Origin of the sequence: Aeromicrobium sp. Root495, assembly GCF_001426755.1 — a bacterium.
Lineage (GTDB): Bacteria > Actinomycetota > Actinomycetes > Propionibacteriales > Nocardioidaceae > Aeromicrobium.
This window is the reverse complement of the sequence record NZ_LMFJ01000001.1, coordinates 1497461-1555131: the sequence shown is the minus strand read 5'-3', so window position 1 is coordinate 1555131 and position 57671 is coordinate 1497461. Positions and strand designations below refer to the sequence as shown.

The 57671-nt window shown below is 70.8% G+C and carries 49 protein-coding genes (1 of these 49 cut by a window edge); 34 read left to right on the top strand and 15 right to left on the bottom strand.

From position 1 onward, the window contains the following. Positions 1-746: the 3' portion of an RNA polymerase sigma factor gene (locus ASD11_RS07785; protein WP_442854183.1), read on the top strand. 880 nt of this gene lie to the left of the window's left edge; only the last 746 of its 1626 coding nucleotides appear in the window; its start codon lies off the left edge, out of view; its stop codon occupies positions 744-746. Between the two features lie 208 nt (positions 747-954). Then, positions 955-2523, top strand: a complete 1569-nt coding sequence (locus ASD11_RS07780) for a phospholipase D-like domain-containing protein (RefSeq protein WP_162246467.1) — start codon at positions 955-957, stop codon at positions 2521-2523. A 95-nt stretch (positions 2524-2618) separates the two neighbouring features. Here ASD11_RS07780 and ASD11_RS07775 read toward each other — a convergent pair whose 3' ends face one another. Further along, positions 2619-2846 carry a DUF7455 domain-containing protein gene (locus ASD11_RS07775; protein ID WP_056285469.1) on the bottom strand — a complete coding sequence of 76 codons (228 nt, stop codon included), beginning with the start codon at positions 2844-2846 and terminating at the stop codon, positions 2619-2621. Between the two features lie 216 nt (positions 2847-3062). Between ASD11_RS07775 and ASD11_RS07770 the strand changes: the two genes are divergently transcribed. From ASD11_RS07770 to ASD11_RS07745, 6 genes are all read left to right on the top strand, one after another. Further along, positions 3063-5117: a DNA gyrase/topoisomerase IV subunit B gene (locus ASD11_RS07770; RefSeq protein ID WP_056285466.1), complete on the top strand. Its 2055-nt coding sequence runs from the start codon at positions 3063-3065 to the stop codon at positions 5115-5117. A gap of 38 nt (positions 5118-5155) precedes the next feature. Further along, positions 5156-5758, top strand: a complete 603-nt coding sequence (locus ASD11_RS07765) for a dihydrofolate reductase family protein (protein WP_056285462.1) — start codon at positions 5156-5158, stop codon at positions 5756-5758. Positions 5759-5767: 9 nt separating this feature from the next. Continuing rightward, on the top strand, positions 5768-6115 hold the full coding sequence (locus ASD11_RS07760) for a DUF2200 domain-containing protein (protein ID WP_056285460.1): 348 nt from the start codon (positions 5768-5770) through the stop codon (positions 6113-6115). A 20-nt stretch (positions 6116-6135) separates the two neighbouring features. Then, positions 6136-6390 (top strand): hypothetical protein, encoded by a 255-nt coding sequence (locus ASD11_RS07755; protein WP_056285457.1) that lies wholly within the window; start codon positions 6136-6138, stop codon positions 6388-6390. Positions 6391-6493: 103 nt separating this feature from the next. Next, positions 6494-6673: a hypothetical protein gene (locus ASD11_RS07750; RefSeq protein ID WP_056285454.1), complete on the top strand. Its 180-nt coding sequence runs from the start codon at positions 6494-6496 to the stop codon at positions 6671-6673. 54 nt (positions 6674-6727) lie between these two features. Continuing rightward, complete coding sequence (locus ASD11_RS07745) at positions 6728-7627, top strand: DUF1707 SHOCT-like domain-containing protein (RefSeq protein WP_235503350.1); 900 nt, start codon at positions 6728-6730, stop codon at positions 7625-7627. Positions 7628-7631: 4 nt separating this feature from the next. Here the strand turns inward: ASD11_RS07745 and ASD11_RS07740 are convergent, their stop codons facing one another. From ASD11_RS07740 to ASD11_RS07725, 4 genes are read right to left on the bottom strand one after another with little or no spacing between them, the layout of a single operon-like run. Beyond that, positions 7632-8126 carry a beta-class carbonic anhydrase gene (locus ASD11_RS07740; protein WP_056285450.1) on the bottom strand — a complete coding sequence of 165 codons (495 nt, stop codon included), beginning with the start codon at positions 8124-8126 and terminating at the stop codon, positions 7632-7634. Between the two features lie 56 nt (positions 8127-8182). Then, complete coding sequence (locus tag ASD11_RS07735; protein WP_235503272.1) at positions 8183-9931, bottom strand: MFS transporter; 1749 nt, start codon at positions 9929-9931, stop codon at positions 8183-8185. Continuing rightward, on the bottom strand, positions 9921-10643 hold the full coding sequence (locus ASD11_RS07730; protein WP_056285448.1) for an LppX_LprAFG lipoprotein: 723 nt from the start codon (positions 10641-10643) through the stop codon (positions 9921-9923). Before ASD11_RS07730 ends, ASD11_RS07735 begins: the two co-directional genes overlap by 11 nt. 36 nt (positions 10644-10679) lie before the next feature. Next, entirely contained in the window at positions 10680-13133 is a 2454-nt protein-coding gene (locus tag ASD11_RS07725; RefSeq protein ID WP_056285445.1) for a DNA gyrase/topoisomerase IV subunit A, read from the bottom strand. Between the two features lie 115 nt (positions 13134-13248). On the opposite strand from ASD11_RS07725, the gene ASD11_RS07720 reads away from it, so the two are divergent. The 4 genes from ASD11_RS07720 (at position 13249) to ASD11_RS07705 (ending at position 18357) form a co-directional block, all read left to right on the top strand. Next, on the top strand, positions 13249-15942 hold the full coding sequence (locus tag ASD11_RS07720) for a bifunctional acetate--CoA ligase family protein/GNAT family N-acetyltransferase (RefSeq protein ID WP_156464631.1): 2694 nt from the start codon (positions 13249-13251) through the stop codon (positions 15940-15942). Beyond that, positions 15942-16517, top strand: a complete 576-nt coding sequence (locus ASD11_RS07715; protein WP_056285442.1) for a DUF5998 family protein — start codon at positions 15942-15944, stop codon at positions 16515-16517. Before ASD11_RS07720 ends, ASD11_RS07715 begins: the two co-directional genes overlap by 1 nt. Beyond that, positions 16514-17617 (top strand): alkaline phosphatase family protein, encoded by a 1104-nt coding sequence (locus ASD11_RS07710; RefSeq protein ID WP_235503271.1) that lies wholly within the window; start codon positions 16514-16516, stop codon positions 17615-17617. Before ASD11_RS07715 ends, ASD11_RS07710 begins: the two co-directional genes overlap by 4 nt. Before the next feature lie 86 nt (positions 17618-17703). After that, a complete protein-coding gene (locus ASD11_RS07705; protein WP_056285438.1) occupies positions 17704-18357 on the top strand; it encodes a thymidine kinase in 654 nt (217 codons plus the stop codon). Positions 18358-18700: 343 nt separating this feature from the next. On the opposite strand, the gene sepH is transcribed toward ASD11_RS07705, so the two are convergent. Genes sepH through ASD11_RS07690 form a run of 3 tightly spaced genes read right to left on the bottom strand, consistent with a single transcriptional unit; the run spans position 18701 to position 24390 of the window. Then, positions 18701-19723: a septation protein SepH gene (sepH, locus tag ASD11_RS07700; RefSeq protein WP_056285435.1), complete on the bottom strand. Its 1023-nt coding sequence runs from the start codon at positions 19721-19723 to the stop codon at positions 18701-18703. A 52-nt stretch (positions 19724-19775) separates the two neighbouring features. Continuing rightward, positions 19776-23165, bottom strand: coding sequence for a proline dehydrogenase family protein (locus ASD11_RS07695; protein WP_056285434.1), 3390 nt, complete (start codon positions 23163-23165; stop codon positions 19776-19778). A 1-nt stretch (position 23166) separates the two neighbouring features. Further along, positions 23167-24390, bottom strand: coding sequence for an MFS transporter (locus tag ASD11_RS07690; RefSeq protein ID WP_056285432.1), 1224 nt, complete (start codon positions 24388-24390; stop codon positions 23167-23169). Between the two features lie 103 nt (positions 24391-24493). On the opposite strand from ASD11_RS07690, the gene ASD11_RS07685 reads away from it, so the two are divergent. From ASD11_RS07685 to ASD11_RS07675, 3 genes are all read left to right on the top strand, one after another. Further along, positions 24494-25540 (top strand): ferrochelatase, encoded by a 1047-nt coding sequence (locus ASD11_RS07685; RefSeq protein ID WP_056285429.1) that lies wholly within the window; start codon positions 24494-24496, stop codon positions 25538-25540. Continuing rightward, positions 25537-26328, top strand: a complete 792-nt coding sequence (locus ASD11_RS07680) for an inositol monophosphatase family protein (protein WP_056285426.1) — start codon at positions 25537-25539, stop codon at positions 26326-26328. Before ASD11_RS07685 ends, ASD11_RS07680 begins: the two co-directional genes overlap by 4 nt. Positions 26329-26402: 74 nt before the next feature. Further along, on the top strand, positions 26403-26705 hold the full coding sequence (locus tag ASD11_RS07675) for a DUF4193 domain-containing protein (RefSeq protein ID WP_056285423.1): 303 nt from the start codon (positions 26403-26405) through the stop codon (positions 26703-26705). An 86-nt stretch (positions 26706-26791) separates the two neighbouring features. On the opposite strand, the gene ASD11_RS07670 is transcribed toward ASD11_RS07675, so the two are convergent. Beyond that, complete coding sequence (locus ASD11_RS07670) at positions 26792-27235, bottom strand: DUF4235 domain-containing protein (protein WP_056285419.1); 444 nt, start codon at positions 27233-27235, stop codon at positions 26792-26794. Continuing rightward, positions 27210-27713 (bottom strand): DUF3093 domain-containing protein, encoded by a 504-nt coding sequence (locus ASD11_RS07665; RefSeq protein ID WP_056285416.1) that lies wholly within the window; start codon positions 27711-27713, stop codon positions 27210-27212. The genes ASD11_RS07670 and ASD11_RS07665 overlap by 26 nt, the downstream gene beginning before the upstream one ends. A 56-nt stretch (positions 27714-27769) precedes the next feature. Here ASD11_RS07665 and dut point away from each other — a divergent pair, with 56 nt between their 5' ends. Genes dut through ASD11_RS07645 form a run of 4 tightly spaced genes read left to right on the top strand, consistent with a single transcriptional unit; the run spans position 27770 to position 29956 of the window. Further along, complete coding sequence (gene dut, locus ASD11_RS07660) at positions 27770-28231, top strand: dUTP diphosphatase (protein ID WP_056285413.1); 462 nt, start codon at positions 27770-27772, stop codon at positions 28229-28231. Then, positions 28228-28896, top strand: a complete 669-nt coding sequence (locus ASD11_RS07655) for a DUF3710 domain-containing protein (RefSeq protein WP_056285411.1) — start codon at positions 28228-28230, stop codon at positions 28894-28896. The genes dut and ASD11_RS07655 overlap by 4 nt, the downstream gene beginning before the upstream one ends. 35 nt (positions 28897-28931) lie before the next feature. Then, positions 28932-29285 (top strand): OB-fold nucleic acid binding domain-containing protein, encoded by a 354-nt coding sequence (locus ASD11_RS07650; RefSeq protein WP_056285408.1) that lies wholly within the window; start codon positions 28932-28934, stop codon positions 29283-29285. Beyond that, the gene (locus tag ASD11_RS07645; protein WP_056285405.1) at positions 29282-29956 is read left to right on the top strand and encodes a DUF3159 domain-containing protein; all 675 of its coding nucleotides are present in this window, start codon (positions 29282-29284) and stop codon (positions 29954-29956) included. The genes ASD11_RS07650 and ASD11_RS07645 overlap by 4 nt, the downstream gene beginning before the upstream one ends. Positions 29957-30004: 48 nt before the next feature. Here the strand turns inward: ASD11_RS07645 and ASD11_RS07640 are convergent, their stop codons facing one another. Both ASD11_RS07640 and ASD11_RS07635 read right to left on the bottom strand, forming a co-directional pair. After that, positions 30005-30667, bottom strand: coding sequence for a potassium channel family protein (locus ASD11_RS07640; RefSeq protein ID WP_056285401.1), 663 nt, complete (start codon positions 30665-30667; stop codon positions 30005-30007). Next, the gene (locus tag ASD11_RS07635; RefSeq protein ID WP_056285398.1) at positions 30667-31329 is read right to left on the bottom strand and encodes a potassium channel family protein; all 663 of its coding nucleotides are present in this window, start codon (positions 31327-31329) and stop codon (positions 30667-30669) included. The genes ASD11_RS07640 and ASD11_RS07635 overlap by 1 nt, the downstream gene beginning before the upstream one ends. A 102-nt stretch (positions 31330-31431) precedes the next feature. On the opposite strand from ASD11_RS07635, the gene ASD11_RS07630 reads away from it, so the two are divergent. The 14 genes from ASD11_RS07630 (at position 31432) to ASD11_RS07565 (ending at position 51759) form a co-directional block, all read left to right on the top strand. Further along, on the top strand, positions 31432-33432 hold the full coding sequence (locus ASD11_RS07630) for an APC family permease (RefSeq protein WP_056285395.1): 2001 nt from the start codon (positions 31432-31434) through the stop codon (positions 33430-33432). Beyond that, the gene (locus ASD11_RS07625) at positions 33432-34649 is read left to right on the top strand and encodes a class I SAM-dependent RNA methyltransferase (protein WP_056285391.1); all 1218 of its coding nucleotides are present in this window, start codon (positions 33432-33434) and stop codon (positions 34647-34649) included. The genes ASD11_RS07630 and ASD11_RS07625 overlap by 1 nt, the downstream gene beginning before the upstream one ends. A 21-nt stretch (positions 34650-34670) precedes the next feature. Next, positions 34671-37259 carry an SCO7613 C-terminal domain-containing membrane protein gene (locus ASD11_RS07620; protein ID WP_056285387.1) on the top strand — a complete coding sequence of 863 codons (2589 nt, stop codon included), beginning with the start codon at positions 34671-34673 and terminating at the stop codon, positions 37257-37259. A 5-nt stretch (positions 37260-37264) separates the two neighbouring features. Then, the gene (locus tag ASD11_RS07615; protein WP_056285384.1) at positions 37265-37984 is read left to right on the top strand and encodes an RDD family protein; all 720 of its coding nucleotides are present in this window, start codon (positions 37265-37267) and stop codon (positions 37982-37984) included. A 139-nt stretch (positions 37985-38123) separates the two neighbouring features. Beyond that, a complete protein-coding gene (locus ASD11_RS07610) occupies positions 38124-40910 on the top strand; it encodes an aconitate hydratase (RefSeq protein ID WP_056288572.1) in 2787 nt (928 codons plus the stop codon). A 200-nt stretch (positions 40911-41110) separates the two neighbouring features. After that, positions 41111-42799, top strand: coding sequence for an alkaline phosphatase D family protein (locus ASD11_RS07605; RefSeq protein WP_056285381.1), 1689 nt, complete (start codon positions 41111-41113; stop codon positions 42797-42799). Positions 42800-42988: 189 nt separating this feature from the next. Further along, positions 42989-44050, top strand: coding sequence for a sugar ABC transporter substrate-binding protein (locus tag ASD11_RS07600; RefSeq protein ID WP_156464630.1), 1062 nt, complete (start codon positions 42989-42991; stop codon positions 44048-44050). A gap of 100 nt (positions 44051-44150) precedes the next feature. Beyond that, complete coding sequence (locus ASD11_RS07595) at positions 44151-44927, top strand: ATP-binding cassette domain-containing protein (RefSeq protein WP_056285375.1); 777 nt, start codon at positions 44151-44153, stop codon at positions 44925-44927. Between the two features lie 10 nt (positions 44928-44937). Further along, positions 44938-46200, top strand: coding sequence for a sugar ABC transporter permease (locus ASD11_RS07590; protein WP_056285374.1), 1263 nt, complete (start codon positions 44938-44940; stop codon positions 46198-46200). A gap of 2 nt (positions 46201-46202) precedes the next feature. Further along, positions 46203-47423, top strand: coding sequence for an ROK family transcriptional regulator (locus ASD11_RS07585; RefSeq protein WP_056285373.1), 1221 nt, complete (start codon positions 46203-46205; stop codon positions 47421-47423). A 29-nt stretch (positions 47424-47452) separates the two neighbouring features. Next, the gene (locus ASD11_RS07580) at positions 47453-47956 is read left to right on the top strand and encodes a flavin reductase family protein (RefSeq protein WP_056285370.1); all 504 of its coding nucleotides are present in this window, start codon (positions 47453-47455) and stop codon (positions 47954-47956) included. 40 nt (positions 47957-47996) lie between these two features. After that, positions 47997-49892 (top strand): 1-deoxy-D-xylulose-5-phosphate synthase, encoded by a 1896-nt coding sequence (gene dxs, locus ASD11_RS07575; RefSeq protein WP_056285367.1) that lies wholly within the window; start codon positions 47997-47999, stop codon positions 49890-49892. A 10-nt stretch (positions 49893-49902) separates the two neighbouring features. Next, positions 49903-50799 (top strand): PAC2 family protein, encoded by an 897-nt coding sequence (locus tag ASD11_RS07570; RefSeq protein WP_056285363.1) that lies wholly within the window; start codon positions 49903-49905, stop codon positions 50797-50799. A gap of 90 nt (positions 50800-50889) precedes the next feature. Next, positions 50890-51759: an acyl-CoA thioesterase gene (locus ASD11_RS07565; protein WP_056285360.1), complete on the top strand. Its 870-nt coding sequence runs from the start codon at positions 50890-50892 to the stop codon at positions 51757-51759. 22 nt (positions 51760-51781) lie between these two features. Here the strand turns inward: ASD11_RS07565 and ASD11_RS07560 are convergent, their stop codons facing one another. The 3 genes from ASD11_RS07560 to ASD11_RS07550 form a co-directional block, all read right to left on the bottom strand. Beyond that, the gene (locus ASD11_RS07560) at positions 51782-53626 is read right to left on the bottom strand and encodes a CocE/NonD family hydrolase (protein ID WP_056285358.1); all 1845 of its coding nucleotides are present in this window, start codon (positions 53624-53626) and stop codon (positions 51782-51784) included. Between the two features lie 78 nt (positions 53627-53704). Beyond that, positions 53705-54598 carry a MaoC family dehydratase gene (locus ASD11_RS07555; protein WP_056285355.1) on the bottom strand — a complete coding sequence of 298 codons (894 nt, stop codon included), beginning with the start codon at positions 54596-54598 and terminating at the stop codon, positions 53705-53707. Position 54599: 1 nt separating this feature from the next. Then, on the bottom strand, positions 54600-55946 hold the full coding sequence (locus tag ASD11_RS07550; RefSeq protein ID WP_056285350.1) for a 3-oxoacyl-ACP reductase: 1347 nt from the start codon (positions 55944-55946) through the stop codon (positions 54600-54602). Positions 55947-56110: 164 nt separating this feature from the next. On the opposite strand from ASD11_RS07550, the gene ASD11_RS07545 reads away from it, so the two are divergent. Then, a complete protein-coding gene (locus ASD11_RS07545; RefSeq protein ID WP_082554222.1) occupies positions 56111-57508 on the top strand; it encodes an acetyl-CoA C-acetyltransferase in 1398 nt (465 codons plus the stop codon). Positions 57509-57671: the final 163 nt, after the last annotated feature.

The following is a 57671-nucleotide window of genomic DNA, read 5'->3' as shown; positions in this document are numbered from 1 at the left end:
TCTCCTGGATCGTCGTCGACGGTCGTCGCGCCAAGAACCACCTGCTCGAGGCCAACCTGCGTCTCGTCGTCTCGCTCGCCAAGCGCTACACCGGGCGCGGGATGCTCTTCCTGGACCTGATCCAGGAGGGCAACCTCGGCCTCATCCGCGCCGTCGAGAAGTTCGACTACACCAAGGGCTTCAAGTTCTCCACCTACGCCACGTGGTGGATCCGTCAGGCCATCACGCGCGCCATGGCCGACCAGGCCCGCACCATCCGCATCCCGGTCCACATGGTCGAGGTCATCAACAAGCTGGCCCGTGTCCAGCGCCAGATGCTGCAGGACCTGGGCCGCGAGCCCACGCCCGAGGAGCTGGCCCTCGAGCTCGACATGACGCCCGAGAAGGTCGTCGAGGTCCAGAAGTACGGTCGTGAGCCCATCTCGCTCCACACGCCGCTCGGCGAGGACGGCGACAGCGAGTTCGGCGACCTCATCGAGGACTCCGAGGCCATCGTCCCGGCCGACGCCGTGTCGTTCACGCTCCTGCAGGAGCAGCTGCACGCGGTGCTCGACACGCTCAGCGAGCGCGAGTCCGGCGTGGTCTCCATGCGCTTCGGCCTCACCGACGGCCAGCCCAAGACGCTCGACGAGATCGGCAAGGTCTACGGCGTCACGCGCGAGCGGATCCGTCAGATCGAGTCCAAGACCATGAGCAAGCTGCGTCACCCGTCGCGCTCGCAGGTCCTGCGCGACTACCTCGACTGAGACCAGCACGCCGTACCCAGGACGGGCCGCCCCGAGCATCGGGGCGGCCCGCCCTGCGTCGTCCACCCGCCGCCCGTGCGTCGACGGGGGAGCGGACCCGAGGCCGCGAAGGCCGGGAAACGGGTGCTCGGGTCGGCGGTGGGCCTTGGCGGCAAGGCGACTGGGTTAGACTGTCGCGATCGTGCCGTCCATGTGGAAGAGCAGGCCTGTGCAAATTCTCGGTGGTTCTAGGCGCGCCCTGCGCGCCGTCGGGGTGGGGATCCTCCTGGTCGCCGTCGTTCTCGGAGTCGGCTCGCTGAGCCCGACCACCGCGGCCGACACGGCTGAACCGGTTGCCTCGGCTTCTCCCTCCGCCTCGGCCTCGGCCTCTGCTGCAGCCGACGGCGACGAGTCCTCGACGTTGCCCCAGTCCATCGAGCCGAAGGTCGAGGCGTCCAGGACGCCTCCCTACGGGTCGGCCTACCCCGTGACGGTCGAGACCAACTTCTCGCGCCCCGTGCGGTCCATGTCGACGTCGGCCAACAGCGACTACTCCCAGCTCGACGACCTCGAGCGTCTCATCCGCGGCAGCTACCGCTCGCAGATCACCGGCAAGATCCTGCCTTCGTCCACGCGCAAGGCGCGTTGGGTCTACCTCACGATCTCGCGCATGGAGGACTCGCGCCGCGTGGGCCGTGAGCTCGTCAAGGCCGCCAAGTACGGCGTGAACGTCCGCGTCATCCACGGCAAGTTCGCCCAGAGCACCGAGTCGCGTGCGCTGGCCAAGTCGCTGGGCCGCTACAAGAACGCCCGCTTCAAGATCTGCGCCAAGGGTCGTAGCTCGGCCTGCCTGTCCAACATCAGCGGCGCCGTCGTGCACTCCAAGATCCTCATGGTCAGCAACACCTACGACCGCAACGGCAAGCCCACGCGTGGGGCCATCTGGACCGGTTCGGCCAACCTCGGTGGTCCGAGCGCCGAGCACACCTGGAACAACGGCTGGACGGTCTACAACGACCTCAAGCTGTGGAACCAGTTCAGCGACCACTGGAAGGACCTGTGGGCCGAGCGCAACGTCCGGAACAACTACCTGAGCTACATCAAGGCGCGGGCCTCGGCCACGCGCTACGGCATCTCCACCTCGACGGCTCAGAAGGCCGGCTACACGGCCCGCGCCGCCGGCTACGGCATGTTCTACTCCAACCTGGCCAACGTCACGTACTACCTGACGCCCATCTTCGCGACGCCTGCCAACGGCCGGGACCCGGTCATGCAGATGCTCAACCGCGTCATCCCCGACGACCGCTGCCGCATCTACGTCCAGCACAACCGCTTCAAGTACCGCCGCATCGGTGTGGCGGAGAAGCTCGTCGAGCTGGCCAACAAGGGGTGCCGCGTCGAGGCCATCGCCTACCGCGACGAGCTCAAGGTCAACCGCATCGCGCACTGCCAGCAGTACCTGCGCATCTGCAAGCCGATCATGGACGAGCTGCGCAACGCCAACGTCCGCGTCCCGCTCGCCTGGGCCAAGCCCCACGACAAGACGATGCTCATCGACGCACGGCTCAAGCCCAACCGGTACAACCCGGAGGAGCGCCTCCCCACCGGTGGCAAGTGGCCGTCCTCGGGCGCCCGCGTCCGCATCGTCCAGGCCGGTTCCGCCGCCCTGACGGGCTCCAACCTCGTCGTCAGCGACGAGATCACCACGGAGTCCACCGACCCCGACGTCTTCGAGCAGTACCTGCAGCACTGGAAGGCGATCAACAAGTCCTACGAGTTCCACCAGGTCGCGTACTGACCTGAGGGAGCACGAGACACGAGAAGGGCCCCGTCCACCGGACGGGGCCCTTCTCGTTGCTGTGGACTCGGGAGCGTGCCGAGTCCTTCAGGTCTCTAGATGTCTTCGGCGACAGCGCCGGCGGGCTTGCCGGCGAGACGGTTGGTCTCGTCCTGGATCGTGACGGCGACCTCACGGAGCTTGTCCTCGTGCTCGCGCGCGTGGTGCGCGCAGAACATGAGCTCGGCACCATTGGCGAGCTCGACGCGGACGTACGCCTGGGCGCCGCAACGGTCGCAACGATCAGTTGCATTCAGACCGGGCAGTTCAGCTACTGCTGACACGGTGTACCTCTTTCCCCTACGCAGGCGTTGACGTCGGAATCAACATCATTTCACGAGGCGCTATTCCTCGCCCATGAAGGTGACATAGGACATAGATACCCCTCCGTCCCAAGTCCACGCGGGAGGCGCGCTGCCGACGTGCGTGTCACGTCGGACACCGGGGGCCTCGCGGATAGGCTGGGGATGCAGTCCTGACCCCCTGGAGGAGCACACCCCGTGAGCACGTACGACGCCCGTGACCTGCTGGTCCTCGAGGGTCTCGAGGCCGTCCGCAAGCGTCCGGGCATGTACATCGGGTCCACCGACACCCGCGGTCTGATGCACTGCCTCTGGGAGATCATCGACAACGCGGTCGACGAGGCTCTCGGCGGCTTCTGCCAGCACATCAAGGTCGTGCTCCACGCCGACGGCTCCGTGGAGGTCTTCGACGACGGTCGCGGCATCCCGGTGGACAAGGAGAAGAAGACAGGGCTCTCGGGCGTGGAGGTCGTCTTCACCAAGCTGCACGCCGGCGGCAAGTTCGGCGGCGGCTCCTACGCCGCCACGGGCGGCCTGCACGGTGTCGGTGCCTCCGTGGTCAACGCGCTGTCCGAGCGGCTCGACGTCCAGGTGGAGAAGGACGGCGGGTCCTGGGCCATGTCGTTCCGCCGCGGTGAGCCGGGTGTCTTCGACGGCGACGGCCCCCGCGACTCCTTCACGAGCGACAACACCCTGCACAAGGTCGGCCGCGCCAAGAAGGGTGTCAGCGGCACCCGGGTCCGCTACTGGGCCGACCCCCAGATCTTCATCAAGGAGGCCGCGTTCTCGTACGGCGACCTCGTCAACCGGGCGCGCCAGACCTCGTTCCTGGTGCCTGGCCTCGAGATCGTCATCCGCGACGAGCGGGGCGAGGAGCCGCACGAGGAGTCGTTCCGCCACGACGGCGGCATCGGCGAGTTCTGTGAGTTCCTGGCGCCCGACGAGGCCGTCACCGAGGTCCTGCGACTGCAGGGCAGCGGCAGCTTCACCGAGACCGTCCCCGTGCTCGACGAGAAGGGCCACATGAGCCCGCAGGAGGTCGAGCGCGACCTCGGCGTCGACATCTCGGTGCGGTGGGGCACCGGCTACGAGCCCACGGTGCGTTCCTTCGTCAACATCATCGCAACGCCCAAGGGCGGCACCCACGTCAACGGCTTCGAGCGGGGGCTCACCAAGACGTTCAACGACGCGCTTCGCGCCACGCGCACGCTCAAGGCCAGCGATGCCGACGTCATCAAGGACGACGTCCTCGAGGGACTCACGGCGGTCGTCACCGTTCGTCTGGCCGAGCCGCAGTTCGAGGGTCAGACCAAGGAGGTCCTGGGCACGCCGCCGGTCGCGCGCATCGTCAACCAGGTGGTCTCGCGCGAGCTCACGGCGTTCCTCACCTCCACCAAGGCGGCTCAGAAGGCCAAGGCCAAGATCGTCCTGCAGAAGGTCGCCGACGCCTCACGCACGCGGCTCACCGCGCGTCAGCAGCGCGACACGCAGCGCCGCAAGAACGCGCTGGAGTCCAGCGCGCTGCCGGCCAAGCTGGCCGACTGCCGCTCCAACGACGTCGAGCGCAGCGAGCTGTTCATCGTGGAGGGCGACTCCGCCCTCGGAACCGCCAAGTCGGCACGTGACTCGGAGTTCCAGGCGCTGCTGCCCATCCGCGGAAAGATCCTGAACGTCCAGAAGGCCAGCATCAGCGACATGCTGAAGAACGCCGAGTGCTCCTCGATCATCCAGGTGGTGGGAGCCGGCTCGGGCCGCACCTTCGACATCGACGCCGCCCGCTACGGCCGCATCATCTTCATGGCCGACGCCGACTCCGACGGCGCCCACATCCGCTGTCTGCTGGCCACGCTGTTCCACCGCTACATGGGTCCGCTCGTGGAGGCAGGTCGCGTCTTCTCCGCCGTGCCGCCGCTGCATCGCATCGAGCTCGTGAACCCCAAGAAGGGGCAGGACAAGTACGTCTACACGTACTCCGACGCCGAGCTCCAGCGCACGCTGGCCGACCTCAAGCGCCGCAACGTCCGCTGGAAGGATCCCGTGCAGCGCTACAAGGGCTTGGGCGAGATGGATGCCGACCAGCTGGCCGAGACCACCATGGACCCGCGCCACCGCACCCTGCGCCGCCTCACGGTCGACGACGCCGAGCGCACGAGCGCGGTCTTCGAGCTCCTCATGGGCAACGAGGTCGCTCCCCGCAAGGAGTTCATCGTGCAGAGCGCGTACGAGCTCGACGCCGACCGCATCGACGCGTAACCGGCTCCCGGGCGGCTGCCCGCAGTAGCCTGACGATCATGTCGCTCGTCACCAGCCACATGTCCATCTCGCTCGACGGCTTCGTCGCCGGACCCGACCAGAGCGAGGAGAACCCGCTCGGGCTGCATGGGCACTCGGTGCACCGCTGGCACATCGGCGACGTGCTCGACGTGGACCAGCCCTGGGTGGACCGGCTGCTCGGCCCGCGCGGCGCCTACATCATGGGGCGCAACATGTTTGGGCCCGTGCGAGGGGAGTGGGACCGCGAGTGGCGTGGCTGGTGGGGCGACGAGCCGCCGTACCACGCGCCCGTGTTCGTCCTCACCCATCACGCCCACGACCCCATCGAGATGGACGGCGGGACCACGTTCTACTTCGTCGACGGTTTCGACGCAGCGCTGGAGCAGGCCCGCGCCGTGGCGGGGGATCTCCCCATCGACGTGGCGGGTGGCGCGTCAGCAGTCCGCCAGGCGTTGCAGGCGCGGGTGCTCGACGAGCTGGTGCTCGACGTGGCCCCGGTGCTGCTGGGCAGCGGCGAGCGGATCTTCGAGGGCGTCGGAGCGCCGGTCCTCGAGCCGGTCGAGGTGGACCACTCGCCCCGCGCCACCCACGTCCGCTACCGCGTCACCTACCCGTCCTAGGATCGCGTCGTGCACAGGATCTTCACGACCCCCTTCTCGTCGGTGTACCCGCACTACGTGACCAAGGTCGAGAAGAAGGGACGCACCCAGGCCGAGCTCCGCGAGGTCATCGCCTGGCTCACGGGATTCGACGACAAGGCGCTCCAGGCCCACCTCGACGCCGACACCACCTTCATCGACTTCTTCGACGACGCCGACCTGAACCCCGACGTCGCGCTCATCACGGGCGTCGTCTGCGGGGTCCGGGTGGAGGACGTCGAGGACCCGCTCATGCAGAAGATCCGCTACCTCGACAAGCTCGTCGACGAGCTGGCCAGGGGCAAGGCCATGGAGAAGGTTCTGCGGACGCCGGCCTGATGCGCCTCTAGGATCTCCGCATGGACCTTCGACGAGCCCTCGCCGTCGCCTTCGCCGTCTGGCTCGCGATGGCAGTGCTCTCGGTGGTCCAGCGCGACGGAGACTGGTGGAGCCTGCGCTCGGCCGCCTTCCTGCTGTTCACGGTCGTCTGGCTCCTGCTGCTGGCGCAGGAGAAGCGACAGGAGAATGCCCGTCGCGACCAGGCCAGGGACGTGGCTGAGGCGGAGCGCCTGGCTGGCCTGGCTCGTCTCAGACAGCGAGGCTGGAAGGTCTGAGGTGGGTTTCCGCGTCAGGACTGGCTCGGCTCGAGGACCGCAGCGACGTCGTGGCTGAGGCGTGACATCTCGGGCAGGCAGGTCGCCGCCTAGGATGGCGGACATGAGCCTGCGCTGGGTCCGCGACCTCCTGTTCGTGCTGTGGCTCGGCTTCATGGGCATGGACGCCTTCGGCCCGGACGGCGGGCCCTGGGGCGTGCTGCGTCTCGTGGCCGCGGCGGCGCTCATCGTGGTGTGGCTCGTCATGCTCAGGCAGGACAAGCAGAAGCGTCAGGACGCCTGACGAAGGTCGGCCGAAGGACCCACTCGTCGCGCTAGTATCCGGCGCGTGAGCGACATGAGCGATCCCGCCGGGGCGGGGCGGGGGGACAAGAAGCGCGCCAAGGCGCTCATCGATGCCGCGTACGCGAGCGGGCGCATCACGGCGGCCGATCGGGCTCTGAGGTTCGATCGGGTCGACGCTGCCGCCACCCGGGGCGACCTCGCCGGGCTGACGGCCGGCCTCGAGGCCCCGGTGACCCCGCCCTCGCAGGTCGCGCAGCAGCCCTACCAGCCGCCTCAGCCCTCCCCGCACCCGTCCTGGCCGCAGCAGCCCGCAGCCGGAGCGCCGGGACCGGTCTCTGCGCCCCGGACGTCAGGCGCCCAGACGCCGGGCATGCCGACCACGAGCTGGCAGGGTCCGCAGGGCAGGCCTGGGATCAAGGCGCCGCGGGGACGACTCGGGTGCGTCCTGGGCGTCATCGGGATCGCGGTTCTGCTGCCGTGCTTCGCCGGCGTGTTCGGCATCGTCACGTCGGTGTTCACCGGGGTCGTCGGTTTCTCGAGCGGCTCGGGCGACCTCGACACGAGGTCGGCCTGGAGCTCCATCGTCGACGACGTCCGCGAGCAGAACGGCACGACCAGGGTGGAACGGGTGCGCTTCTACGACGCCGTGGCCACGGTCTGGGTCCGCACCCCCACCGGCGAGGCCAAGGAGACGCGGTGGCTCAACGGCACGGTGCAGTCCACGAGCACGCGCACCACGTCGTTCGACTCTCCTGTGTCGCCCACGTTCGACCTCGCACCGCTCACGGACGTCCTGGCGCGCGTCCGCGACCGTGCGGTCCAGCGGCTCGGGGTGACGGACCCACGCACCGTCCAGACCGACGTGCTGCCCACCGGCATCACCGTCACGGTGATCGGCACGGACGGCAGCTTCCAGACCGCCCGCTACGACCTCACCGGCAACGCGACCTGAAGGCTCAGACGACCGGCGTGAGCAGGCCCGAGTCGACGTCGTAGACGAAGCCGCCCACCTCGATGTCGGAGGGCACGAGGGGGTGCGAGACCACCTTGTGGACGTCAGCGCGGATGGACGCCTCCTGGTCGTCGATGGCTCCGAGCTCCATCCAGGTGGCGTCGACGCCGGTGCGCTCCTCGATGCGGGCGTGCAGCTCGTCCTCGGAGGCCGAGGCCATGGCGCAGCGGGTGTGCTGCACGATCATGACCCGCTTCACCTGCAGCAGCGTCACGCCGAGGACGACCGCGACGAGAACGCGCTCCGTCACGCGGCCACCGGGGTTGCGCAGGATCTTGGCGTCTCCGGGGGAGAGGCCGATCATCCCCAGGGGGTCGATGCGCGAGTCCATGCACGTCACCATGGCCACGCCGGCCTTGGCGATGCCGTCGAACCCGGCGAGGTCGAAGGACTCGGCGAACTGCCGATTGGAAGCAAGAAGATCGTCGAAACCGGTCACGGTCCGAGCCTATCGACGGATGCCGGAGACCGCCCGTGAGGTTCGTGAGGTCCGCCTCACACGTCGCGGCGGGCCCCGCGGAGCAGCAGGATCGACAGCAGGGCGGCCAGGACGGCGCACGCCGCTGCACCCAGGAAGACGGTGTGCAGCTGTTCGATGCCGGCGCCGCGCACGGCATCGCGATAGGCCTGGCAGGCCGTGGCCGATCCGCAGAGCTCGGTGACGTCGGGGATGCCTCGCGAGGCGGAGTAGAACTTCTGCAGGCCGAGCGTGGTGAGGGCCGAGATGCCGATGAGCATGCCCACCATCCGCGCCACGACGAGCAGGGCGCTGGCCACGCCGTGCACGGCGTCGGCGGTGTGGCCGAGCAGAGCCGAGTTGACGGGCGCGATGGCCAGGCCGAACCCCAGGCCGGCGACGACGAGCGAGATGGTCTCGAGCGGGTCGGAGACCGAGGTGGCGCCCCACGTGGCCATGTGGACGAACGAGAGGGCGCTCATCAGCATCGCCACCGCGGTGAGTGCTGCGGGGTGGACCCAGCGCAGCAGCCAACCCCCGAGCACGGCGCCGACCGGGAGGGCGACCAGGAACCGGACGAGCACGAGGGCCGCATCGAGCTGGGAGTCGCGGTAGACGGTGAGGCGGGCGAAGAACGGGATGTCGACGAGTGCCGCGATGAGCGATGCGCCGATGAAGAACGAGACGACGAGCGCGCCCCAGGCCGGTCGCTCGCTCAGGGCGCCCCGGGGGACGAGCGGCTGTGTGGCCACGCGCTGGCGCCAGCCGAAGCCCAGGGCCGCGACGACCGCGAGGGGCAGGAGCCACCACGCCTGCGGCGACAGCGCCGAGCGCTCGGGCTCGGCCGAGGCGAACGCCACGATGACGGCTCCGAGCGCGACGGTCAGGAAGGCAGCCCCGAGGAGATCGGTGCTGCGCGCGATCTGGCCCCAGCTGCGCCACCCGAGGATCGGACGGCGGGCCGTCGCCTGCCGGAGGAGGAAGAGGAGCAGCAGGCCATACGTGACCAGGGCGACCGGAGTGAGCCAGCGGGAGTCGCCGGTGACGGGCAGGAAGGCAAGGCCCGTGGTGACGCCCTCCGTGAGGCGCCGAGGCTCCAGCATCGTCAGGCTCAGGGCGACGAGCGCGAGGACGGCGAGGGCGGCGCCGACGACGTCAGGTCGGCCGCGGGGATCGGGGGTGGCGGTGTCGGGCACCGAGCCGCGCCGGGTCAGGATGGCCGCTGCGAGCACGAGCCCGACGGCACAGTTGAGCCAGAAGATCTCTCGCCACGAGCCGAACGCGAGCACGACCGCGCCGTAGAGCGGACCGAGCACGCTGCCCAGCTCCTGGACGGCGCCCACGATCCCGAGGGGGAGACCGCGGCGGTTCGGGGGCCAGAGGTCGGCCACGAGCGCGAGGGTGGGCGGGATGAGGCCGCCGCCGCCCACGCCCTGCAGGAGCCGTCCCGTGACCATGGTGGGCAGGTCGAAGGCAGCAGCGGTGACGACGGATCCCACGGCGAACACCACGAGGCTGCCGATGAGCACGGGGACCCGTCCCCGCAGGTCGGAGATGCGACCGATGAGCGGAAGGACGGCCACGTAGCCCAGCAGGAAGCCCGAGATGACCGGGGCGGCCTTCTGGATCTCCTCGACGTCGAGGCCGACCGCCGTCATCATGTCCGGCAGCGCCAGGACCACGACGTAGGTGTCGGCCGCGGCGAAACCGATGGCGACGGCTGCGAGCGCCAGCAGGACCTGCGACGAGCGCGTCACCGACGCCGCGGCGCCAGGCTCAGGCGCCACCGGCGCTCTTCGGGGGGTCGATGCTCACGGACTCGTCCGACGGTGCGAGCTTGACGCGGTAGGTGACGTCGGGCGAGCCCTCGTAGAAGGGGCCCTTGATCGTGGCGTCGCGCAGGAGGTCGTCGTCGTCGAGCCGGTAGCTCACGGTGAAGCTGCCGGCGTCGTCGGCCGTGGGCAGGAACTGCTGGATGACCGAGCCCTTGATGGTTCCGGTGATGGTGGTGAGGACCGCCTTGCCGTCGCGGGACCGGTCGCCCTGCTCGGTGCCGGCGGTGTTGGCGAGGATGACGGCGAGACCGTCGCCCTCGGTGCCCACGAGGGTGGCCGGGTCCGGGGCGTTGAGCGTCTTGGGCGAGATGGTCAGGTAGGCCGGGGAGAAGCCCAGCTTGGCCCAGACCTTGCCGTCCGTGGCGATCACGTCGGCGCTGATGCTCGAGCCACCGCTCACGACGCTCACCTTGCCCTTGAAGGCGGGTGCGTGGGTGCCGACGCCCGTGGCCGACTTGAGGCCGCTCACGCCGTCGGGGACCTTGTCCGTGGAGATGGACACCTGCAGGCTGGCAGCGCCGTCGATGGCCTTCTTGGCCGTCAGGAGTCGAGCCTCCAGGTCGCTCGACGACGTGGATTCCTTGTCGCCCCCGCCCGAGCAGCCGCTGAGGAGCAGGGCGGCGACCACGACGGGCGCCAGGACGGTGAGGAGACGGGTGCGCACGACGTCAGTCTTGCACGCGAGCGCACTCCCGGCGGGTCATCGCGTGCCCGCGAGCGAGCCGGCAGGAGAAGCCACGGCATGGACCGGCTGGGCCACCGGGACGCCGGACGCGTCGCGCTTGTCGGTGGGCTCGGGGAGCTCGACGGCGCTGCCGCTGCGGGCGCACGCGACGGGCGTGCCGTCGCCGACCCACCCGAGGATGAGTGCGTCCTCGCCCTTCAGCAGACGTTGCACGCGGACGCCGCCGGTGGCCCGGCCCTTGGAGGGATAGACCTCGAACGGGGTGACCTTGGCGGTTCCGGTCTGCGTGCCCGGCAGGGCGTCGGCCGAGCCGGCCACCGAGACGACGAACGCCGACGACGGGTCGGCCACGGTGCCGAAGGAGACCACGGTGGCGCCCGGGGCGAGCTTGACGCCCGCCACGCCGCCGCCGCTGCGTCCCTGCGGCCTCACGAGCGAGGCCGAGAAGTGGAGCAGGTTGGCGTCGGAGGTGATGAAGGCCAGGGACTCCTCGCCCGTGGCGAGGGGGACCGCGCCCACCACGGCGTCCCCGTCGGCCAGCGAGATGATCTCCCACTCGTCGCGGTTGAGCTGCTCGGGCCTGACCCGCTTCACGATGCCTTGACGGGTGCCGAGGGCGAGCCCGGGGACGTCGTCGTCGAAGGTCATGAGGGCGAGTGGCGCGTGCTCCAGCGCCACGAGCTCGCCCCAGGGGATGCCGCCCTGCAGGTTGGGCGCCTGGGCCGTGGGAGGAAGGGCCGGGACGTCGAGGACGTCGATGCGCCGGACCGTGCCGCCGGCGGTGACGAGGCCCACCTGGCCGCGCGCGGTGGACCGCACGGCGGACACGATGACGTCGTGCTTGGCGCGCCGCCCCACCTCGCCGAGCGGTGTGTCGTCGCTCGTGCGGGCCAACAGCCCCGTGGCCGAGAGCAGCACCCAGCAGGGGTCGTCGGCCACCTCGAGCGGGGCGGCCTTGGCGCTCGCCGTGACGGACTGGCCGGCCGACTGCAGCAGGACGGTGCGTCGGGGGGTGCCGAACTGCTGGGCGACGGCGTCGAGCTCGGTGCCGACGAGAGCACGGAGCACGGCGGTGTTGCCGAGGATCTCGTCGAGCGCGTCGATGGTGCGGCGCAGGTCGTCGGCCTCCTTCTCCAGCTCGATGCGCGAGAACTTGGTGAGGCTGCCGAGGGTGCGGTCGAGGATGAACTCGGCCTGGGCCTCGGAGAGGTCGAAGACCTCGATGAGGCGGCCACGGGCCTCGCCACGGCTGTCGCTGGAGCGGATGAGCTGGATGACCTCGTCGATGTCGAGGATGGCGATGAGCAGACCCTCGACCAGGTGCAGGCGGTCGGCCGCCTTGCGCCGGCGGAACTCGCTGCGCCGCCGGACCACCTCGTAGCGGTGATCGAGGAAGACCTCCAGCATCTGCTTCAGCCCCATGGTGCGCGGCTGACCCTCCACGAGGGCGACGGCGTTGATGCCGAACGACGTCTCCATGGGCGTCTTGGCGTACAGCGTCTCCAGCAGGCTCTCGGGGACGAAGCCGTTCTTGACCTCGATGACCAGATGCAGACCCTTGTGACGGTCGCTGAGGTTCTTGAGGTCGGAGATGCCCTGGAGCTTCTTGGACTCCACGAGCTTCTTGATGGCCTCGATGACCTTCTCGGGACCCACGTTGTACGGCAGCTCGGTGACGATGATGCCCTTGCGGCGCGGCGTGACGTTCTCGATGCGGGCCGTGGCACGCATGCGGAACGAGCCGTTGCCGCTGGCGTAGGCGTCGCGCACGCCGTCGAGGCCCACGATCTTGCCGCCGGTGGGCAGGTCGGGACCGGGGATGAACTTCATGAGGTCGTCGAGGTCGGCGGCCGGGTGGTCGATGAGGTGCTTGCAGGCCTGCACGACCTCCACGAGGTTGTGCGGGGCAATGTTGGTGGCCATGCCCACCGCGATGCCCGTGGCGCCGTTGACGAGCAGGTTGGGGAGCGCGGCCGGCAGGACCGACGGCTCCATCTCCCGGCCGTCGTAGTTGGGTCGGAAGTCGACGGTGTCCTCGTCGATGGAGCCCGTCATGGCCTCGGCCGCGAGGTCCATGCGGCACTCGGTGTAGCGCATCGCGGCGGGGCCGTCGTCCTGCGAGCCGAAGTTGCCGTGGCCGTCGATCAGCGGGACGCGCAGCGACCACGGCTGCACCAGCCGCACGAGGGCGTCGTAGATGGCGCTGTCGCCATGGGGGTGCAGCTTGCCCATGACCTCGCCGACGACACGTGCGCTCTTGACGTGGCCACGGTCGTGCCGCAGACCCATGTCGTCCATCGTGTAGAGCGTGCGCCGCTGCACGGGCTTGAGCCCGTCGCGCGCGTCCGGGATGGCGCGCGAGTAGATCACCGAGTACGCGTACTCGATGAAGCTGGCGTTCATCTCGTCCGTGATGTCGGTGTCGATGATGTGCTCGTCGAACTCCTCGACGGGTGGCTTGGCCGCCATACGCGCTGCAGCATCCTCTCGATCACGTGGAATACAGGTCCGTCGGCCATTCTCCCCGGTCGTCCCGAGTGGCGAGCGTGCGCCACGCCGCCGGGCCACCCGGTAGGTTGGTCCTGTGACCGATCTGACGGCCGATCGCCCCTCCTGGGAGGCCGACGTCCTCCTCAAGGACGGCCGCGTGGCCCAGCTGCGGCCCATCGTCCCGGCGGACGCCGAGAAGCTCGTGGAGTTCTACGCGCGGGTCTCCGACGAGTCCAAGTACCTGCGGTTCTTCGCTCCGTACCCCACGCTCTCCCAGCGCGACGTCGCGCGGTTCACGCAGGTCGACCAGGACCGTCGCGTGGCCTTCGTCGTCACGTTGCACGACGACATCATCGGGGTGGGCCGCTACGACGCGGTCACCGACGACGAGGCCGAGGTGGCCTTCCTCGTCGAGGACGCCCACCAGGGGCGCGGGGTGGCCCAGCTGTTGCTCGAGCACCTGGCGCAGGCCGGCCGCGAGCGCGGTCTCGCCGAGTTCACCGCCGACGTCCTCCCGTCCAACAACCGCATGATGCAGGTCTTCCGCGAGATGGGCTATCGCGTCGGGGGCCAGGTCGAGGACGGTGTGCAGCGGCTCAGCTTCCGCATCGACCCCACCGACTCGGCGCTCGACGTGATGCGGGCCCGCGAGCAGCGCGCCGAGGCCACCTCCATCGAGCGGATCTTCGAGGCGCGCAGCATCGCCGTGGTGGGCGCCAGCCGCCGCCAGGACTCCATCGGCCAGGCCATGGTGCGCAACCTCGTGCTGGGCGACTACCAGGGCAGCGTCTACGCGGTGAACTCCGCGGCCGAGGCCGTCTCCGGCCTGCCGGCCTACAAGACCGTGAAGGACATTCCCGGGGAGGTGGACCTGGCGATCGTCGCCGTCCCGGCCGAGTCGGTCAACGACGTCGTGCTCGACTGCGCCGCCAAGGGCGTCCACGGCCTCGTGGTCATCTCGGCGGGCTTCGCCGAGGAAGGACCGGCGGGACGCAAGCGCCAGCGCACGCTGCTCAACCTGTGCCGCAGCTACGGGCTGCGCCTCGTGGGTCCCAACTGCCTGGGCGTCATCAACACGACGCAGGCCGTGCAGCTGAACGCCTCGCTCGCCACGAGCATGCCGCCCCAAGGCCGGGTCGGCTTCTTCTGCCAGTCCGGTGCGCTGGGCACGGCCATCCTCGAGTCGGTGGCGCGTCGCGGCCTGGGCCTGTCCACCTTCGTCTCGGCCGGCAACCGCGCCGACGTCTCGGGCAACGACCTCCTGCAGTACTGGTCGGAGGACGAGACCACCGAGGTGGTCCTGCTGTACCTGGAGTCGATCGGCAACCCGCGCAAGTTCTCGCGCATCGCCCGGCGCGTCTCCCAGTCCAAGCCCATCGTGGCCGTGAAGTCGGGCCGGTCCACGCAGGGCGTGCCGGTCGGCCACGCGGTCAAGCGCAGCACGGCACCGCAGGCGGCCGTCGACGCCATGTTCCGGCAGGCCGGTGTCATCCAGGTCGACACGCTCGAGGAGATGTTCGACGTCGCGCAGATCCTCGCCCACCAGCCGCTGCCCGCCGGCAACCGCATCTCGGTCGTCGGTAACTCCGACGCTATGGGCCTGCTCGTGGCCGATGCCGCCACCGCCGCCGGCCTGCAGGTGCTCGACCCCGTGCCACTCGGGGCCAACGCCAACGCCGACGACTTCGAGGTGGCCATCGAGGCCGCGCTCGCCAACCCCGACGTCGATGCGCTCATGGTGGTCTACATCCCGCCCATCAACACCTCGGGCGAGGAGGTGGCCGACGTCCTGGCCGCGGTGGGGGAGCAGTCCGACAAGCCCATCGTGTCCACCTTCCTCGGCAGCGAGGGCGTCCCCGAGCTCCTGCGTGTCGCCGACGTCCGCGGCGGCTCGGCCGGCCGCGGCTCGGTGCCGTCGTACTCCGCTCCGGAGTCCGCCGTCCGCGCCCTGGCGCGGGTGGTCACGTACGCCGAGTGGGCCAGCCGCGACCACGGCGAGTACCCCGCGGCGCTCGACCACCGCACCGGAGACGCGCGCGCCATCGTCCAGGAGGTCCTGGAGCAGGCGCCGCGCGGAGCCGTGCTGTCCACGGAGCAGGTCCACCAGCTCCTGGCCTGCTACGGCATCGACCTCTGGACCTGGATCAACGTGCACACCGTGGAGGAGGCCATCGAGGCCGCCGACTCGCTCGGCTGGGACGTCGTCCTGAAGGCCGGCAGCGAGCACCTGCGTGCCCGGCCCGACCTGGCCCACGTCTGGCGCGACATCCACGACGCCGACGACATGAAGGAGGCCTGGGAGGGCCTCACCGGGTGGACCGGCATGCGGGCCGAGACGCGGTTCTTCGTGCAGCGTTCCGCCCCCGACGGGATCCCCGTCTCCTTCACCGTCATCGAGGACCCGTTGTTCGGGCCGCTCGTCTCCTTCGGCCTGGCAGGCGCTCCCAGCGAGCTCCTGGGTGACCGCGCCTACGGCATCCCACCCCTCACCGACAGCGACGCCGAGGCGATGATCGCCGGGCTGCGCTCGGCCCCGCTGCTCTACGGGTACCGCGGCTCCGACCCCGTCGACATCCCCGGCCTCCAGGACGTGATCCTGCGACTCGCGGCCATGAAGGACGACCTGCCCGAGATCGCCGAGCTCGACCTCGAGCCGGTGCTGGTCACGGCCCAGGGATTCAGCGCGCTGAGCGCGCGGGCCAAGGTGGTGCCGTCGTCCGACCGGCGCGGTGAGTGGTACGTCAGGCGGCTCAGCCGTCCGTCCGTGCTGGGCGATACGCTGGCGTGATGACGCAGGACCGATCCGCCGAGGTGTTCGAAGAGATCTCGCGCAGCGGGTACTACCCCGAGGTCGTGGCCAGCGGGCTCCGGGACGCGTTGGCCGGTGAGAGCGTGCTGGCGTTCGTCGTCCACCACGAGCCCACCTTCGACCACGAGGAGATCCGTCGTCACATGACGGTGCTCGTGCTCACCGCCTCGAGGGTCCTGCTCGTCCACACCGACGAGCACCCGCCCGACGACCTCCTGCCGCAGCCGTACACCTCCACCACCACCGAGGCCGTGGGCATCGAGCAGGTGCGCTCCGTCGTGGTCACGCGCATGGTCTCCTCGGCCACCGGCCGTCTGGCCGAGGCCGTCCTCACGGTCGGCTGGGGTGCGGTCGCCCGGCTCGACCTCGAGCCGGCCCGGTGCAGCGACCCGGAGTGCGACGCCGACCACGGCTACACCGGCAACATCACGGGAGACGACTTCTCGCTGCGGCTCGCCGCTGCGGCCGAGGGCGGAGCCGCCGTGGAACGACTCCTCGACTTCTCGCGCACGCTGTCAGCAGCCACCACCCGACCCGGCGCGGCGGCTCGGTGACCCCCGGACCCGGTGCGCGGCACCGGCTCCGCGAGGTCATGACGTCCGTCGCCGGACGGCTGGGCGCTCCGGGCCACTCCGACACGCTCGGCCTGCCCGATGCCCGTCGCTACGTCGTCTTCCTCGTCGACGGCATGGGGCTGCAGCTGCTGCGCAACCACCCGCGCGAGGCGCCCTTCCTGAACGGCCTGGCCGAGGTCCCCGACCTCGTCTGCGGAGTCCCGTCCACCACGGCCGCGAGCCTCACGTCGCTCGGCACCGGTCTCGACGCCGGCCGGCACGGGGTCGTGGGGTACACGAGCCGCAACCCCGCGACGGGCGGCCGGCTCAACTCCCTCACGTGGGACGCCTCCGTCGACCCCATCGCCTGGCAGCCGCACGAGCCGGTCCTGTCCCAGCTGCGGCGGGCAGGTCTCGACGGCGCGTGCGTCAACGACGCCCGGTTCGAGCAGAGCGGACTCACGCTGTGCAGCCAGCGCGGTGTGCCGTTCCACGGCTTCCGGTCGCCCTGGGAGCGCCTCGACACGGTCGTCGAGGTGGTCGAGGCCATGGGCCCGGGCGCCGTCTACGCCTACGAGTCCCGACTCGACCACACCGGTCACGGTGAGGGCTGCGGCTCCGAGCAGTGGCGCGAGCAGCTCGTGGGCATCGACGAGGAGCTGGCCGACCTCCGCGCCGAGCTGCCCTCCGACACCGTCCTGCTCGTCACGGCCGACCACGGGATGGTCGACGTCCCCGACGAGGGGCGCTTCGACGTCGACGCCCATCCACGGCTGCTCGACGACGTCCAGCTGCTCGCGGGTGAGGCGAGGTTCCGTCACCTGTACACCGCGCCGGGCGCCGCGTCCGACGTCGCCGACCGCTGGCGTGCCGAGCTGGGGGAGCGCGCTGTGATCCGCGTGCGCGACGAAGGCCTGGAGGACTGGTTCGGACCGGTCGACCCGTCGGTCGCACCACGCATCGGCGACGTCGTGGTGGCTGCACTCGAGAAGTTCGCGGTGTTCTCGAGCCGCGAGTTCGCCGTCGAGCTCTCCCTCAAGGGCATGCACGGCTCCGTCACCGAGGCGGAGCTCCAGGTCCCGCTCCTCGTCGCGGACTGACGCTCCACGCCCCACCCCGGTCCCTCGGCGTCCGTCCCGGGCGAGCCGGACGGGACGACGGCGTCCCGACCTGGGATGATGGAGGCGTGGCGGACCTGAACTTCTACTCCGGGACGATGGACTGCGGCAAGAGCACGCTCGCGCTGCAGCTCGACCACAACCACCGCACGCGCGGACGGGTCGGACGGGTGTTCACCTCTCACGACCGCGCCGGCGAGGCCACGCTCTCCAGCCGCCTCGGTCTGGAGGTGCACGCCATCGAGGTCACGCCGTCGCTCAACTTCTGGGACAAGGTCGTGGGTGAGCTCACCCACGGTGGCCGGATCGACTACCTCGTGTGCGACGAGGCGCAGTTCTACAGCCGTGAGCAGATCGACCAGCTGGCCAAGATCGTCGACGAGCTCGACATCGACGTCTTCGCCTTCGGCATCCTGAGCGACTTCCGCACGCAGCTCTTCGAGGGGTCGGCCCGTCTGGTGGAGCTGGCCGACCGGTTCCTGACGCTGCAGGTGGAGGCGCTGTGCTGGTGTGGGAAGCGCGCCACCCACAACGCGCGCACCGAGGACGGGATCATGGTCACGGAGGGTGAGGTGATCGTCGTCGGCGACGTCGACGTCCCTGACCGGCCGGCGCCCACCGTGGGGTACGAGGTGCTGTGCCGCCGGCACCACCGTCGTCGGATGACCGCCGCGTCCGCCCGCGCGGCCGCTCTCTCGCCCGACGTCCTGCCCTTCCCGTAGCCCCCTGGTCCACGCCGGACCCGACGAACGATGAGGGTTCGCGGTCGCTGGGACGACCACCATCCCTCGTCGTTCGTCCTGGGGTGACCAAGGATGAGGGCCTGTGGTCGCGGGGACGACCACGATCCCTCGTCGTTCGTCCTGGGGTGACCAAGGATGAGGGTCTGGGGTCGTGGGACGACCAGGATCCCTCGTCGTTCGTCCTGGGGTGACCAAGGATGAGGGTCTGGGGTCGTGGGGACGACCAGGATCCCTCGTCGTTCGTCCGGCGGTGACGAAGAACGAGGGCCCGCGGTCGCGGGAGCGACCTCAAGCCCTCATCGTTCGTCCGGACCCGGGCGGGTCAGTCCTCGCGGCCGCCGAACATGATCTCGTCCCAGCTGGGGACGCGGCGACGCTCGTTCTTCTTCTTGGCGCGGGGTGCGACCGTGTCGGGCACGGCGACGTCCTGCTCCGCCTCGCTGAACAGGTCGTCGAGCGAGTCCTGGTGGGGACCCTCGGCGGGCTTCTCGGCGTGCTTGGCCTGCGCCTCGGCCTCGGCGACCGCCTCGGCCTCCAGCGCCTTGCGGTCGCGTGCCTCCTGCAGGGAGGAGACCGGGGCGTGGGCCTCGGCCTCGGCCTCGGCCACCACGTCGATCACGAGCTCCTCGATCTCGACCTCGAGCGACGGCGTCTGCACGACCTCGGCGTCCTGGGTGGCGGCGGCCTCGGCCTCGACCGTCTCGCGGATGGCGTCGGCGATGGCCATGTCGGCGGAGTCGGGGAGGGCGACGTCGCCGACGAGGTCGTGGGCGGCGTCGTCGGCGGGCACCACGTACCGGCCCTTCACGTCGAACAGGAAGGTGGCGGGCGCCGCGTCGTCGCGCGGGTGCGCGGTGACGGTCCAGCGACCGTCCTCACGACGCCAGGCATCCCACGCGGCCTCCTCGGGCACGCGGGCGGAGTCGGCGAGGCGCTCGTCGACGGCTGCGCCGAGCTGCACGCCCGAGCCACCGACGTGACGGCGACGGATGGTGGTGCGGCGTGCCTGCTCCACCATGTACTCGCGCTCGGCGAGGACGGGCGCGGCGAACGGCTCGACGCGGTCGAGCTCCATGCCGGAGGCCTCGGCGATCTGCTCGGGACTCTCGCCGCGACGCACGCGGGTCTGGATCTCGCGCGGGCTGAGCGTGGTCTGCTGCATCGTGGGCTCCGTCTCTGCGCGGACGTCCGGCTGGGGCGCGTCCGTGCGGTCGAGGAATGGGACGAGCCGCTCGAGCGGCACCTGGAAGGACTCACCGGTCTGCGCATCGCGCAGGACGAGTCGTCGACCGTCCTGGCTGAGTCGGTCGGGACCGAGCTCTCGCATGTCGTCCTCCCTCGTCATCCTTCTCACCATGGTAGGGACCCGGACGGGCTCCTCCGTGGCGACACGCTCGTCAGAGCGGCAGGTCCCGGAAGGCAGGGTCGGGGTTGCCGAAGCGGTGGGCCGTCACGGACACGGCCTGCTCGCGCAGGAACGGCAGGAGCTCGATGCGGCCCGACCAGGTGACCTGGCCGGCGTGGACGGCGACGTCGGGGTCGCCCGCGACCGCCTGGTGGACGGCTCTGGCGTCGCCGCCGACGAGGCGGATCCGTGCCGGTCGCTCGGCCGCGACACGGGCGAGCCACTGCCCCTCGTCCTCGACGTGGACGTGCTCCGTGAGTCCGGACAGCAACCCGCCCGGGACGGAGGCCGGCGTGCTGACCACGACGGGGGCGCCGCTGCGGATGGCGGCCAGCACGATCCGAAGGTCGGCCTCGAGCTCGCCGCCGAGCCGCACGGTGACCGGGACAGGGCGGTAGCGCAGCAGGTTGCGCTCGACGCCGAGCCCCGAGACGTCCTTGGAGATGCCGAACTCACGGGCCCAGGCCGTCTGGTCCGAGGCCGCGGCTCGGCCGAGACGCTGCAGCGCGCCCTGGTCGAGATGGGGCACCGCGGCCTCGAGCAGGCGGGAGACCCGGGCGTCCAGGGGCACGTCGTCGAGGTGTCGCCGTGGGGGAGCGGGGGCCCAGGTGCCGAGGTGGACCAGGTAGTTGGGGCCGCCGGCCTTGCTGGTGGTGCCGACCGAGGAGCGCTTCCAGCCGCCGAACGGCTGGCGCTGCACGACGGCGCCGGTGATCCCGCGGTTGACGTAGAGGTTGCCCGCCTCGACCCGCTCGGCCCAGTAGCCGGCCTCGTCGGCGTCGAGCGTGTGGATGCCGGCCGTGAGGCCGAAGTCGGTGGCGTTCTGCCACTGCACGGCCGTCTCGAGGCTGGGCGCGTGCATGAGGCCGAGGACCGGACCGAAGTACTCCGTGGTGTGGAACTCGCTGCCGGGGCGCACGCCGGTGCGGATGCCCGGGCTCCAGAGACGTCCTGTCTCGTCGAGGCGGCGAGGCTCGAGCAACCAGGACTCTCCGGGGGCGAGCGTGGTGAGCGCGTCGGCCAGCTTGCCCTCGGGCTCCTGGATGACGGGACCGATCACGGCCTCGGGGTCCTCGGGCCACGCGACGCGCATGGACGAGACGGCGTCGACGAGCTGGCGCCGGAAGCGCTCGGACTCGCCGACGGAGCCCACGAGGATCGCGAGGCTCGCGGCCGAGCACTTCTGGCCGGCGTGGCCGAAGGCGCTCTTGGCGAGGTCGGCGACGGCGAGGTCGAGGTCGGCGCTGGGCGTGACCACGATGGCGTTCTTGCCGCTCGTCTCGGCGAGCAGCGGCAGGTCCGGTCGCCAGGAGCGGAACAGGGCCGCGGTCTCCCACGACCCGGTGAGGATCACGCGGTCGACGTCGGTGTGGGCGACGAGAGCCTTGCTCAGCGGACCCTCCTCGACCGACGCGTAGCGCAGGACGTCGCGCGGGACTCCGCCCTGCCACAACGCCTCGACCATGACGGCGGCGCAGCGTGGGCTCTGGGGGGCGGGCTTGATGACGACGGCGCTGCCGGCCGCGAGCGCGGCCAGGACGGATCCCGCCGGGATGGCCACGGGGAAGTTCCACGGTGGGGTGACGACGGTGAGCCGGGCCGGCGTGAAGGTGGCGCCGTCGACCGCGGCCAGGCGCCTGGCCGACTCGGCGTAGTAGTGGGCGAAGTCGATGGCCTCGCTCACCTCGACGTCGGCCTCGGCGATGGTCTTGCCGGTCTCGGCGGCCATGACGGCCACGAGGTCGCCGCGCCGAGCGGCCAGGGCGGCACCGGCCTGGTGCAGGATCCAGGCCCGTGTGTCGAGGGACTGCTCAGCCCAGTCGGCGCCGGCTCGACGGGCCTGGCGCAGGAAGGTCTCGAGCGAGGCCGGCCCGTAGATCTTGCTCTCCTCGATGGTCTGCACGCCGAGCTGGGTGTACGTGGAGCGCGAGAGCGCCGTCCGGCCCCAGGACCGGTTGGCCGGGGTGGACGGATCGGTGTCGGCGGTGTTCTCGAACGCCTCGTTGCGCAGGGAGACGCGGTCCTGCGTGCGGTCCTGCACGCGGTGGCGTCCCGGCACCTCCTCGGGCACGGCGGCCAGGGACGCGCGGAACCGGTCGGCCTCGCGGTCGAAGGAGGCGGGGTCGCGGGAGAGCGAGAAGGCCGCCGAGAGGAAGTTCTCCTCGCTGGCGTTCTCCTCGAGCCGGCGCACGAGGTAGGAGATGGCCACGTCGAACTCGTCGGGATGCACGACCGGCGTGTAGAGCAGCAGGGCCCCGACGTCCCGACGGGCCGCTGCGACGGGACCGGAGTCCATGCCGAGCAGCATCTCGAACTCGACGCCGTCGGCGACCTGGCGGTCACCGGCGAGCAGGAAGGCGTGCGCGACGTCGAACAAGTTCTGCCCGGCCACGCCGAGCCGCACCGCATCGATGCGCTCGGGCGTCATGGCCCAGTCGAGGACGCGCTTGTAGTGGGCGTCGGACTCGAGCTTGCTGTGCCAGGTGGCGAGCGGCCAGTGGTGGACCGTGGCGTCGACGCGCTCCATGGCGAGGTTGGCGCCCTTGACCACCCGCACCTTGATGCGAGCACCCCCGTGGGCTCGACGGTCCGAGGCCCACTCCTGCAGCCGCTGCATGGCGCCGAGGGCGTCGGGGAGGTAGGCCTGGAGCACGATGCCGGCCGTGAGGTCGGGGAACCGATCGAGAATGCGGGTGAAGACCATGACCGTGAGGTCGAGGTCGCGGTACTCCTCCATGTCGAGGTTGATGAAGGCGTCCTTGCGCGACGCCGCCTCGTACAGCGGGAGAAGACGCTCGACGACGCGCTCGACGGTCTCCTCGAAGGCCCACAGCGACAGCTGGCTGGCGACGGCGGAGACCTTGACCGAGACGTAGTCGACGTCGTCGCGCTCGAGCACGGCCAACGTCTGGTCGCGGCGGCGCAGCGCCTCGCCCTCGCCGAGGACCGCCTCGCCGAGCAGGTTGAGGTTGAGCCGGTCACCCTTCTTGCGGAGCCTGGCGATGCTCTTGCCCAGACGCTCGGGGCGCGCGTCGACCACGAGGTGCCCCACGAGCCGTCGCAGCGTGCGGCGGGCGGTGCCGACCACCAGGCCCGGCATGACGAACGACACGAGTGCCCCGAGCTTGAGCAGCAGGCGCTGGTGCCAGGGGAGGAACCGCGGCGTCGACGAGGCGAGCCGGCGCAGGTTGCGCGCGGCGACGGCCGTGTCCTCGGGCCGGACCACGCGGTCGACGAAGCCGATCGTGAACTCCAGTCCGGCGGGGTCCTGGAGGAGGCGGGAGAGTCGCTTCCCGGCGGGGTCGGATCTACGGGCCTCGGGGGAGCGCGTCCACGATCGGACGAGGTCCACGCTGCGGTCGGCGAGGGGAGTCTGACTCATGTCACGGCCCAGGATAGTGGTTGGCAGGGATGGCATCGACCGGTACGTGGTCGACGGGTCGGGGCGTCGCGATCCAGGCGACCAGGGCCGCCAGGACGCAGGCCACGAGCGGGACGAGGAAGCCCGCGGAGGCCCCTTGGTGATCGATGATCCGACCCGCCACGGCGGCTCCTGGGGCCACTCCGACCGCGAGCCCGGTGGTGGTCCAGGTGAGGGCCTCGGTGAGCCGGCTGGGCGGCACCACGCCCTCGACGATGGAGACGGCCGCGATGAGGGTGGGAGCGATCATGAGGCCGGCGGCGAACATGGCCACGGCGAACCACGCCACCGACGTGATGAACAACGGCGGCACGAAGGTGGCGGCGAGCACGACGAGCGTGATCCGCAGCCGCTGGCGCTGGTCGTCCGTGGCCGGGACCGCGCCCACGGCGATGCCCGCCACGAGGCTCCCCGCCGCCCAGAGGGCGAGGATCGGGCCCGCGGCGCCGGCGGAGCCGTGCTCCTTGCTGAACGCGACGACCAGGACCTCGGTGGACCCGAAGAGCACGCCGAGCCCGAGGCTCGCGACGAGGAGAGGCGCGAGACCCGCCCAGGGCATGGGCGCTCGGGGGCCTGCGCCGGCCTGCCGACGTGGCGGAGCGGTGCGGGGCTGGAGGGCCAGCGCGGCGCTGCCGAGCGAGCCGGCGACTGCCGCGAGGGCGAGACCTGCGGCGTCGTTCACCTGGAGCGTCAGCACCGTCACGAGCACGGGCCCGAGGATGAAGACCACCTCGTCGAGCACCGCCTCGAGCGCGAACGCAGACCCGAGCAGCTCCCGCTCGTCGCCCAGGAGGTGGGTCCAGCGGGCTCGCGCCATGGTGCCGGTCTGAGGGGAGGCCGCGCCGGCGAGAGCTGCGCACAGGTGCGGCCACGGGGCGTCCCACGAGGAGAGGATGGCCAGCAGGAGCAGCGACATGCCGACCGCGAAGAGGACGGCGCACACGGCCATGACCGGGGTCTGCCCGAACGTGTCGGCCGCCCGACCCTGCAGCGGAGAGCAGACCGCAGCGGCCAGCACGAGGACGGCAGCGAGGAGGCCTGCGCTGCCGAACGAGCCCGTCCGCTGCTCCACGACCAGCACGATGCCGAGACCCAGCATGGAGAGGGGGAGTCGGCCGAGCAGCGCTGCAGCGGCGAACGGCGTGGCGCCGGGACGCGTCAACAGGCGTCCGTACGTGGTGCTCACCGATCTCCCTCCGGTCTCGTCGCACCACCCTAGTCGGACGGGGCGGCGTCACCGGCGCGCAGCCTGGCGCGCCGCCCGAGGCCCACCGTGGGAGCATGACGACATGGACGTCAGCCCCTTCGACGCGTTGCTCTATGTCTCCTTCGGAGGGCCCGAGAAGCCCGACGACGTGGTCCCGTTCCTGGAGAACGTGACGGCCGGCCGCGGCATCCCCCGCGAGCGCCTGGAGGAGGTCGGGGAGCACTACTTCCTCTTCGGTGGCAAGTCGCCCATCAACGACCTCAACCGTGAGGTGATCGAGGCGGTCCGGGGTGACCTGGCCGGTGCCGGCATCGACCTCCCGGTCTACTGGGGCAACCGCAACTGGGATCCGTACCTGGCCGACACGATGCGCCAGATGGTCGACGACGGCGTCAAGAACGCTGCGTTCCTGGTCACGAGCGCGTACTCGTCGTACTCGGGCTGCCGGCAGTACCGCGAGGACCTGGCGGGGGCCGTGGAGGGCCTCGACCTCCAGCTCACGCGCCTGCGCCTCTACTTCAACCACCCCGGTTTCGTGCAGCCGTTCGTCGAGGGCACGGCCGAGGCCCTGGCCGGAGCCCCGGAAGGGACGCGGGTCGCCTACGTCACCCACTCCATCCCCGACGCCATGAACGACTCGAGCGGCGGTCCCGACGTCGGCGCGTACCGCCGCCAGCACGAGGAGGTGGCGCGGCTCGTCACGGAGGCGGTGGGCATCGCCCCCGAGCTCACGGCCCTCGTGTACTGCTCCCGCTCCGGGTCGCCCCGCACCCCGTGGCTCGAGCCCGACGTCAACGACCACCTCGAGCAGCTCGCCGCGGATGGCGCCCCGGGTGTCGTCGTGGTCCCCATCGGGTTCGTCTCCGACCACATGGAGGTCGTCTACGACCTCGACACCGAGGCCAAGGAGACCGCAGAGCGGCTCGGCCTCTGGTTCCGCCGCGTGGCCACCCCCGGCACGCACCCCGAGTTCGTCGCCATGGTCCGCGACCTCCTCCTGGAGCGCTCGTCCGCGGTCAGGGGCGATGACCCGCAGCGGGCCACCGTCGGGCGGTGCGCGCCCAACCCCGACGTCTGCCCCATCGACTGCTGCGCCAACCTCCGCGGGCCCAAGCCGGCGGTCCGATGACGCTCGAGCTGGCCGTCCTCGCCCGTGACGTCGGACGCGAGGCCGCGGCGCACGTGCGCGCTCGACGGCCCGTGGGGCGCGTCGAGGTGGCCGCCACCAAGTCGAGCCCCACCGACGTCGTCACCGAGATCGACCGCGAGAGCGAGGACCTCATCCGGGCGCGTCTGCTCTCGGCGCGTCCCGACGACGGGTTCCTCGGCGAGGAGGGCGACAGCGTCGAGGGGACGAGCGGTGTCGAGTGGGTCGTGGACCCCATCGACGGGACCGTCAACTTCGTCTACGGCATCCCGGCCTATGCCGTCTCCATCGCAGCCGTCACGGCGCAGGGCGTCGTCGCCGCCCACGTCGTGAACATCGCGTCGGGGGAGGAGTGGGGAGCGGTCGCCAGTGAGGGGGCGTGGCGCTGGCACGACGACGAGCGGGTCCCGGTCGTGGCGCCGGTCACCTCGCAGGTCTCGCACGCCCTGGTCGGCACGGGGTTCCACTACACGCGCCCCATCCGTGAGCAGCAGGCCGCGGCCGCGGCGCGCCTCCTCCCGCACGTGCGCGACATCCGCCGCATCGGCTCGGCCGCACTCGATCTCTGTGGTCTGGCGGAAGGTCGTCTGGACGCCTACGTCGAGCAGGGGCTCAAGCCGTGGGACCTCGCCGCGGGGGGCCTGGTGGCCCGCGAGGCCGGCATCGTCATCGAGGGACTCGGCGACACGCCGGACGAGCGTCTCGTCGTGGCGGCCCACCCTGGGATCGCAGAGGAATATTTCAGCCTCGTTCGTGCTTGTGGGTTCTGAGTCCTACGCCACGAACAACAGTTTGGTGCGGTGTGGAACAATCACGCCGGTTGATGGGATGAGAAGGAGGGCACATGGCTACCGACTACGACGCGCCGCGCAAGACCGAGGAAGAGCAGTCCGAGGACAGCATCGAGGAGCTCAAGGCACGTCGCCACGAGAAGAACTCGGGCAAGGTCGACGAGGACGAGACCGAGGCTGCGGAATCATTCGAGCTTCCGGGTGCTGACCTGTCCCACGAGGAGCTCGCGGTCCAGGTCGTGCCCAAGAAGCAGGACGAGTTCACCTGCAGCTCGTGCTTCCTGGTGCACCACCGCTCGCAGCTCGCCGAGGAGAAGAAGAACGGGCAGCTCATCTGCCGCGACTGCGCGTACTGAGCACGGGTGCGCCGCCGGCGCACGCCCGAAGAACGGCCTGAGACGCCGCTGACATCGTCAGCGGCGTCACTTGTGTCCGGACACGGTCAGCGTCGGCGACGACGGCCGCGCCGGCCGGCGGGCTTCTGCGGCTCCGGCACCACGGTGGCCGGGTCGACGAGGGGAGGCGCGGAGAGGGTCTTCATGCCCGGCGGGAGCTTCCCGGTGGACTTGACCCAGTAGGTGGCTGCGTAGCGCCGCACACCGATCTTCACGAGCTCGGTGAGGGCACCACCGACCATGGCCCACGCCACGGCCTCACGGGTCCCCACCTCGGGGTGGCGGGCGTTGGTGGGGGGCTTCTTGCCCGTCACGGCACGCCAGGACACCGAGGAGACCTCACGCGCCAGGAGGGCCGCAGCGACGGTGGTGCTGCGGTCCATGATCTTCCAGGCGCCACGGCTGCCCGCCGAGCCCTTCTTCGTGCCGCCCGCGGTCGTGGTGCCCGCTGTCGCCTTCTTGGCGTCAGCCTTCTTCTTCTTGCTCGCCATGCGAGGCGCCTCCCGTTGCTGGTGTCGGGCCAGTCTGGCGTACCGACTCGATCGCCGCGACGAGACGCTCCGGGGCGCGGGACGACACGAGCCAGTACGGCGTGGGGTCGGCGGGGTCGTCGAGCGTGACGACGACTCCCGTGAGGACGTAGGGGCGGGTCATCAGCCACGCACGGGCGTCGGCCGTGGGTCCGAGGCGCTCGCGCAGCGCCTTCACCCCGAGCGCCTCGACGGACGCCACGTGCTCGAGCGCCAGGTGGGCCCGTCCGGCCCGGAACCCGTCGGGCCCGGCGGACACGACCACGTCGCCATAGCGCCACAGCGTCCCGGCCGTGACGACCGCGACGACGACGGCCGCGGCGATGCCGATGGGCCAGCGCGTGGCCACCAGCACGATCCAGCCGCACACGACGGAGAACGCGAGGGCCGCGATCCACCAGGACAGGGGAGCGACGAGACGTTCGCGGTGAGCAGCCACGTCACCAGCCTACGTGGGCCGGGGCAGGACCCGTCGCGCGTGGATAGGGTCGGCCCATGGTCGAGATCGCGCTCACCCGCCTGGACACCGAGCTCCCGCTGCCGACGTACGCCCATCCGGGCGACGCCGGTGCCGACCTGCACGCGAGCACCTCGGCCACCCTGGCGCCCGGCGAGCGGGCCCTGGTGCCGACGGGCATCGCCATCGCCCTCCCCGCCGGGTACGCCGCGTTCGTGCACCCGCGCTCGGGCCTGGCGCTCCGGCACGGGATCTCCGTGGTGAACACGCCCGGGACGATCGACGCCGGGTACCGCGGTGAGATCAAGGTGCTCCTCGTCAACCACGACCTGCACGACTCGTTCGCCGTCGAGCGCGGCGACCGGATCGCCCAGCTGGTGGTCCAGCGGGTCGAGCAGGCGGTGTTCGTCGAGGTCGCGAGCCTCGACGACTCGGCGCGCGGCGCAGGCGGCTACGGTTCGACGGGTGTGGCCGCTGCCGCACCGAAGGAGGGGGAATGATGGCTTGGCGCAAGAAGGACCGCGACCAGGGCTCCGCGCAGGAGCCCGCCGCGACGCAGGAGCCCACCGAGGAGCTGACCGACGAGCAGGCCGCTCCTGCCGCGGGTCCGTGGGACGCCGCCGACGCGCCCGCGGGTGAGCGGGTCGACCTCGGTGCCCTCCAGATCCCCGTGCACGAGGGCTACGCCATCCAGGTCCCGCCTGAGGAGGGGACCACGGACCGTCTGGCGGTCCTCCTGGTCACCGCGGAGTCGGTCCTGGAGCTGCGCGCCTTCGCCGCAGGCCGCACGGGCAGCCTGTGGGAGGAGGTCCGCAACGACCTCAAGGCCGAGGTCGACCGGCTGGGCGGTCAGCACACCGAGGCGCCCGGCCCCTTCGGCACCGAGCTCCGCACCGGCATCCCGGCCGAGCTCCCCGACGGTCAGGAGGGCGTCCAGCCCGGACGCATCATCGGCGTCGACGGACCCCGTTGGTTCCTGCGCGGGACCCTGCTCGGGCTCGCTGCCTTCGACGACGACGCCGCCGAGCCCCTCGTCGCGGCCCTGCGCGACGTGGTGGTCGTCCGGGGGTCCGGCCCGATGATGTCGCGGGAGGCGCTTCCCCTCACGCTCGACCCCAGCATCCCGCTCCTGGACGAGAACGGCCTCGAGCCCGACGACGCCTGACACGCGTCGCCCGGGCACGTGCCTAGACTGAAGACATGACAGGACTCATCAGCCGCACGCTGAACCGGCTCTCCTCGGAGCAGCAGGAGGTCAGCGAGCTGCAGGACGAGGCGGCCAAGGCCGGCTGCACGCTCATCGCCTCGCAGCCCGAGCGCTGCTACGCCACCATCCACGGTGTCGTCCGGTCCGTCACCCTGCGTCCCACCGGTGGCGTCCAGGCCCTCGAGGTCCAGCTCTACGACGGCTCCGACGCAGTCACCCTCGTGTGGCTCGGCCGACGCACCATCACGGGCATCCGACCGGGGCGCAAGCTCACGGCCGAGGGGCGCATCGGCCGCCGCGGACCGGAGCGGATCATCTACAACCCCCGCTACGAGCTCGAGGCATGACCTCGGCACCCGAGCCGATCGACCCGGGTCCGCAGGAGCACATCAGCAGCGTCGAGGAGCTGGTCCGGCGCCGGCTCGCCGATGCCCTGGGCGGAGGCCGCGGCATCCTGGAGGCCGCCGTCCCCACCGCCTCGTTCACCATCACGTGGCTGTCCACCAAGGACCTGCGCACGTCGCTCATCCTCAGCATCAGCCTCACCGTGGTGCTGCTCGTGGTGCGCCTGGTCCAGCGGTCCAACCCCCAGTTCGTCCTCAACGCGCTCTTCGGCATCGCGATCGCCGCCGTCTTCGCCGCACGCTCGGGCGAGGCGCGCGACGTCTTCCTGCCGGGCATCCTCTACAACGGCGCCTACGCGGCGGTGTTCATCGTGTCGATCCTCGTGGGCTGGCCGGTCGTGGGCTTCCTCGTGGGGAGCCTCACGGGTGACCCCACGGCCTGGCACACGAACCGCCAGGTCGTGCGCCTCTGCTCGCTCCTGACGTGGCTCTTCGCCGCGCCCTGCATCGTCCGGGTGCTCGTGCAGTACCCGCTGTACGCCTCGGACCAGGTGGGACTGCTCGGGACGTCCAAGATCGTGCTGGGGTGGCCGCTGCAGGTGGCGGCCTTCGCCGCCATGGGCTGGGTCCTGGGCCGCAACCACACACCGCTCGAGGACACCCGCGGCCTCTGAGACGCCTCGGACAGGCTCAGGAGGCGCGGGTCCGGCCAGGGCCGTCCGTCAGCTCTTGGGCGAGAGCAGGTGCGCCAGTGCGTCCTCGGCGTCGTCGGGGGACACGAACAGCAGCTCGTCGCCCGACTCGAGCGAGCGGTCCTTGTCGGGCGTGAGGATGGTGTTGTCGCGCAGGATGGCCGTGAGCACGACGTCCTCGGGCCACGGCACGTCGCGGACCAGGTGCCCCACGTAGGGGGAGTGGTCGGGCATCGTGAGCTCGACCAGGTTGGTGTTGCTCTGGCGGAACGTGAACAGGCGCACGAGATCGCCCACCGTCACGGCCTCCTCCACGAGTGCCGACATGAGGCGCGGGGTGGAGACGGCGACGTCGACGCCCCAGGACTCGTTGAAGAGCCACTCGTTGCTGGGGTGGTTCACCCGTCCGACGGTGCGGGGCACGGTGAACTCGGTCTTGGCCAGGAGCGCGATGACCAGGTTGGCCTTGTCGTCGCCCGTGGCCGCGATCACGACGTCGCACGTGGCGAGCTGCGCCTCACGGAGCGAGGAGAGCTCGCACGCGTCGGCCAGGAGCCACTGGGCCCCCGGCACGACGTCGGAACGGATGGAGCCGGGGGACTTGTCGATCAGGAGGACCTGGTGACCGTTCTCCGAGAGCTCGAGGGCCACGGAACGGCCCACGGCCCCGGCACCGGCGATGGCGACGCGCATCAGTCCTCCTCGGGTCCGGCATCGAGCACGGAGATGACCTGCTCGGCCTGGTCGTCGCGCATGAAGATGCTGAGGTAGTCACCCTCCTGGATGACGGTGTCCGCACGCGCGACCTGCCCGGCTCCGAGCCGGGTCAGGTAGGCGACGCGACCGCCGGAGGCTGCGTCGAGCTGGGCGATGGTGCGTCCGATCCAGGCGAAGGGGGCGTACACGGTGTCGAGGCGCAGCTGACCGGACGGGTCGCGCCAGGCCGGTTCCGAGCCCGCGGGCAGCAGACGGCGGAGCACCTGGTCGGCGGCCCAGGGGACCGTGGCGACGGTGGGGACGCCGAGCCGCTCGTAGACCTCGGCTCGACCCGGGTCGTAGATGCGGGCCACGACGTTGTCGACGCCGAACTGCTCGCGGGCCACGCGCGCGGAGATGATGTTGGAGTTGTCGCCGCTCGAGACGGCGGCGAAGCCGTCGGCCTGCTCGATGCCGGCCTGGCGCAGGACCTCGCGGTCGAACCCCATGCCCGTGACCGTGAGCCCGGTGAAGCCCGGACCGAGGCGACGGAAGGCGTCGGCATTGGCATCGATGACGGCGGTCTGGTGGCCGCGCTCCTCGAGGCTGTGGGCGAGGGCGGAGCCGACCCGGCCGCAGCCCATGATCACGATGTGCACGGTGCGACGCTACACCGGACCCGGCCCCGACCGGGGCCAGGTGAGCACGCTCTCACTCACCTGGGACACGGTGCGCCCGGATCGGGTCTAGCATCGTCCCCCGTGGGCATCGTCGGAGTCGCCAAGCGCGCGCTGGTCGGGCAGAAGCTGCGCAGCAACCAGCTCGGGGAGACGTTGCTCCCCAAGCGCATCGCGCTCCCCGTCTTCGCGAGCGACGCCCTGTCGTCGGTGGCCTACGCCCCCGACGAGATCTTCCTGACGCTCTCGCTCGGTGGGCTCTCGGCCTACGCCTTCAACTGGAAGATCGGCATCGCCGTCGTCCTGGTGATGCTCACGGTGGTCGCGTCCTACCGCCAGAACGTCCACGCCTACCCCAGCGGCGGCGGTGACTACGAGGTCGCCACCGTGAACATCGGGCCCAAGGCGGGCGTCACGGTGGCCAGCGCGCTCCTCGTCGACTACGTCCTCACGGTGGCGGTGTCCATCTCCTCGGGCGTGCAGAACGCGACGTCCGCGGTGCCCTGGCTCGACGGGCACGAGGCCACGGCCGCGTCGGTCCTGGTCGTCATCCTGATGGCGCTCAACCTGCGCGGTGCCAAGGAGTCCGGGACGGCCTTCGCGATCCCCACCTACCTGTTCATGGGCTCCATCTTCCTGATGGGCTTCTGGGGCTACTTCAAGTACCTCTTCGGGGATCTTCCGCAGGTCGACAGCTCCAAGTACGACATCCGTCCCGAGGCGCCCTACGAGTCCTTCGCGGGGCTCGCCATGGTCTTCCTGCTGGCCAGGGCGTTCTCGTCCGGCTGTGCAGCGCTGACCGGTGTGGAGGCCATCAGCAACGGCGTCCCGGCCTTCCAGAAACCCAAGAGCAAGAACGCCGCCACGACGCTCCTGCTCCTCGGCACGATCGCCATCACGATGCTCATGAGCATCGTGGTCCTCGCCGACCTCATGCATCTGCGCTACGTCGAGGACCCGGCGCACCAGCTCCTCCTCGACGGCAAGCCGGTGGGCGCGGGCTACGAGCAGGACACCGTCATCGGCCAGCTGGCCAAGGCGCTCTACGGCGAGACGCCGCTCTTCTACTTCACGATCGCGTGCACGGGCCTCATCCTCGTGCTGGCCGCCAACACCGCCTTCAACGGTTTCCCGGTGCTGGCCTCGATCCTCGCGCGCGACGGGCACCTGCCCCGCCAGCTCGACACCCGAGGCGACCGGCTCGCCTTCAGCAACGGCATCGTCCTCCTCGCCGTCGCCGCGGTGGTGCTGATCCAGGCGTTCGACGCCGAGGTCACGAAGCTCATCCAGCTCTACATCGTGGGTGTCTTCGTCTCGTTCAACCTGAGCCAGTTCGGGATGATCCGACACTGGACCCGCCACCTCGCCACGGAGACGGACCCCCAGGAGCGCTCCCGGATGAAGCGCTCGCGCGTCATCAACGCCTTCGGCCTGGCCATGACGGCCACGGTGCTCGTGATCGTGCTGGTGACGAAGTTCCTCGCCGGCGCCTGGATCGCCATCGTGGCGATGATCCTCATCTACCTGCTCATGCGGGGCATCTCGCGGCACTACGCGCGGGTGGCGGACGAGCTGGCCATCGACGACCAGGACGTCATGCTGCCGTCGCGGGTCCACGCCGTGGTCCTCGTGGGTCGGCTGCACAAGCCCACGATGCGCGCGCTCGCCTACGCCAAGGTCTCGCGTCCCAACACGCTCGAGGCGCTCTACGTGGAGCGTGAGCCCGGCGCCTCCGACCGACTGCGCGAGGAGTGGGACGAGCTCCACATCCAGGTGCCGCTGGTCATCGTGGACTCGCCGTACCGGGAGCTGGTGCGGCCCGTGCTGCGCTACGTCAAGGAGCTGCGCAAGAGCAGCCCGCGTGACATCGTGACCGTCTACATCCCCGAGTACGTCGTGGGTCGATGGTGGGAGCAGCTCCTGCACAACCAGACCGCCCTGCGCCTCAAGGGCCGTCTCCTCTTCATGCCCGGCGTCATGGTCACGAGCGTCCCGTACCAGCTGCAGTCCGCCGCTCAGGCCAAGGAGCGGCTCATCGAGCGCGAGAAGGCGGCGCGCCGCAACAACCTCAGGGGTCCGCGCTAGTGAGCTCTGCAGAGACCGAGGACCTGCCGGTCGTCGACGTCGGGCCGGTGGCCCACGGCGGCCACTGCGTGGCCCGGCTCGACGGTCAGGTCGTCTTCGTGCGCCACACGATGCCGGGGGAGCGGGTGCGGATCCGCGTGACCGATCGCTCCAAGCGGTTCCTGCGCGCCGACGCCGTCGAGGTCCTCGAGGCCGCGCCGGGGCGCGTCGAGCCTCCGTGTCGCTACGCGGGTCGCTGCGGTGGCTGCGACTTCCAGCACGTCGACCCCGACGCCCAGCTCGACCTCCTCACCTCCGTCGTGCGCGAGCAGCTGCACCGTCTGGCGGGCGTGGACTGGACCGGAAGGGTGGAGCCGGTGGGTGACGTCCTGGGCTGGCGCACGCGCGTCACCTTCGCCGTCGACGACGACGGCAGGCCCGGGCTCCGCGCGCACCGATCCCACGAGGTCGTCCCCGTCGAGGAGTGCCTCATCGCCCATCCCGACCTGCCCGACGTGCTCGGCCGACGCTGGGACGCCGGACCTGTCGAGGCGGTGACCGGGTCCACGGGAGAGAGCCTCGTGGTCACCGACGCCTCGGTGCCCAAGGGCCTGGCCGACGGAGTCGTGAGCACCGACGGACAGGTCCGGCACGGTCGTCGTGCCGTGCACGAGCAGGTGCGCGACCGCCGGTTCCGGGTCACCGGCTCCGGGTTCTGGCAGGTCCACCCCGAGTCGGCCGACACGCTCGTCGGCGCGGTGCTCGCCGGCGCCGAGCTCCGGCGGGGCGACCACGCCGCGGACCTCTACGCCGGCGTCGGCCTCTTCACCGCGTTCCTCGCCGAGGGCGTCGGACCCGAGGGCCGTGTGGTCTCGGTGGAGTCGGACCCGGGCGGCAGTCGCGACGCCCGCCGCAACCTCCACGACCTGGCCCAGGTGCAGCTCCTCGACCGCACCACTGAGCGGAGCCTGCGCGACGGCTCGCTCGTCGCGGCGCTCGACGGCCGGGTCGACGTCGTCGTGCTGGACCCTCCGCGCACCGGTGCGAAGAAGGCCATCGCCGACGTCGTCGGACTGCGCCCGCGCCGCATCGTCTACGTCGCGTGCGACCCGGCCGCCCTGGCCCGCGACCTCGTCGTGCCGCTCTCCTCGGGCTACGAGCTCGTCTCGCTCCGTGGGTTCGCCCTCTTTCCCATGACGCACCACGTGGAGTGCGTCGCGGTCCTTGCTTTGCCCTGACCCGACCGGCAGGGTGCAGCCATGAAGTATTCCGAGCAGGACGCCTGCCCTGACTGCCGCACGCCGGCGGGGGGCGCCGCGGTCTGCACGGTCTGCCGTCTCGACCTGACGACGCCCGAGGTCGCCACGGTGCGCCAGGCCCTGTCGTCGGCCGACGCATGGCTCGCGCGAGCCGCTCGCGTCCCGGTCGCTGCGCCCGTCCCGGCGCAGCAGGTCGTGGGCGTTCCGGCGTCACCGCCCGTCGAGCAGGCGGGTCCTCCGAGCCCCTCCGTCGACACGAGCGCAGCGCTGCCACGTCACCCGGGGACGCCGGGGACGCCCCTGCCGCGCCACCCGGGCGGGACGTCCACGGCGCCTCGACCTCGCCGACGCTGGACGGCCGGCGGAGTCATCCTGACCCTCGGAGCGGGCTGCCTGCTGGTGGCCGGCCTGATCTTCCTCGGCGTCGCGTGGAACCTCGTCGGTCCCACGGGGCGGGCCATCGTGCTGCTCGCGATCACCGCCGTGGTCGCCCGGTTCGCCGACCGGTGCGCGGTCAAGGGCCTGCGGGCGTCGGCCCATGCCCTGTGGGCGGTGTTCCTCGGCCTGGTCACGATCGACTGGTTCGTCGGCCGGGCCCTCGGGTTCGCCAACCTGGACGCGGTGCCGATCGACGTCGCGGTGCTCGTCTGGTCGGGGCTCGTGCTCGTCACCGCCGTCGTGGTGGGACGCAGGACCCAGGCCCTCCTGGGCACCCCGTTGGGACTCATGACCGGCGCAGCAGGTGCCGTGCCGCTGGCCGCCGGCCCCGCGCTGTCGGCCCAGCTGTGGAACGTCGTCGAGTGGCCCTTCTGGCCCGCTGTCGTCGTGATGGGCGTGGCCGGGGCCGTCCTCGTGCTCGTGCACCGTCTGGCCTGGAGGCCGTCGGTCGTGGTCGCCGGCTCGATCGGCTGTGTCGCAGCGGTGGTGGCCGTCGCGTCGGCGTTCCTGCAGGCGCTCGCCAACCCCGACCTCCGCGACCTCGTCCGCGACCTCGACGGCTTCCCGCTGCTCCTCGTGGCCCTGGCGGCCGTCGTGGTCGGAGTCGTCGTCGACCGTCCGGTCCTGCGCGGTGGCGCGTCCGCCCTCGCCACCACGTCGCTCGGCGCCCTCGTCGTGCTGCCCTGCGCAGCACGGTGGGAACCGGCCGGGGGATGGTTGTCCGCGGCGGCGATCGTGCTGCTCGGCTCCGCCGTCTCCGCGCTCTCCCTGCGCGAAGCGGTGCTGGCCTGGCTGCGGGGCGTCCAGCTCGTCGTGGCCGGCACCGCCGTCGTCCTGCTCCTCGTCACCACCCCGTGGTTCGTCGTGGCCGTCGACGTCCTGAGCCGGTCGGCGGCCGGTTCGTCCCGGGTCACCGCCGCGCAGGACCTCTCGTCCACGGCACCCACACCGTTCTCGACGACGGTCCTCGCCATCGTCGCCACCGTCCTCGTGGCCTCGCTGCTGCTCGGCACCCGCTGGCAGGGTGCCGAGGCCTACCGCAGGCCGCTCGTCCGTGTGGCGAGCATGCTCGCAGCTCTCGGCGTGCTGGCCGTGGTGGTCGACACCGTGCCGCGGGCCTGGACGACGGCCCTCGCCCTCCTGCTCCTGGGTGCTGCCCTCGCCGCGCTGTGGCGCGCCGACGAGCGCTGGGGTCTCGTGGGGCCCGTCGTCGTCATGGTCGCTCCGGCCGCGCTCCTAAACGCCCACACCGTCCTCGTGGTCGCCGCGCCCGCAGCCGCCGCGATCCTCGCGGCGGTGGCGGCGGTCCGCAGGCGAGGCGGCAGCGAGACCGTGGCGCTCGTGGCAGCGGCCACCTGGTGGGTCGGACTCACGGTCGCCCCGGCGGCCGACCTCCTCGGCGGTCGAGCCCGCGGGATCGACCTCGCGGTGGCCGTGGCCGCCTCGCTCCTCGCTGTGGGGGCGCTCGCCGTGCGCAGGCACCCGGACGTCCGGCTGGGCCTGGAGGCGGGCGCCGGAGCGGTCCTCGTGCTCGGCGTCCTCATCGCGGCCGTGGCCGTCGAGGACGTGCCGCGGGGCTACGCCTGGGTGGCGCTCGTGCTCACCGTGCCAGGGGTCGTCGCCACGGCGGTCGCCGTGCTGGTGCCCGACCGTCGCGCCTACGTGGCCGTCGGGTCCCCGCTGCTCGGCGTCGCCTGGGTCCTGAGGCTCCTCGCGAGCGACGTCGGCGTGATCGAGGCCTACACCGCACCCTTCGCGGTGGTCCTTCTCGTGGCGGGCGTGGTGGCGCTCGTCCGACGCCCCGAGATCTCCACGCGCACGGCTCTGACCGCCGGGGTGGTCCTGTCCCTGGTGCCCAGCCTCCCGCAGGCGCTCGCTCAGCCCACGAGCCCGCGCGCCGGGGCGCTGGCGGCCGTGGCCGTCGCCTTCCTGGCCGTCGGGCTGGTCCGGCGCTGGCAGGTCCCGTTCGTCCTCGGGTCGGGCGTGGTGGCGCTCCTGGTCCTGGTGAACGTGGGACCCTACGCATGGGCCGTCCCGCGGTGGTTCATCATCGCCGCCGTCGGGATCCTGCTCACCCTGGTCGGCACGACCTGGGAGCAGCGGGTGCGCGAAGGACGGTCCGCCGTGCAGTTCCTCTCGACCATGAGGTGAGCCAGATGACCGACCCCGCACCGGGCACGCGCTCCGCCGCCGACGACGTCCTGCAGGACGACCGTCCGGTCTCCGTGCTCCGACGCTCCGCCCTCGCTCAGGACGTGCTGCTCTTCTGCGTCGCGTTCAGCGCCGGGGCGCTCTTCTACGTCCTCGTCCGGCTCATGAGCGGCGACGAGATGCACGTCTGGGGCATCGGCCTGTCCGACGAGGTCCTGCTGAGCGGGCTCGTCGCGGGCGAGCTCTTCGTCCTGTGGAACAACGGGCTGCGTCAAGGACTACGGGGTCACAGCATCGGCAAGCACCGCGAGGGCCTGATGGTGGTCGACGCGGCCACCGGCCGTCCCGCCGGACCGTGGCGTGGTCTGCTCCGAGGTGCCGTGATGGTGGTCCTGCTCGACCTCGCGCTGGCCGCGGTCCCGGTGAACCTGCCCACGGTGCTGAGGCGCGCCACGCCCGACGCCTGGCACTTCGGGGGAGCGGCGTACCTCGCCCTCCTCGTGCTGCTCGTCCCGGTCGTGCTCGGCGCGGGCCGCGGTCTGGCCGACCGCGTCGCCCGCACGCGGGTCGAGCGCGCCACGGGCCTCGACGCGCACACCCGGCCCGAGCGCCTTCGTGCCCTCGTGGTCCTCGACGTGGTCGGGGTGCTCGGCGTCGTCGCGGTCTGCTCCACCTACCTGTCCTTCTACTGGCCGCTCCTGTGGCGGTTCCCGAAGCCCTGGTGATGCGGCACTTCCCTGAAAAGCCTCTCGACATCATGTATCTTGATGTCAAGAGATATTGACGTGACGACTTAGGTGAACCTGACGTGGCGCCGCAGGGCGCTGATCGGCAGGATGGAAACCAAACGTGAAGGAGAGCAACATGGCCGTCGACAGCTTCAACGCCAAGGACACGCTCGAGGTAGGGGATTCCTCGTACGAGTTCTACCGACTGGACGCCGTGAGCGGTGACGGCCTCGACGTCGCCAGCCTCCCGTTCAGCCTCAAGATCCTCCTGGAGGCGCTGCTGCGCACCGAGGACGGGGCCGACATCACGGCCGACGACATCAAGGCCCTCGCGGGCTGGGACCCGTCGGCCGAGCCCGACCAGGAGATCCAGTTCACGCCCGCCCGCGTGATCATGCAGGACTTCACCGGCGTGCCCTGCGTCGTCGACCTCGCCACGATGCGCGAGGCCATGGCCGAGCTCGGTGGCGACCCCTCCAAGATCAACCCGCTCGCTCCGGCCGAGATGGTCATCGACCACTCGGTGATCGCCGACGTCTTCGGCACGCCCGAGGCCTTCGAGCGCAACGTCGAGATCGAGTACGAGCGCAACAACGAGCGCTACAAGTTCCTCCGTTGGGGCCAGGGCGCGTTCGACGACTTCAAGGTCGTTCCCCCGGGCACCGGCATCGTGCACCAGGTCAACATCGAGCACCTCGCGCGCGTCGTGTTCGACAAGGACGGCACGGTCTACCCCGACTCCTGCGTCGGCACCGACTCGCACACCACCATGGTCAACGGCCTGGGCGTCGTGGGCTGGGGCGTCGGCGGCATCGAGGCCGAGGCGGCCATGCTGGGCCAGCCCATCTCCATGCTCATCCCGCGCGTCGTCGGCTTCAAGCTGTCGGGCGAACTGCCCGAGGGCGCCACCGCCACCGACCTCGTCCTCACGATCACCGAGATGCTGCGCGAGCACGGCGTCGTCGGCAAGTTCGTCGAGTTCTACGGTCCCGGCGTCGGCGCGGTGCCGCTGGCCAACCGCGCCACGATCGGCAACATGAGCCCCGAGTACGGCTCCACCATCGCCGTCTTCCCGCTCGACGCCGAGACCACCAAGTACCTCGAGCTCACGGGTCGCAGCAAGGAGCAGATCGCCCTCGTGGAGGCGTATGCCAAGGCCCAGGGCCTGTGGCACGACGCCGAGCACGAGCCGCGCTACTCCGAGTACATCGAGCTCGACCTGGGCACGATCGTCCCCTCCATCGCCGGCCCCAAGCGCCCGCAGGACCGCGTCGTCCTGTCGAGCGCCAAGGAGGGCTTCCGCGGAGCCCTCTCGGCGTACGTCGAGGACGGCGACCAGGCCAACGGCGCGAGCTACGACGAGGCCGTCGAGGAGTCCTTCCCGGCCTCCGACGCGCCCTCCTCGAGCGACGACGGCACCAAGCCGCCGCGCGACTACCTCTCGTGCGTGCCCGCCGACGGCGGACGCCCGAGCAACCCCATCGAGGTCACGGTCGACGGCCAGACCTTCACGCTCGACCACGGTGCGGTCACCATCGCCGCCATCACGTCGTGCACCAACACGTCCAACCCGTCGGTCATGATCGGCGCGGCCCTGCTGGCCAAGAAGGCCGTCGAGAAGGGCCTCTCGCGCAAGCCGTGGGTCAAGACCACGCTCGCGCCCGGCTCCAAGGTGGTCTCGGACTACTACGACCGTTCCGGCCTCACGCCCTACCTCGACAAGATGGGCTTCAACCTCGTCGGCTACGGCTGCACCACGTGCATCGGCAACTCCGGCCCGCTCATCGCCGAGGTCAGCGCCGCGGTCAACGAGAACGACCTCGCCGTCGTCTCGGTGCTCTCGGGCAACCGCAACTTCGAGGGTCGGATCAACCCCGACATCAAGATGAACTACCTGGCCTCGCCGCCGCTCGTGGTGGCCTACGCCATCGCCGGCTCCATGGACATCGACATCACCACCGAGTCCCTCGGCGACGACACCGACGGCAACCCGGTGTACCTCAAGGACATCTGGCCCAGCCCGTCCGAGGTCGAGGACGTCATCCAGAGCGCCATCAGCTCCGAGACCTTCAGCAAGGAGTACGCCGACGTCTTCGCCGGCGACGAGCGCTGGCAGAACCTCCCCACGCCCGACGGCGACACGTTCGAGTGGGACGCGGACTCCACGTACGTCCGCCGCGCGCCGTACTTCGACGGCATGGACATCGAGCCCTCCGACGTCGTCGACGTCGACGGTGCGCGTGTCCTGCTCAAGCTGGGCGACTCGGTCACCACCGACCACATCAGCCCCGCCGGCGCCATCAAGAAGGACAGCCCGGCCGGCAAGTACCTCATGGAGCACGGCGTGGAGCCGCGCGACTTCAACTCCCTGGGCTCGCGCCGAGGCAACCACGAGGTCATGATCCGCGGCACGTTCGCCAACATCCGCCTGCGCAACCAGATCGCGCCCGGCACCGAGGGTGGCTTCACGCGCGACTTCAGCACCGACGGTGAGGTCACCACGGTGTTCGAGGCGTCGGAGAAGTACCAGGAGGCCGGCATCCCGCTCGTCGTCCTGGCGGGCAAGGAGTACGGCTCCGGCTCCTCGCGCGACTGGGCGGCCAAGGGCACCGCGCTCCTGGGCGTCAAGGTCGTCATCGCCGAGTCGTACGAGCGGATCCACCGCTCCAACCTCATCGGCATGGGTGTCCTCCCGCTGCAGTTCCCGCAGGGCCAGAACGCCGAGTCGCTGGGCCTGACGGGCGAGGAGACGTTCTCCTTCGCGGGCATCACCGAGCTCAACGAGGGCCGCACCCCCAAGACCGTCAAGGTCACGGCGGGAGACGTCGAGTTCGACGCCGTCGTCCGCATCGACACCCCGGGTGAGGCCAACTACTACCGCAACGGCGGCATCATGCCGTACGTGCTCCGCTCGCTCCTCTGAGCTGACGGAACCGCCCCGGCGGACGCGAGATGATGCATCCGGGTAGCCCTGGCTACCCGGATGCATCTTTTCTGCTTCCGGACCGACGCGGGACGATGCTCGCGGGTACCTCTGGCTACCCGAAGGCATCATTCCTGGTCGGTGCCGGGGCTTCATGCTGATGCCACCCGACGTTCACGGGCGTCGGGTCACGTGGGTGGATGCCCACCCGCAGAGATGTCATCCGCTCGGGAGCCGTCGTCGGCGCCGCAGCGGGAACCAGTGTCCTGAGCCCCTTCGCGAGCGCCTCGGGGGCGCCCGCGACGGCGACGGCCGACCGAAGGGCGCACGCGGTGCGTCTGCCGCACGACCCGTTCACGCTCGGCGTCGCGTGCGGCGACCCCGAGCCCGACGGGTTCGTGCTCTGGACCCGCCTCGCGCTCGACCCGCTCGCGGCCGACGGCCTCGGCGGCATGCCGTCGCGCGGGGTCCCCGTGGAGTGGCAGGTGGCGAGCGACGAACGCTTCCGCCGGGTCGAGGCGGCGGGGGTCGTGGTGGCGCACGACAGGGGAGCGCACTCGGTGCACGTGGAGGTCCGGCACCTGAAGCCGGCCCGCGAGTACTGGTACCGGTTCCGCGCCGGCGGATTCGTCTCCCGCATCGGGCGCGCCGTCACCGCGCCCCGGCCCGACGCGATGCCCCGCGAGCTGGCGATGTCGTTCGTGTCGTGCGCGCAGTACGAGCACGGCTTCTTCACGGCGTACCGGCGGCTCGCGGAGGACCACCCCGACCTCGTCCTGCACCTCGGCGACTACCAGTACGAGTACCGAGCCGACGACTACGTGGCGCCGGGCGGCAACGTGCGCGACCACGAGGGGCCGGAGACCGTCGACCTCGCGTCGTACCGCCAGCGCCACGCGCAGTACAAGACCGACGCCGACCTCCAGCTCGCGCACGCGGCGGCCCCGTGGGTGGTCGTGTTCGACGACCACGAGGTGGACAACAACTGGGCCGGTGACGTCCCGGAGGACGCTGCGGACGCGCCGGGCTTCCTGGCGCGACGGGCAGCGGCCTTCCAGGCCTACTACGAGAACATGCCGCTGCGGCGGACCTCGGTGCCGCGGGCCGGTCACATCCAGATCTTCCGGCGCGTGCAGTGGGGGAGGCTCGCGACGTTCCACATGCTCGACACCCGCCAGTTCCGCGACGACCAGGGCTGCGGCGACGGCTACCGGACGGACTGCCCGGCCGCCGTGGACCCGAGGCGTTCCATCACGGGGGGACGCCAGGAGCGCTGGCTCGTGGACGGCTTCAACCGCTCGCAGGCCCGGTGGGACGTCCTGGGGCAGCAGGTCTTCTTCGCCCAGCGCGACAGCGACCAGGGGCCGCTCAAGACCGTCTCGATGGACGCGTGGGACGGCTACCAGGCGTCGCGGGACCGCATCACGCGTGCCTGGGTGGAGGCCGAGGTCCGCAACCCCGTCGTGCTCACGGGGGACGTGCACGCGCACTGGGCGAGCGAGCTCAAGCTCGACTACGACGACCCGACGTCCCGCTCGGTCGGGACCGAGCTCGTGTGCAGCTCCGTCACGTCCGGGGGCAGCGGCGCCGACACGGCCCTGACCGCGCACCCGTGGCTCGCCTGGAACCCGCACCTGAAGATGCAGAACAGCCTGCGGGGCTACGTACGGACCACGATCAGGCCGGAGGAGCTCCAGGCGGACTTCCGCTGCGTCGAGCAGGTACGGACGCCCGGCGCGGCCGCCTTCACCCGGGCGAGCTTCGTCGTGGAGGACCGGGTGCCGGCGTTGAACCTCGTGGGCGAGCAGGCAGGTCGTCAGGCGCAGCGCGCCGGCAGCACGCCGCTCGCGGTGAGCGACACGCAGCGTTGGGAGACCGAACGACCCTGATTCACCCGGGGCTTCCGACATATTGTGGTCCGCGGCAACAATTTGTTGGCCGAGGTGCTGGACGTGATGCCGGTCACGCTATACGTTGTGCCAAACAACAATTGCGTAACGCAGGCGAAACAACGGACCGGCGGCACGCTCTGACTCGTAGAAGTGGAGGCGGTCTGTGTGAAGCGGACTCGCAATCTGATGATCGCAACGGCGATGTGTGCGGTCTTCGCGCTCAGCGCGTGTGGCAGCGACAACGGCGACGACGGTGGAGACGGCGGCAAGGCGTCCGAGGGCAAGATCGGCGTGATCCTGCCGGACACCAAGTCCTCGGCCCGCTGGGAGAGCGCCGACAAGCCGGCGCTCGCAGCCGCGTTCAAGAAGGCCGGCGTGAAGTACGACATCCAGAACGCCGAGGGTGACGCCGACAAGATGCAGACCATCGCCGACGGCATGATCACCGACGGCGTCACGGTCCTCGCGATCGTCAACCTCGACTCCGACTCGGGTGCGGCCATCGAGGAGAAGGCCAAGAGCCAGGGCGTCAAGACGATCGACTACGACCGTCTCACGCTGGGCGGCTCGGCCGACGTCTACATCTCGTACGACAACAGCAAGGTCGGTGCCCTGCAGGGCGAGGGGCTCCAGAAGTGCCTCGGCGACAAGGACGCGAACATCGTGTTCCTCAACGGTTCGCCCACCGACAACAACGCCACGCTGTTCTCCGACGGCGCGCACAGCGTCCTCGACAAGGTCAGCACCTACAAGAAGGTCGGCGAGCAGGCTGTCCCGGACTGGGACAACGAGCAGGCCGTCACGATCTTCGAGCAGCTGTACACCAAGGCCGACGGCAAGGTCGACGGCGTCTACGCCGCCAACGACGGCCTCGCCGGCGCAGTCATCTCGATCCTCGACAAGAACGGTCAGGCCGGCAAGGTCCCCGTCACCGGTCAGGACGCGACGGCCGAGGGTCTGCAGAACATCCTCACGGGTGACCAGTGCATGACGATCCAGAAGTCGGCGACCGGCCAGGCCGGCGCGCTGGCCGAGGCCGCCATCGCGATGGTCAAGGGCGACAAGCCGGAGACCACCGGCACCGTCAAGGACGACACGGGCAAGCGTGACGTCCCGGCGATCCTGCTCGACCCGGTCGCCATCGACAAGTCCAACGTCGGCGCTCCGATCGAGTCGGGCGACCTGAAGGCGTCGGACGTGTGCACGGGCAAGTTCACCAAGCTCTGCACGGACGCCGGCATCAGCTGACGCACTCGGGTGCGGCTTCCTGGGGGAACGTCCCCAGGAAGCCGCACCTGACGCGTCACCACCCCCTGAACCCTCTCGACCGCCCTCTCGGAGGCCGCACATGAGCACGTCACCGCTCCTCGAGCTGCGAGGAATCAACAAGAGCTTCGGCGTCGTCCACGTCCTCCACGACGTCGACCTCGCCATCTATCCCGGCCAGGTCACCGCCCTCGTCGGCGACAACGGCGCCGGCAAGTCGACGCTCGTCAAGGCCGTCGCGGGCATCTACCCGCTCGACAGCGGCGAGTACCGCTTCGACGGCAAGCCGGTCGAGGTCCACGGACCGAAGGACGCCTCCGCCCTCGGCATCGAGGTGGTCTACCAGGACCTCGCCCTCTGCGAGAACCTCGACATCGTCGAGAACATGTTCCTCGGCCGCGAGATGAAGACCGGGCCCGTGCTCGACGAGACCTCCATGGAGTCCAAGGCGCGCGAGGTGCTCGCGTCGCTGTCGGTCCGCACCGTCAAGTCCGTGCGCCAGAGCGTCTCGAGCCTCTCGGGCGGTCAGCGTCAGACCGTGGCCATCGCCAAGGCGGCGCTGTGGAACTCCAAGATCGTGCTGCTCGACGAGCCGACCGCCGCGCTCGGTGTGGCCCAGACCCGCCAGGTGCTCGACCTCGTGCGCCGTCTCGCCGACTCCGGCGTGGGCGTGCTGCTCATCTCGCACAACCTGACCGACGTCTTCGAGGTGGCGGACCGCATCACGGCGCTCTACCTCGGCCGCGTGGCCGCCGACGTCGCCACGAAGGACGTCACGTCCCGCCAGGTCGTCGAGCTCATCACGACCGGCACATCTTCCGATCTCGACGGCGCCGCGGCTCCGTCGGCGACTGCCTGAGGGGCCAGACATGACCGACATCATCACCGACGCCGAAGAGGCGGGCTTCGCCAACGACCGGACCCAGTCCAACACGCTGGGCGAGGCGGCACGCGCCTACGTGAACCGCGTCCGCGGCGGCGACATGGGTGCGCTGCCCGCCATCCTGGGCCTGCTCGTCCTGTTCATCGTGTTCGGGCTCGCCAACGACCGTTTCCTCTCGGCCCTCAACATGGCCAACCTCATCACCCAGGCCGGCGCCATCATCGTGCTGGCCATGGGACTGGTGATGGTGCTGCTCCTGGGCGACATCGACCTGTCCGCCGGCGTCACCGGTGGCGCGTCAGCAGCCGTCATGGGGCTCGCGATCGCCGACCACGACCTGCCGTGGGGCGTCGCGGTGCTCGGCGCCCTCGTCACCGGCGCGGTCATCGGCCTCGTCATCGGCCTGATCGTGGCCAAGGTGGGCATTCCCTCCTTCGTCGTGACCCTGGCGTTCTTCTTGGGCCTGCAGGGCCTGCTCCTGAAGCTCATCGGCGACGGCGGCTCCGTCCGCGTCGACCAGGAGGTCATCAAGGGCATCACCAAGAACAACGTGCCGCCGACGTGGGGCTGGGTCCTCGCCGTCGTCGTCATCGTGGTCTACGCGCTCCTGGCCCTGCGGAGCCACCGCCTGAAGGTCTCCAAGGGCCTGCAGCACCAGCCGCTCGCCGTCGTGGTCGCCCAGATCGTCGCGCTCGCCGTGATCCTGCTCGTCGTCACCTACGTGCTCAACCTGAACCGCGCGCCCAACGCCGGCTTCGTCATCGAGGGCATCCCGTACGTGCTGCCGCTCGTGATCGCCCTGCTCATCGCCTGGACCATGGTCCTCGGCCGCACGGCCTACGGGCGTCACGTCTACGCGGTGGGTGGCAACCCCGAGGCGGCGCGACGCGCCGGCATCAACGTCGACCGCATCCGGATCTCCGTCTTCATGTTCGGCTCCTCCATGGCCGCGCTCAGCGGTGTCATCGCGGCGTCCAACCTCGGCAAGGTCTCCACGTCGTCCGGCGGCGGCAACACGCTGCTCTACGCGGTGGGCGCGGCAGTCATCGGCGGCACGAGCCTCTTCGGCGGCAAGGGCAAGGCCCGCGACGCCGTCATCGGCGGCCTGGTCATCGCCACCATCGCCAACGGGCTCGGCCTCCTCGACCAGGCCTCGTACATCAACTTCATCGTCACGGGTGGCGTCCTGCTCCTCGCGGCCAGCGTCGACGCGATCTCGCGCAGGCGGCGTTCCGCGACAGGACTCTAGACATGGCGTCCGCAGGTCGGACGGGCGTCGGCACCAACCAGGAGGACGTCCGACGGCACAACCTCGGAACCGTCCTGGGTCACGTGCACGGCGCCGGCCGGATCTCACGGTCCGACCTCACGAGTCGCATGGGACTGAACCGCAGCACGATCGGCGGTCTGGTGGGTGAGCTGGAGGCCCTCGGCCTCACGGCCAAGGGCAAGTCCGTCGGGGCGCGTGCAGGGGTCGGTCGGCCCTCGGTCGACGTCCTCGCGGGACCGGGCGCCGTCGTCCTCGCGGCCGACGTGCGCGTGGACGGGCTCTCCGTGGCCCGTGTGGGTCTGGGCGGCATCGTCCAGGCCCGGGCCACCGGTCCGGCGCCGGCCGGTCACGACCCCGAGGTCACCGCCGACTCGGTGGCCGAGCTCATGCGACTCGTGCTCAAGGACATCGACCCTTCCGTGCCGGTGGTCGGCGTCGGTGCCGCGGTGCCGGGGATCGTGCGTGCCGACGACGGGTTCGTCCGGCTCGCGCCCAACCTGGGCTGGCACGAGGTGCCGTTCAGTGCCCTGCTCGCCGAGCGCCTGGGCGGCGGCATGAGGCCGGTCCTGGGCAACGATGCCGACCTCGGCGCCGTCTCCGAGCACCTGCGTGGTGCCGGTGTGGGCGTCGACGACCTCGTGTACCTCTCCGGCGAGGTCGGCGTGGGCGCCGGCGTCGTCGTGGCCGGACGGCCCTTGGAGGGTGCCGGCGGCTACGCGGGCGAGATCGGCCACGTCCCCTTCGTCCCCGACGGAAAGCTGTGCCACTGCGGCGCACGGGGCTGCTGGGAGACCGAGGTGGGCGGCGTGGCCATCGCGGCCGCCGTGGGGTGCCCGCCCGACCGCATTCCCTCGCTCGGCGAGTTCCTCGACGGCATCCACGAGGCGTCGCCGGAGCTGCGGCAGGTGGCCTGGCACATCGGCCGAGGACTCGCCGGCATGGTCAACCTGCTGAACCCGCGCGTCATCGTGCTGGGCGGCTACCTGCGGCCCCTCCTGCCCCTGGTGCGGGACGATGTCGACGCCGCCTTCGCCGAGCACGCACTGGCAGCCCCGCGGGAGCTCGCCCGGATCACGCTGCCCGGTCTCGGCGCCGACTCGGTGCTGGTGGGGGCCGCCGAGCTCGCGTTCGGCCGGCTTCTGCAGGACCCGGTCGGCACGCTCACCGACTCGTACGCGTCGGCGGGATCCGTCGTCGCCTGACCCGTCGGCCACGGGCCTAGGCTGGCGGGGTGACGATCCACACGGACCATCCCTTCGCCACGCCTCCGGGCGACCGCGACCCGCTCCGACGGCTGCGCGGCCACCTCCCGGCGGCCGTGAGCCTCTGGACCGCGGGGGAGGGGCGCGCCCGGGTCGGCCTCACGGTCTCGTCGTTCATGATCGGTGCCGGTGACCCGGCGGTCGTCCTGGGCCTCGTCGACGAGGAGTCGGACTTCTGGGAGGAGGAGCCCGAGCGGTTCGTCGTGAACCTCGCCACGTCCGGTCACGAGTTCCTCAGCGACGCCTTCGCCGGTGTGGCCCCGGCACCGGGTGGTCCCTTCACCCTGGCGCAGTGGGAGGAGTCCGCGTGGGGGCCGGTCCTGACCGGCGCCGCAGGGTGGATCGGCGTCCGGCGCACCACGGACGCTCGCCACGCAGGGTGGGGACTCCTGGTCGAGGCACAGGTCGAGCACGTCGAGGTGAGCGACGCTGCAGTGCTCTCCCACGAGCGTGGCCGCTACCACGCGCGGTGACGCCCCGGTGATCTCCAGGACTCCTCGGTAGACTGGCCGAATGGCCCTGCTCGACGAGATCCGCGGACCCGCTGACCTGCGGGACCTCTCCGACGACGACCTCGCGACCCTCGCCCACGAGATCCGCGAGCGCACGATCGACGCCGTGGCCCAGCACGCCGGGCACCTCGGCCCCAACCTGGGCGTCGTCGAGCTCACGCTCGCCATCCACCGCGTCTTCGAGTCGCCGCTCGACCGCGTCGTCTGGGACACCGGTCACCAGGCCTACGTGCACAAGATGGTGACCGGACGCGCCGACGCCTTCGACTCGCTGCGCCAGGAGGGCGGCCTGTCGGGCTACCCCTCGCAGGCGGAGTCCGAGCACGACTGGGTCGAGAACTCCCACGCCTCCACGAGCCTGTCCTACGCCGACGGCATGGCCCGGGCCAACGAGGTCCTGGGCAACGACCGCCACGTCGTGGCCGTCATCGGTGACGGTGCCCTCACGGGCGGCATGGCCTGGGAGGCCATCAACAACATCGCTGCAGCTCAGGACCGGCGCCTCGTGATCGTCGTCAACGACAACGGCCGCTCGTACCAGCCCACCGTCGGCGGCCTGGCCAACCGGCTCGCCGAGATCCGCACCAACCCGCGGTACGAACCCGCCCTGGCCGCCATCAAGGAGCGGCTGAGCAGCGGTCGTCTCGTGGGCCCGGCGGCCTACGAGGCGCTGCACGCCATCAAGAAGGGGCTCAAGGACGTCCTCGCCCCGCAGGGCATGTTCGAGGACATGGGACTCAAGTACCTCGGGCCGGTCGACGGGCACGACCGCCAGGCTCTCGAACACGCGCTCACCCAGGCCAAGCGGTTCAACGGTCCCGTCCTCGTCCACGCACTCACCACCAAGGGCCAGGGCTACGACATCGCCGTGGCCAACATCAACGACCAGATGCACCAGGCGCCCGCCTTCGACCGGGAGACCGGCGACGCCCGCTCGGTCGCTCCCGCCGGCTGGACCTCGGTGTTCCGCGACGAGATCGTCCGGATCGCCGACGAGCGTCCCGACGTCGTGGGCATCACGGCCGCCATGCTGTACCCGGTGGGCCTCGACGCCTTCGCCGACAAGTTCCCCGACCGCGTCGTCGACGTGGGCATCGCGGAGCAGCACGCCGCCACGAGCGCGGCGGGCATGGCCATGGCCGGTCTGCACCCCGTCTTCGCGGTCTACGCCACCTTCCTGAACCGCGCGTTCGACCAGGTCCTGCTCGACGTCGCGCTGCACCGCTGCGGCGTCACGTTCGTCCTCGACCGGGCCGGCCTCACCGGCGACGACGGCGCCAGCCACAACGGCATGTGGGACATGTCGATCCTCCAGGTCGTCCCGGGCCTGCGGCTCGCCGCGCCCCGCGACGGCTCACGCCTGCGCGAGCTCCTGCGCGAGGCCGTCGACGTCTCGGACGCCCCCACCGTGGTCCGGTTCGCCAAGGGCGCCGTGCCGGACGACATCGACGCGGTCGGCACGCTCGGCGGGGGAGACGTGCTCCACCAGGGCAGCTCCGACGACGTCCTGGTCCTGGCCGTCGGCTCCATGGCACGCACCGGCCTCGCCGTCGCCGAGCGGCTGGAGGCTGCCGGCCTCGGGACCACGGTCGTGGACCCGCGCTGGGTCAAGCCCTTCCACCCCGACCTGGTGGCCGCGGCCACCGGGCGTCGACTCGTGGTCACCATCGAGGACAACGGACGCGTCGGCGGGGTGGGGTCGGCGTTCACACAGGCCCTCCAGGACGCCCGGATCCCCACCCCCGTGCGCGTGCACGGCATCGCCCAGGAGTTCTTCGAGCACGCCAAGCGCGACGTCCTGCTCGAGCGGGTCGGTCTCACGCCCGACGCCATCGCCACCGACGCCCTGGAGGCGCTGCGCGAGACCGTGACCAGCGGGAATGTGGCGGAGAGCTGAGGCGTTGACGATGCAGTGGCCCAAGCGACGAGACACCCAGACTGATCCCGAGGCTCCTCAGGGAGCCGTCCTCATCCACGCCCTCGACGGGTTCCTGACGGCCGGCGGCGCGCCGCGCCTGGCGGCCGAGGCGCTCACGACCGGCGAGGGGGAGGTCGTCCACTCCTTCGACGTCGACGAGCTCTACGACTACCGCGCCCGTCGACCCTTCGTCACGTTCCGCCAGGATCACTACCAGGACTACGAAGAGCCCCGGCTCGACATCGTGCTGGAGCGCGACGCGGCCGGCACGCCGTACTACCTGCTCGCCGGTCCGGAGCCCGACTTCCGCTGGGAGTCCTTCGTGAGCGAGCTCCGCGACGTCGTGACCGACCTGCGCATCCCGCTCACGCTGGGGCTCGGCGCGGTGCCCATGGGGGTGCCGCACACCCGTCCTCCCATGATCACCGCCCACGGCACGCGGCCCGAGATCGTCGACCGCACCAACCTGTGGGGCGCCGAGGTCAAGGTGCCGTCGTCGGCGCAGTCGCTCCTGGAGTACCGGTTCGGCCAGCTGGGTCTCGACGCCGCGGGCTACGTCGTGCACGTCCCGCACTACCTCGCCCAGATCGACTACCCGCCGGCGGCCATCGCGCTGATCGACGCCGTCGTCGACCGGCTGGGTCTCGAGCTCGACCTCGACGCCCTGCGCACGGCCACGAGCGCCGCCATGGAGCAGATCCAGGAGCAGATCTCGGACCAGGACGGCGAGAACGTCCTGCACGGCCTGGAGCAGCAGTACGACGCCTTCACCCGAGGAGCGGCCCAGTCGCTCCTGGCGGAGGAGGACGCCATCCCCTCGGGCGACGAGCTGGCGGACCAGTTCGAGCAGTTCCTTGCGCGTCAGCGCAAGAACGATCGGGACTAGCCTTGCGCGTCAGCGCAAGCACGACGACGGCTGAGCCACGAGGTCGGCGAGGACGCCGCCGGTGGGCGCCGGGATCGCTAGGATCGGCCCGTGCCTGAATCGTTGTCTGAGATCGTCGACCTGCTGGACCTCGAGCCGCTCGAGATCGGTCTGTACCGCGGGAAGCAGCCCGAGAACTCGAGCCTCGTCCGTGTCTTCGGCGGGCAGGTGGCGGCGCAGGCCGTCATGGCGGCCCAGCTGACGGCTCCGGAGGACCGGCACATCCACTCGCTCCACGCGTACTTCCTGCTCGGCGGCGATCCCAGCATCCCGATCATCTACGACGTCGAGAACGTCCGGGACGGCGGATCGTTCACCACGCGGCGCGTCGCGGCGCGCCAGCACGGCGAGAACATCTTCTACATGACGGTGTCCTTCCAGCGCGAGGAGGACGGCTTCGACCACCAGGACCGGATGCCCGAGGTCCCGTCTCCGGAGGACTCCACGCCCCTCATCGACATCATCGCCGAGCGAGGGTCGGACTTCTCCCTCGCGTGGAAGCGGGACTGGGACGCGTTCGACCTGCGGTACGTGGGCGACAACCGGACACCCGACGACCCGTCCCGTGAGCTGGTCCCGGCCGTGCAGCGACTCTGGTTCCGCGCCAACGGCACGCTGCCCGACTCCCGCATCGTGCACAACGCGGCGTTCACCTACATCTCGGACTTCAGCCTGCTGGGCGTCTCCCTCCTCCCGCACGGCACCTTCATCGGCGACCCCAAGGTCATGCCGGCCTCGCTCGACCACGTGATCTGGTTCCACCGTCCCGTGCGCGCCGACGAGTGGCTGCTCTACGACCAGACCTCGCCGTCGGCCTCGGGAGCCCGGGGCCTCAGCACGGCGCGTGTCTTCGCCCAGGACGGGACCCTCGTGGCCACCGTGGCCCAGGAGGGCCTCATCCGACAGCGCCGCTCCCGCTGACGGCCCTGGCGCAGCCGCGCGGTCAGCGCGTCGGGATGGTCACCTCCGACGGGTACTTCGCCGAGCTGTGCACCCGGATGACGCTGAGCGAGCCCAGTAGGTCGCCGAGGTTCGGGAGCAGGTGCGGCACGTCGAAGGCCTGCACGGCCACCCGGAGCCGGTGGCCCGGGAGGATCTTGGCCGCCGTCGGGAAGATCTCGACGTCGACCGGTGCCACCTCGCCTGCGGCGAGAGGCTTCTTGCTGGCCTTCGTGAACGGGTGGTACGGCTGGATGACCTTGCCGTCCAGGTAGCGGCTACGGCTGGTGTCGAGGGCGCGCATCGAGATGACCTGCCAGCCACCGGTGAGACGGCTGACGGTGCCGTCGGGCGCGACGTCCTCGAGCGCCACCGAGAGCATGCCGTCCCCGGCGCCGACGGTGGAGGTGTAGAGCCGGGCGTTGACCTGGCCCTGCAGCGTGACGGCCTTCGTGAGCGGGGCCGTCTCGAACACCGGACCGAGCCGGTCGTTGAACTGGTTGTTCGTGAAGCACGGCAGGTCCGGAAGGGCCTTGTTGAGGACGCCGGCCGTCCACTGGTTGGTGGAGCGGGTGCACAGGCCCTGGGCCGGGACGGGAAGGACGTCGGAGACGCCCTCGTCCGCCTTTCCGGTGGTGAGACCTGCAGTCTGTCCTGTCGAGGCCGAGCCGGAGAGGCGGAAGCTCGTGGCGCGGCTGCCGGGGGCCACGACGTCGGTGCCCTTGGTCCAGGCGCCCGTGCCCTGCTGGTAGTAGGTGAGCGGCGGGATGTCGGAGTCGAGGGTGGCGTCGGCGCGACCCTTCACGTAGCGGTCGAACCAGCGGAGCTGGAGCTCGCCGAGCGTGCCGTGGCCCGCCTTCTCGAGGCCCACGCCCCCGGAGGCCTGCAGGTGGTCCCACGGCCCGACGATCATCTTGGTCTGGACGCCGCGCTTGCGCAGGTTCTCGTAGAGCAGCGGCGTGCCGCGCTGGAAGAGGTCGTACTCCCCGGAGATGAAGAACGTCGGGACGTCGATCTTCGAGGCCACGTTGATGGGGGAGCGCTGCGTGTAGAACTCGCCGTCGAACGCGGGCTCGCCACCGCCCAGGGCCGTGAGGAGCAGCCCGGCGCTGAACGCGCCGTTGCCGAGCAGGTGCGTCACGAGCGTGCCCAGGCCGAGCGCGGGGTTGGTGGCGGTGAGGGTCGGCGGGATGATGGCCGTGCCGTTCACGAGGCCGATCCACAGCGGGATGAAGCCGACGTCGAGCGCTCCTCCGGAGGCCACGACGTCGCGGTAGACGTCGGCGCCGGGGACCTGGGGGAAGATCGCCTTGAGGCCCTTGGGCCGTGCGCCGGCGGCGAAGATCTGGGCGATGCCCATGTACGAGGGACCGCTCATGCCGGTGCTGCCGTTGGACCACGGCTGCTGACCCGCCCACGTGACGACCTCGCCGAAGTCCTTGTCCTCGCGGGCGCAGAACGCGCACCACGTGCCGCCGGAGCTGCCCGTGCCACGGGCGTCGACGGTGAGCTGCAGGTAGCCGCGCTTCACGAGGAAGCTGGAGTCGCCGCCGGCCAGCCCGCCGGCCTGCTCCTGGACGTTCTTGTTGTAGGCGGTGATGGTGACGATCGTCGGCAGCCTGGTGGTGACGACCTTGCCGTCGGCGCCGACCGGACGCACGAGGTTGCCGCGCAGCACGGTGCCGTCGGACATGGGGATCGCCAGGTCCTGCACCGTGGTGGTGGCCGGGTACTGCTCGGGGCGCGGCTTCCACGACGTGGCGGCCGAGGCCGGCGCCGACGAGATGGCCAGCACGCCGGTCAGGACGAGAGCGGCGGACAGGGCGGCGCGGACGAGACGACCCGGCATCGTGGACTCCTCTGTGACGTGAGCTACAGGGGATCCAACGACACCGGGCCGCCTTGGGTTACGTGCCGGTACAAGCCCTCAGAGGGCGGTGACGCGACCCACGAGGTGGGTCACGGGCTTGCGTGCGCCCTTGACGCCGAACACCAGTCCGTCGGCGTCGGTGGCTGCCCCGGTGTGCCCGAAGGTGACCGTGGCGGGCAGCAGCACCGGCTTCTTGAACTCGACGTCGACGCGGTGGGCGTCGGGCAGCCGGTTCTGGAGCGCGGCGAGGCTGCGGGCCTTGGTCCACATGCCGTGGGCGATGTTGGTGGGGAAGCCGAACGCCTTGGCGGTGACCGGGTACAGATGGATGGGGTTGCGGTCGCCCGAGATGGCTCCGTAGCGACGACCGAGGTCGCCCTTGAGCTTCCACTGGACGACACCGTCGGGCGCCTCGATCCCGTCGAGCGGCGCCGCCGAGGTCTCGGCCCCCGCGCCACGCTTGCCGCGCGAGAACAACGTCGTGACCTCGTCCCACACGACCTCGCCGTCGACCGTGACCGTGGTGATGAGGTCGACGAGCTGTCCCTTGGGGTGCGGTCGCAGGTCGGCGGCCCTGACGCTGACGTCGAAGGACTCACCCGGGCCCAGGGGCCGGTGCTGCGTGATGGTGTTGCGCAGGTGCACCAGACCCATGGGCGCGAACGGGAACGACGTGTCGGTCATGAGCGCCATGTGCAGCGCGAACGCGCTCATGTGCGGGTAGGTGGTGGGCAGGGCGTCGGACCGGCCGAAACCGCAAACCTCCTCGTACGCAGCGAGGTGAGCGGTGTCGGTGGTGACGTCGGACCGCAGGAGCACGAGGTCGGGGACCTCGCCGGAGGCGTGCTTCACGCCCGGCAGGCCACCGACGACGGGCAGCGCGGGCAGCGCTGCCTTGAGCATGAGCGGCAGCGTGGACGGCGCCTTGTCGTACTGGCGGGTGGTGGTCATGTCAGCTGGCACCGATCAGCATCTGGCCGTTGACGCCCACCACATTGCCGCTCACGGCGGCCGCGCCGGGGCCCGAGAGCCACGTGATGGCCTCGGCGACGTCGACGGGCAGACCGCCCTGCGACATGGAGTTCATGCGTCGACCGGCCTCGCGGATGCCGAGCGGGATGGTCTTGACCATCTCGGTCTCCATGAACCCGGGGGCGATGACGTTGGCCGTGATGTTGCGGTCGGCCACGCGCTCGGCGAGCGACTGGATCCAGCCGATGACGCCCGCCTTGGCCGACGCGTAGTTGGTCTGGCCGTTGTTGCCCGCGATGCCCGCGATGGATGCGATGCCGATGATGCGGCCACCGTCGTTGATGAGGTTCTGCTCGAGCAGGTGGTCGGTGATGCGCTGCGGGGCGCCGACGGAGATGTCGACGACGAGCTGCCAGTTCTCGGGCTTCATGTTGCGCAGGCGCTTGTCGCGCGTGATGCCGGCGTTGTGCACGATGACGTCGATGGAGCCGTAGTTCTCGCGGACGTAGTCGGCGATGAGCTTCGGGGCGTCGGGCGAGGTGATGTCGCCGACGATGTAGCCGCCGCCGAGCTCCTCGGTGACTGCCTTGAGGTCGGCCTCCAGCGGCGGGACGTCGAGGCCGATGACCGTGGCGCCGTCGCGGGCGAGCGTGCGCAGGTCGGCGGCACCGAGGCCACGCGAGGCGCCGGTGACGAGGGCGACCTTGCCGGCGAGCGGCTTCTCGATGTCCTTCACGGTGGGCGCCGACGTGATGCCGGTGCTGCCGAGACGGATGACCTGTCCGGAGACGTAGGCCGACTTGGGGGAGAGGAAGAAGCCGAGCGTGGACGCCAGGGCCTTCTCCGCGCCCTTCGCGACGTAGACGAGGTTGACGGTGCTGCCGCCGCCGACCTCCTTGCCGAGCGAGCGGGTGAAGCCCTCGAGACCACGCTGCGCGATGGCGGCGCCCTCGGTGGCGGCCTCCGACGGCAGGGCGCCGATCACGACGACGCGACCCGAGCCGGCCAGCTGGCGCAGCACGGGGGTGAAGAACTCCGTGAGGGCGACGAGCCCGGCGGCGCTGTCGATGCCGGTGGCGTCGAACACGAGCCCCTTGTACTTCTTGCCGTTCGCGGGAACCCCGGTCGCCTCGATCTTCGACGCCTTGAGCGCGGCCGTGACGGCCTTGGCGACGGGGCCGTTGGTGGCGCTGCCGGTGAGCACGGTGCCCTTGACGAGCGGACCGCCCTCGTAGCGCTCGAGGTACGGCGGGTTGGGGAGCCCGAGGTTCTTGACGAGGAACTTGCCGATCGGGTTGTGGGCCAGGTCCTGGTACTTGTCCGTCATGATCCGGGTGTGTCCTATCTCTCGCATACCAACGGTATCTGAACTTCTCTCGGAACTGTAACTTGGTGTTGCACCTGCGGTCCACCGCAGCACGGAGAGGCGCTCGTCACGTCTGCCGTGAGTAAAGTCCACCACACCACCTTCCATCCCGAGGAGCTCCTCACATGGCGGACCCCCAGACCCCCGCGAAGAAGACGCCTGCCAAGAAGGCCCCGGCTGCGAAGAAGGCCCCGGCCGCCGCAGCCAAGAAGGCCGCAGGCACCGACAAGACCCTGGCGCCCAGCGTGCGCCGCGTCGCCGTCATCGGCGGCAACCGCATCCCGTTCGCCCGGTCCAACTCGGTCTACTCCGACGTGTCCAACCAGGACATGCTGACCGCGGCTCTCGACGGCCTCGTCGACCGCTTCGGCCTCGAGGGTGAGCGAGCCGGCGAGATCGTCGCCGGCGCCGTGCTCAAGCACGCCCGCGACTTCAACCTCACGCGTGAGGTCGTGCTGGGCTCCAAGCTCTCGCCCGAGACGCCTGCCACTGACATCCAGCAGGCGTGTGGCACCGGCCTGCAGGCCACGTTCCAGGTGGCCAACAAGATCGCGCTCGGCAAGATCGAGTTCGGCATCGCCGGCGGCACCGACACCACCTCGGACGCCCCGCTCGCCGTGGGCGACAAGCTGCGCAAGATCCTCATCGAGGCCAACAACGCCAAGGACAACAAGGGCCGTCTGGCGGCGATCTCCAAGATCCGCCCGTCGATGCTCGCCCCCGACCAGCCCCGCAACGCGGAGCCGCGCACGGGCCTGTCCATGGGTGACCACCAGGCCATCACCACGCACCAGTGGGGCATCACGCGCGAGGCCCAGGACGAGCTCGCGGCCGCCTCGCACCAGAACCTCGCCAAGGCGTGGGAGGAGGGCTGGCAGGACGACCTCGTCACCCCCTTCAACGGCGTGAGCAAGGACAACCACCTGCGTCCGGACTCCACGGTCGAGAAGCTCGCCAAGCTGCGTCCGGTCTTCGGCAAGAACCTCGGCGACGAGGCCACCATGACGGCGGGCAACTCCACGCCGCTCTCCGACGGCGCGTCCGTCGCGCTCCTTGCCTCCGAGGAGGAGGCCACGAAGCGCGGCTGGGAGGTCCAGGCCTACCTCGTCGACTACGAGCAGGCTGCCGTCGACTACGTGAGCGGCACCGAGGGTCTGCTCATGGCGCCCGCGTACGCCGTGCCCCGCATGCTCGAGCGCAACGGCCTCACGCTGCAGGACTTCGACTACTACGAGATCCACGAGGCGTTCGCCGGCCAGGTGCTGTCCACGCTCGCCGCGTGGGAGGACGCCGAGTTCTGCAAGACGCGTCTGGGCCTGGACATCTCGCTCGGCTCGATCGACCGGACCAAGCTCAACGTCAAGGGCTCGTCGCTCGCGGCGGCTCACCCGTTCGCGGCCACCGGCGGCCGGATCGTGGCCAACCTGGCCAAGATCCTGCACCAGGCCGGACCGGGCAAGCGCGGTCTCATCTCCATCTGCGCGGCCGGCGGCCAGGGCGTCGTCGCCATCCTGGAGTCCTGAGCCCCAGCGGACCACGGTCCCCGTCATCGCCTCGGCGATGGCGGGGACCTTCTGCGTCCCCCCGGGTTGGCGGTGCCTCAGCGTCCGTCCCGCCGTGGGCGGTGCCTGAGCGTCCGTCCCGCCGTGGGCGGTGCCTGAGCGTCCGTCCAGCCGTGGGCGGTGC

Coding starts and splice junctions, on each gene's coding strand:
- ASD11_RS07765 (WP_056285462.1), top strand. CDS start 5,156: ATGTCGCTCGTCACCAGCCACATGTCCATCTCGCTCGACGGCTTCGTC.
- ASD11_RS07755 (WP_056285457.1), top strand. CDS start 6,136: ATGGACCTTCGACGAGCCCTCGCCGTCGCCTTCGCCGTCTGGCTCGCG.
- ASD11_RS07750 (WP_056285454.1), top strand. CDS start 6,494: ATGAGCCTGCGCTGGGTCCGCGACCTCCTGTTCGTGCTGTGGCTCGGC.
- ASD11_RS07745 (WP_235503350.1), top strand. CDS start 6,728: ATGAGCGATCCCGCCGGGGCGGGGCGGGGGGACAAGAAGCGCGCCAAG.
- ASD11_RS07725 (WP_056285445.1), bottom strand. CDS start 13,133: ATGGCGGCCAAGCCACCCGTCGAGGAGTTCGACGAGCACATCATCGAC.
- ASD11_RS07715 (WP_056285442.1), top strand. CDS start 15,942: ATGACGCAGGACCGATCCGCCGAGGTGTTCGAAGAGATCTCGCGCAGC.
- sepH (WP_056285435.1), bottom strand. CDS start 19,723: ATGACGAGGGAGGACGACATGCGAGAGCTCGGTCCCGACCGACTCAGC.
- ASD11_RS07695 (WP_056285434.1), bottom strand. CDS start 23,165: ATGAGTCAGACTCCCCTCGCCGACCGCAGCGTGGACCTCGTCCGATCG.
- ASD11_RS07685 (WP_056285429.1), top strand. CDS start 24,494: ATGGACGTCAGCCCCTTCGACGCGTTGCTCTATGTCTCCTTCGGAGGG.
- ASD11_RS07680 (WP_056285426.1), top strand. CDS start 25,537: ATGACGCTCGAGCTGGCCGTCCTCGCCCGTGACGTCGGACGCGAGGCC.
- ASD11_RS07675 (WP_056285423.1), top strand. CDS start 26,403: ATGGCTACCGACTACGACGCGCCGCGCAAGACCGAGGAAGAGCAGTCC.
- ASD11_RS07670 (WP_056285419.1), bottom strand. CDS start 27,235: ATGGCGAGCAAGAAGAAGAAGGCTGACGCCAAGAAGGCGACAGCGGGC.
- dut (WP_056285413.1), top strand. CDS start 27,770: ATGGTCGAGATCGCGCTCACCCGCCTGGACACCGAGCTCCCGCTGCCG.
- ASD11_RS07655 (WP_056285411.1), top strand. CDS start 28,228: ATGATGGCTTGGCGCAAGAAGGACCGCGACCAGGGCTCCGCGCAGGAG.
- ASD11_RS07650 (WP_056285408.1), top strand. CDS start 28,932: ATGACAGGACTCATCAGCCGCACGCTGAACCGGCTCTCCTCGGAGCAG.
- ASD11_RS07645 (WP_056285405.1), top strand. CDS start 29,282: ATGACCTCGGCACCCGAGCCGATCGACCCGGGTCCGCAGGAGCACATC.
- ASD11_RS07640 (WP_056285401.1), bottom strand. CDS start 30,667: ATGCGCGTCGCCATCGCCGGTGCCGGGGCCGTGGGCCGTTCCGTGGCC.
- ASD11_RS07620 (WP_056285387.1), top strand. CDS start 34,671: ATGAAGTATTCCGAGCAGGACGCCTGCCCTGACTGCCGCACGCCGGCG.
- ASD11_RS07615 (WP_056285384.1), top strand. CDS start 37,265: ATGACCGACCCCGCACCGGGCACGCGCTCCGCCGCCGACGACGTCCTG.
- ASD11_RS07610 (WP_056288572.1), top strand. CDS start 38,124: ATGGCCGTCGACAGCTTCAACGCCAAGGACACGCTCGAGGTAGGGGAT.
- ASD11_RS07605 (WP_056285381.1), top strand. CDS start 41,111: ATGCCCACCCGCAGAGATGTCATCCGCTCGGGAGCCGTCGTCGGCGCC.
- ASD11_RS07600 (WP_156464630.1), top strand. CDS start 42,989: ATGATCGCAACGGCGATGTGTGCGGTCTTCGCGCTCAGCGCGTGTGGC.
- ASD11_RS07595 (WP_056285375.1), top strand. CDS start 44,151: ATGAGCACGTCACCGCTCCTCGAGCTGCGAGGAATCAACAAGAGCTTC.
- ASD11_RS07590 (WP_056285374.1), top strand. CDS start 44,938: ATGACCGACATCATCACCGACGCCGAAGAGGCGGGCTTCGCCAACGAC.
- ASD11_RS07585 (WP_056285373.1), top strand. CDS start 46,203: ATGGCGTCCGCAGGTCGGACGGGCGTCGGCACCAACCAGGAGGACGTC.
- dxs (WP_056285367.1), top strand. CDS start 47,997: ATGGCCCTGCTCGACGAGATCCGCGGACCCGCTGACCTGCGGGACCTC.
- ASD11_RS07570 (WP_056285363.1), top strand. CDS start 49,903: ATGCAGTGGCCCAAGCGACGAGACACCCAGACTGATCCCGAGGCTCCT.
- ASD11_RS07560 (WP_056285358.1), bottom strand. CDS start 53,626: ATGCCGGGTCGTCTCGTCCGCGCCGCCCTGTCCGCCGCTCTCGTCCTG.
- ASD11_RS07555 (WP_056285355.1), bottom strand. CDS start 54,598: ATGACCACCACCCGCCAGTACGACAAGGCGCCGTCCACGCTGCCGCTC.
- ASD11_RS07550 (WP_056285350.1), bottom strand. CDS start 55,946: ATGACGGACAAGTACCAGGACCTGGCCCACAACCCGATCGGCAAGTTC.
- ASD11_RS07545 (WP_082554222.1), top strand. CDS start 56,111: ATGGCGGACCCCCAGACCCCCGCGAAGAAGACGCCTGCCAAGAAGGCC.